Here is a 57,105-nt window from a genome sequence, read left to right as displayed (position 1 = left end):
ACTTCGAGGCCGGATCGGGCAGCTGCTTTAGGCGCGGGTGCCCAGCCCCGAGAGGACCCGCAGGGCGAGCTCGTCGGCCTCCTCGCCCGAGCCGGCCGGGACGTCGGGGGTGAGGCCGGTGCCGTCCGGGGAGCGGCCCGCCGGGGTGTAGTAGCGGCCGACGGTCAGTTCCAGCACGGCACCGTCGGCGAGCCGGCTGGGCTGCTGGACGGTGCCCTTGCCGAAGGTCCGCGAGCCCACCACCACGGCGCGGCTGCGGTCCTGGAGGGCTCCGGCCAGCAGTTCGGCGGCGCTCATCGTGCCGCCGTCCACCAGCAGCACCAGCGGGGTGCGCTGGTCGCCGCCGGGCGGGGCGGTCAACTCCCTGGTCTCGCCGCGCTCCTGGTACGAGCCGACCGTTCCGCCGTCCAGGAAGATCCCGGCGGTGCCGGCCGCCTCGTCGACCAACCCGCCCGAGTTGCCGCGCAGATCGAGCACCACGCCGGCGTGCGGGGCGCGCAGCGCGGCGCGCACCTGGTCGGCCACGCCGCTGGTGAAGCCGCGCACGGTCACCCGCAGCACGCCCTTGCCCAGCTGCTCCGCGGTGACCTGCCGGCTGTCCAGCAGCACGCGCCGCAGCCGCAGTTCGCGCTCCTCCCCCTCGCCGCGCCGGACCGCCAGGGTGACCTCGGAGCCGGCCCGGCGCTCCTCGCCCTGGCCGCGCAGCCGCGCCACCACCTCGGTGACCGGCAGGTGGTCGGCCTGGTCCTGGCCGATCCGTACGAGCCGGTCGCCGGGGGCGATGCCGGCCGCGGCGGCCGGGCCGCCGGGCGCGACCTGGGAGACCTCGGTGACGCCGTCCTGGCCGCGGCCGACCGAGAGGCCGACGCCCGGGTACCGGCCGTCCAGGCCCTGGCTGAACTCCGCGTACTCCTGGGCGCTGTAGTACGCGCCCCAGCGGTCGCCGCCGGCCGCCAGCAGGTGCTCGGCCTGCTGCTCGGACAGGGCGGCGCCGGCCGGGTCCGCCGGGAGCCCGCCGGTGGCCCGGGCGGTGTCGGCGGACGGGCTGTGCGGCGGCCCGCCCGGGTCGCCCCAGGCGCCGGTGGCCGCGCCGGCCAGCAGCACGGCGCCGAACACCAGGCTGAGCGCGGCCACCTGGCGGGCCCTGCGCGGAGTTTGCAGCATGGACCGGAGTGTAGACACCGCTCCGAGCGGGACGAACCGGAACGACGGGCCCCGGAACGCCGACGGCCCCGGACGGCGCAGTGCCGTCCGGGGCCGTCGGGGCGTCCGGGAATCAGACCTTGAGGTACTTGCGCAGCGTGAAGAACGCCGCCACACCGGCCATGCCCATACCCACCACGATCAGTAGCGGTATCACCGCCAGCACCGAGCCGAGGCCGATGAAGTGGATGAACTGCACCCGGTCGGCCAGCCAGTTCTGGACGAAGAAGTGCCCGCCGATCAGCAGTCCGGAGGCCATCATCGCGCCCAGCAGCGCCGAGAAGGCCGCCTCGGCGATGAACGGCATCTGGACGTAGAAGTTCGACGCACCGACCAGGCGCATGATCCCGGTTTCACGCCGTCGGCTGTACGCGGACACCCGGACGGTGTTGACGATCAGCAGCAGCGCGACGAACAGCATCAGCACCATGATCACGAAGGCCGCCGTCTGGAGGCCGTTCAGCAGGCCGAACAGGTTCTCCAGGATCTTCCGCTGGTCCTCGACCGACTTGACGCCGGGCTTGCCGGCGAAGGCGCTCTGGATCACGTCGTACTTGGTCGGGTCGTTGAGCTTGACCCGCCAGGACTGCGGCATGGCGTCCGCGCCCAGGACGGAGATGAGCGGGTTGTCCGGGTTCATCTCCTTCCAGTGCTTGTACGCGTCGGCGGAGCTCTCGTAGGTGGACGACTGGACCACCGAGGTCATCTTGTCCAGCTGGTCCTTGATGTCCTGGACCTGCTGGTCGGTGGCCGCACCCTTGTCGCACTGGGGCGAGTTCCGGGCGTCCGCCTTGGTGCAGAAGTAGATGCTCACCTCGACCTTGTCGTACCAGTACCCCTTCATGGAGTTCACCTGGTCGCGGACCAGGAGCGAGGAACCGGCGAGGGCGAGGGAGAGCGCGACACTGACCACGACCGCGATGGTCATGGTCAGGTTGCGTCGGAGACCCACACCGATCTCCGACAGGACGAACTGGGCACGCATGCGGGAAACAACTCCAGGGTCGGTACTGCTCCGGGACTGGCGGTTCGGGCCGGCGGCCCTACGGGTCAGCGCTGGTCGGTCAGTGCTGGTACCCGTAGACGCCGCGGGCCTGGTCGCGGACGAGCAGCCCCTTGTCGAGCTCGATGACGCGCTTGCGCATCTGGTCGACGATGGCCTGGTCGTGGGTGGCCATCAGCACCGTGGTGCCGGTGCGGTTGATGCGGTCGAGCAGCTTCATGATGCCGACCGAGTTCTGCGGGTCGAGGTTGCCGGTGGGCTCGTCCGCGATGAGCAGCATCGGACGGTTCACGAAGGCCCGGGCGATCGCCACGCGCTGCTGCTCACCACCGGACAGCTCGCCCGGCATGCGGTCCTCCTTGCCGCCGAGGCCGACCAGCTCCAGCACCTCGGGCACCACCTTGTTGATGGCGCTCTTGGGCTTGCCGATCACCTCCAGCGCGAAGGCGACGTTCTGCGCGACCGTCTTGTTCGGCAGCAGGCGGAAGTCCTGGAAGACGGTGCCCAGCTGGCGGCGCATGTGCGGCACCTTCCAGTTGGACAGCTTGCCGAGGTCCTTGCCCAGCACGTGCACCGCCCCCGTGGTGGGGCGCTCCTCGCGCAGGCACAGGCGCAGGAAGGTGGACTTGCCCGAGCCGGACGAGCCGACCAGGAAGACGAACTCACCCTTCTCGATCTCCAGCGAGACGTTGTCCAGGGCGGGACGGTTCTGCTTGGGATAGGTCTTGGAGACGTTGTCGAATCTGATCACGGCTGCATCACGGAGGCCATCCTAGGCGGCGCCAGTCCTTGGGTCGGTCCGCCCCTGGGGCCCGGCCCGGGGGCGGTCGAAGGGAGCGCGGAGGGCCGCTCCCGGACTCGGACCATACGCGAATCGGCATCCGGCCCGCAGGGGCCGCCCGCGACAACGCCCGCCCCTTGGGGGAGAATGTCTGCTTATGCCCCGAATATCGGGGGTCATCTCGCAGCCCGGGAGCCGGAACCGCCGGAACCTGGCAGAGTGGAGGGGGCGACCGCGTCACGGCCGCTCCCCCGTACAGGGCAGCACATGGAACCAAAGCCCCGTCCGGCGCGTTGGCTGTAGCAGCGAGGAGGAGATCGCATGACCTGCGACCATCTGGTGTGCGCCAACTGCAACGGCCGCGTCAGCGACGGGCGTTGCCCGGTGTGCCGGGCCAACCGGGCCCGGATCCAGGAGCAGCAGAGCCCGTTCGCCGCGCTCTCCCCCGCGATGCTGCTGGCCCTGCTGGCCGGGCTGCTCGCGGTGGCGCTGATCGCGCGGCAGGCTCTGGCCTGACAACCCACGAGACGTACGACGAAGGCCCCCGACCACTGCGGTCGGGGGCCTTCGTCGTCTGCCGCTACTCGGCGCTGGTCTCGCGCTGCTTGCGCCAGCGGATCCCGGCCTCGATGAAGCCGTCGATGTCGCCGTCCAGCACGGCCTGCGGGTTGCCGGCCTCGTACGCGGTGCGGACGTCCTTCACCATCTGGTACGGGTGCAGCACGTAGGAGCGCATCTGGTTGCCCCAGGAGCTGCCGCTGTCCTTGAGCGCGTCCATCGCCGCCTTCTCCTCCTGGCGGCGCCGCTCCAGCAGCTTGGCCTGGAGGACGTTCATCGCGGACGCCTTGTTCTGGATCTGCGAGCGCTCGTTCTGGCAGGAGACCACGATGCCGGTCGGGATGTGCGTGATGCGCACCGCCGAGTCGGTGGTGTTGACGCCCTGGCCGCCGGGGCCGGAGGCGCGGTAGACGTCCACCCGGAGCTCGCCCTCGTCGATGTCGACGTGGTCGGACTGCTCGACGACGGGGAGCACCTCGACACCGGCGAAGGAGGTCTGCCGACGGCCCTGGTTGTCGAACGGCGAGATGCGGACCAGGCGGTGGGTGCCCTGCTCGACCGAGAGGGTGCCGTAGGCGTACGGCGCCTTCACGGTGAAGGTCGCGGACTTGATGCCGGCCTCTTCGGCGTACGAGGTGTCGTACACCTCGGTGGGGTACCCGTGCCGCTCGGCCCAGCGCAGGTACATGCGCATGAGCTGCTCGGCGAAGTCGGCGGCGTCCACGCCACCGGCCTCGGCGCGGATGTTGATCAGCGCCTCGCGGGCGTCGTACTCGCCGGACAGGAGGGTACGGACCTCCAGCTCCTCGACCGCCTTCTGGAGGGCGACGAGCTCGTTCTCGGCCTCGGTGCGGGTGTCCGCGTCGTCCTCGGCCTCGGCGAGCTCGAACAGCACGCCCAGGTCGTCGATACGGCTGCGCAGGCCCTCGACCCGGCGCAGTTCGCCCTGGAGGAAGGAGAGCCGGCTGGTCACCTTCTGCGCGTTCGCGACGTCGTCCCACAGGGTGGGGGCGGCTGCCTCCTCCTCCAGGACCGCGATGTCGGCCCGGATCTTGTCCAGGTCGATGACGGCCTCGATCGACCCCATGGTCGTATCGAGGTTCTTGAGCTCTTCGGAAGGATCGACGGCTGCCACGCCCCCAGGGTAATGGTTCCGGGAGTGGTCATGACGACACCCCCGGTCCCCCCGGCCTCACGACGGCGGCCGCGGCCCCGGCTACGGCGCCCGCGGGGCCGTGCCGGACACCGCCGGACGGGTCGGGTGGCCGCCGTCCGGGACGGTGGCCGCGAAGGCCGTCCAGGCCGCGGCGGCGCCCGCCAGCAGCAGCACGGTGGCGATCAGCACGGCCAGCAGCCGGCGGCGGCGCAGCAGCGCCTGGCGGTCCCGGCGGTGGCCCGGGGCGGCGCGCTGGGCGCGGGACTCGAGCGCGTACGCGGCCAGCTCGTCGGCCGACGGGCGGCGCAGGCTGGTGTGGGTGTCCCGGGTGGAGTCCGGGGCGGCGCCGGGCACCAGCGGGACGGCCGGGCCGCGGCGGCGCTTGTGGATGCCGGGGCCGGCGTCGATCTCGGCGTAGACGGCCTCGCCGGGGGTCAGCTGCTCCTCGGCCGGGGCCCGGCCCTGGCCGGGCACGGCGAGCACCGGCAGACCGGCCAGCGAGGGCAGCTGCTCGCGCAGCCGCGAGGCCAGCTCGGCGGCGCGCAGCCGGGAGGCCGGGGCCTTGGCCAGGCACTCGGAGATGATCCGCCACAGCCCGTCCGGCAGGCCGGGGATCGGCGGGACCTGCTCGGTGACGTGCCGGCGCAGCACCGCGCCGGTGTGGCCGCCGCCGAACGGGGTGAAGCCGGCCAGCAGCTCGTACAGCACGGTGGCGAGGGCGTAGATGTCGACGGCGGCGCGCGGCTCCAGGCCCTCGATGATCTCGGGGGCGAGGTAGTCCGGGGTGCCGATGATCCGGGTGGCCCGGGTGCGGCGCGGGGCGTCGACCAGGCGGGCCACCCCGAAGTCGGTGAGCTTGGCGCGCGGGGCGCCGCCGGGGCCGGGGGCGGCGGCGAGGTCGAGCAGGACGTTCTCCGGCTTGACGTCGCGGTGGACGATCCCGGCCGCGTGCGCGGCGGCCAGGCCGTCGGCGACGTCGGCGATGACCGAGGCGGCGGTCTGCGGCGGCAGCGCGCCGTCCCGCTCCAGCCGGGAGCGCAGGTCGGTGCCCTGGACCAGCTCCATCACCAGGGCGAGGTCGCTGCCGTCCACCACCATGTCGCGCACGCCGACCACCCGGGGGTGGTCGAGGCTGGTCAGCGCGGTGCGCTCCTGGACGAAGCGGCCGACCAGCACCTGGTCGGCGGCGAGGTCCTCGCGCAGCAGCTTGACCGCCACCGGGCCGTCGGGCCCTTCACCGAGCCAGACCGTCCCGGCCGAACCCCGGCCGATCACCTGGTGGACGGTGTACCGGCTGCCGATCTTGCGTGCCAATGCTGCTCCGTGGGCGGCGCGGGAGCGCTCCGGGGGTCCGGCGCGCTCGGTGGGGCGGGACAACAGCGACCAACCTACGCGCCCGGAGGGCCTGCGGGGGCCGCCCGAAGGGCCCGGAGCGGGAGTCCCGGCCGAGAAATCTCGATAATTGTCGACATAGCGTCAATATGGCCGCCCGGGCGGGCCGGAGGCCGGAACGCCGTCCGGACCCGGACCGGTTCCGGCTCCGGATCGGCTCCGGCCCCGGGCGGCGCTACTTGCCGAAGAGGCTGTTCGCCCAGCCGCGCGCCGAGTCGAACCAGCCCACGACGTTGTCCCAGTAGTGCGGCAGCGGCGTGAAGTTCCACAGCGCCACCCCGGCCACGGCCAGCACCAGCAGCACCATCAGACAGCCCTTGAAGCAGCCGAGCCCCGGGATGTACATCCGGTTGCGGCTGCGCGGGCGCGGCTCGCGGGCCGGCCCGGGCTCGCGGCGGGCCGGGGCCGGCGGCTCCTCGCGGCGCTGCGGCGGGGCCTCCCGGTACTGCGGCGCGGGCGGCTCGGCCCGGCGCGGCACCGGGGTGGGCGCGGGTGGCGGCGGGTAGCCGCCCTGCGACTGGCCGTACCCGCCCGGGGCCTGCCGGTAGCCGCCGGGCGGCTGCGGACGGCCGCCCTGGCCCCGCTGGCCGCCCTGGCTTCCCTGGCCGGCCTGGCCCGCCCGGTAGGGCGGCGGGGCCACCGGCGGGCGCTGGGCGTAGCCGGGCGGGGGCGGGGCCTGGCGGTAGCCGCCGGGCTGCTGCCCGCCGGGACGCCCGCCCGGGGCGACCTGGCCCGGCCGGTGCCCCTGGCCGCCGTGGCCGCCCGGTCCGGCCGGGCCCCCCTGCCCGGCCTGGTAGGGCTGCGGGGCGACCTGCGGCTGCGGGAGGTCCTCGTAGTCCTCCGGGCCGAAGTAGCCGACCTGGGTCTGCTGGTTGCGGTCCCGCGCCGCGCGCAGCTGGGTCTGCCACGGGTGCGGCGCCTCCTCCTGCGGCGGCCCGGCGGGCGGGGGCGGCGGCACGGCGGCGGGCGGCATCACCCGGGTGCGGTCCGGGGCGCCCTGCGGGGGCGGCGGCTGGGTGCCCATCACCGCGGTCGCCGCGGCCGGGTCGTACTGCCCGCTGGTCGGCGGCAGCACCTGGGTGTGGTCCTCGGCGCCGGGGGCCGTACCGGGGACCATGAAGCCCGGGGCCAGGGCGCCCGGCACCGTCGCGGGCGGCAGCGGCGGCATGCTGCCGGGGACGGCCGTCGGCTGCGGGTCCGGGAGCAGCAGGGCGCCGACCGCCAGCGCCTCGTCCACCGCCGCCGGGGAGGCGTGCACGCCGACCCCGGCCGCGACCACCCGCAGCGCGTGCGCCAGCGAGGTGGCACCCGGCCGCTGGGCCGGGTCCTTGCGCAGGCAGCGCTCGATCACCGTCCAGAGCGGCTCGGGCATGGTGCTGGGCCGCTGCGGCTCCTGGGCCAGGTGGGCCTGGAGCACGGCGAGGGCGCTGTCGCCCTGGAACGGCTGGCGGCCGGTGACCAGCTCGTACAGCATGATCCCGGCGCCGTACACGTCCACCGCGGAGGTCTGCGGACGGCCCTCGGCGGACTCCGGCGCGACGTAGGCGGGGGTGCCGACGAACTCGTGGGTGCGGGTGACGCCCGGGGAGTCGGCGAGCCGGGCGATGCCGAAGTCGGTCAGCAGCGGGTGCATCCGCTCGACGCCGTCCACCACGGTGGAGGCGAGCATCACGTTGGCCGGCTTGAGGTCGCGGTGGACGATCCCGTCCGCGTGGCTGGCCGCCAGCGCGTCCGCGACCTGGGCCATCAGCAGGGCGCCGGCGATCGGGCTGAACGGGCCGTTGGCGCGCAGGTAGCGGGCCAGGTCGGGGCCGTCCACCAGGTCCATCACCAGGGCCAGCAGCTCGCCCTCGACGACCAGGTCGCGGACCCGGACGATGTTGGGGTGGGTCAGCCGCAGCAGCAGGGAGCGCTCGCGCAGGAAGCGCATCACCACGTCGGGGTCGGCGGCCAGCTCCTCGCGCAGCACCTTGATCGCCACCCGCTGCCCGGGCGGGCAGCCCGGCACCTGGACGTCCTCGCGCACCACGCCGCGCCAGACGGTGCCGGTCGCACCCCGCCCGAGGGTCTCATCCAGCAGATACTTGCTGCCGACTGGCCGCACCTGTCGCACTCCTCGCCGTGCCGCCCGCGCGGGGCGCTCCTCCGCCGGTGCGGTGAGCCTGCCGGGCCCGTGTCTGCGGCCACTCTAACGGTGACCGTACGGGTTTTTGAGGTGGTCGGTAGGCCATCCGCACGGTCTGGGGAAGGGTTGGGGGAGATCCCCTAGGGAAGGTCCCGGGCACCCCGCGAGAGGACCGTCGACCTGACTCTCCGTCGCCCCGGTCACGGCCACGATCGCAAGATCGTCAAATCCGGTACGGTGCGCGGACCGTCCACGACGGATGGCAGGATGGACACTCGCCACTCGTGTGGCCCAACGGTGCCCTTGGCACCGGGCAGCGGCACCAGGCTTCACATCAGCAGAAGGGACCCGCGGGCGAGATGCAGATCCGGCTGACCGTCCTCCGACCGCGCAGCGGCCCGTCCGCCGCCGGCTCCGCCATTCCCTACGTGGACGTGCTGGTGACCGCGCCCGTCGGCACCGCACTCGGCGCCATCGCGGGCGCGCTCGCGGGTGCCGTGGGCGTGCGCGGGCCGCGGGCCGCCACCCACGTACACCTGTACGCCGGGGCGCACCGGGTCGACGAGCACACCCTGCTCGGCCACCCCCCGCTGCTCGACGGCGCCGTCCTCAGCCTGAACGAGCCCGACCCGACCGCCGACGACCCCGACGACGCCCCCGCCGCCGCCGAACTGCGGGTGGTCGGCGGCCCCGACGCCGGCGGCGTGCACCGGCTGCACGGCCGGGAGATCCGGATCGGCCGCTCCGCCGAGGCCGACGTCCCGCTCGACGACCCGGACGTCTCCCGGCTGCACCTCTCCCTGCACCTCGCCGAGGACGGCCGGATCTCCGTACGCGACCTCGGCTCCACCAACGGCACCGCCCTGGACGGCCGGCTCGTCCCGCCCGTCCCGCCGGAGGCCGCCGTCCCGCTGGAGCCCGGCGCCGTGCTGCGGATCGGCGAGTCCACCCTCCAGGTGACCGCCCCCGACCCGGCCGAGGCCGCCGGAGCCGTCCGCGCCGCCCTGCCGGACGGCCACGGCCACCTCCAGCTCGCCGCCCCCGGGCCGGTCCGGCCCGCACCGCCCGTGGTCGAGCCGCCCGCCGCCCCCGAACCCGCGCCCGGCCGCGGCCGCGGCCTGTTCTCCCTGCTGCCCGGCCGCGCCGCCGAACCGCCCGGCCAGGAGAGCGCCGAACGCCACCACGCCGCGGTGCGGCTGCGCCAGACCGCCGCCCAGCGCGAACGCTGGCCCGACCTCGCCACCCTGCTGCTCAACGCCGTCGGCCCCGGCCCCCGGCTCTGGGAGCGCGGCCCCGGCCACCCCGACGCGCTCACCCTGCGGCTCGGCACCGCCGACCGCCCCGGCGGCCCCGGCACCACGCCCGGCACCATGCTGCCCGCCGTCCCGGTCACCCTCGACCTGCAGACCGCCGGCAGCCTCGGCCTCAGCGGCCCGCGCGAGCGCCTGGACGCGCTCACCCGCGCCGTCGTCGCCCAGCTCGCCGCGCTGCACCCGCCGACCGGGCTGAGCCTGGTCGTGGTCGACGCCGACCCGGCCCGCGCCGCCGAGGACCGCGTCGACACCTGGGCCTGGGCCCTGTGGCTGCCCCACCTGCGCCCGGTCGACGGCCAGGACTGCCGGCTGCTGATCGGCCTCGACGACGAACAGGCCACCGCCCGGCTGACCGAGCTCACCGCCCGGCTCAGCGGCCCCAGCGGCCTCGGCGGCCACCCCGCCACCGTGGTCGTGGTCGACGGCCGCCCGGCCACCGAGGCCGCCCGGCAGGCGCTCGACCTGCTGCTGCGCCAGGGCCCGGCGGTCGGCATCTTCCCGATCTGCCTCGCCGAGCAGCCCGAACTGCTCCCCCGGGGCCTCGGCGCCACCGCCCTGATCACCGGCGAGGTCGGCACCCAGCTGTCGCTGTCCCGGCCGGTCGCCCGCGGCCGGGAGACCCTCCACGAGGTCTCGCTGGACGCCGTCTCGGACGCCTGGGCCGAACGGCTCGCCCGGGTCCTCGCCCCGCTGCGCGAGGCCACCCCGGCCGCCCGCGGCCCGCTGCCCGACGTGCTGCGGCTGCTCGACCTGCTGCAGCTCGACACCGTCACCCCGGCCAAGCTGTCCGCCCGCTGGGACGCCCACGCCGGCGGCATCGGCGCCGCCACCGCCCTGCTCGGCACCACCCGGGACGAGCTCTGCACCCTCGACCTCGCCGACCCCGAACTCACCGTCCCCTCCCCCGACCCGGGCGGCCCGCACCTGCTGATCGGCGGCGCCCGCGGCTCCGGCAAGACCGAGCTGCTGCGCACCCTGGTCGCCTCGCTCGCCGTCTCCGAGCGGCCCGGGCGGCTCGCCGTCACGATCATCGAGGGCCGGGCCACCTCGGACGGCCAGGACGGACTGGACGGCTGCACCGAGCTGCCGCACGTCAGCGGCCGGGTGAACGCCGCCGCCGACCCGCGCGCAGCGCTGCTCGCGGCCGAGGCGCTGGAGGACGAACTCACCCTGCGGGAACGGCTGTTCGACGGGCTGGACTTCGCCTCCTGGCATGCCGCCCGCATCCTGGACGCGCAGAGCCTGGACGGGCCGGAGGCGGACGCCGAGCACCCCAAGGTCCCGGTGCCCGCCGCCGTCGGCGGCGGAGCGGCCACCACGCCCCGGATCATCCCGCCGCGCAGCGCGGAGGGCCCCCGCCCGACCGGCCCCGCCGCTCCCCCCGCCCGGCTGGTCGTCGTCGTCGACGACTACGACGCCCTGCTCTCCCCCACCTCCGCCGCCGGCCGCCCGCTCGCCCGCGCGCTGGCCGCCGTCGCCCGCCGCGGCGGACCGCTCGGCGTCCACCTCGCCGTCGCCACCGGCCGCCCGGAGGAGAGCGCCGGCACCGAGGTGGACGAGGCCGCGCTGCTGCGGATCGCCCTGCGCACCGAGGACCCGGCCGACTCCGACCTGCTGATCCACCTCGGCGACGCGGCCGCCCTGCCCGAGGACACCCCCGGCCGCGGCTACCTCCGCCTCCCGGACGGCGGCGTCACCGCCTTCCAGACCGCCCGGATCAGCGGCCGCATCCCGCGCACCGCCACCCTGCGGCCCACCGTCGTCGCGATAGACCCGCTCCAGCTCGGCGCCCCGCCGGCCCGCCGGCCCGTCCGCGAACTCGGCAACGGCCCCACCGACCTCGCCCTCCTCGCCAGCGCCCTCCAACGCGCCGCCGCCCGCTGACCCCTCCGGGGCCACCTCGCCTCGCACCCCGTTGCCGCTTCGGCCGACCCGAAGCGGCAACGGCATCAGGCACCACTCCCCGCACCGGAAGTCGTCAGGTCGACTTCCTGTGCGGGGAGAGCCACAACCGCCGCGCTCCTCGCCGCAGGTCGCCCGCCCGCCAGGACGACAAGGCCCAGGCGGGCCCGACCGAGAAGGGTCGGGCCGCCGGAACCGCCGCCGAGCAGTACTCACTTCACCCCGTCATCCGCCGCCGCTTCGGCCTTGCCGAAGCGGCGCCGGGCCACTCCTGCGCGAGAAGTCGGCCGGGCCGACTTCCCGCGCTTACGGGTGGGTTGCGCGGGCGCGGCAGCGGGTGAGGGCGTAGGTGATGCGGCGGTCGGAGGGGAGCGTGGTGACGAGGAGTTCGCCGGCCGTGACGAGGGTGGTCCAGTAGAGGGCGGGGTCGCCGGTGCGGGGAAGGGGATGCGCGGCGGCGAGGGAGAGGTACGCGGAGATGAGGTTGCCAGTGGTGAACCAGCGTTGGAGGCCGTGGTGGTGGCCTGGGCGGATGCCGCCCATGGCGTCGATGGCGACGAGGAAGTGTTCGACGACGGCGAGTTCGGTGTCGGTGAGCGACTTGGGGACGTCGAAGACGCCGAGGGCTTCGAGGAGTTCGCCGGTGTCGGTCTCGGTGTCGGGGCGGGGGTCGGCGAGGAGGGCGTCGTAGCACTCGGCCAGGCGGCGGGTGGTTTCGGCGTGGGGGATGTCGAGGGCGAGGCAGACGGCGCGCGCGACGGGCAGGGGCGGGTGGCCGAGGCGGGCCAGGAGGGCGTAGGTCGCGGCCGGGGTGGCCCCACGGGAGAGGGTGTGCCGGGCGAGGGTGACGAGGTTCATGGAAGAAGCGGCTCTCAGGCGAGGGTGGTGACGGGGGCGATATGGGCCCAGACGAACTTGCCGATACCACAAGGGCGGGGGGCGCAACCCCACCGTTCGGCAAGTTCGTCGACAAGGAACAGACCGCGCCCCTTCTCATCGTCGGGGACGGCGGTCCGGAGGATCGGCCGTCCGGTGCCCGCATCGTGGACTTCGAGGCGCAAACGGGAGCCGGTGAGAGCGAAGCGGACCTCGATGTGGCGGTCGTCGGGGGCGTCGGAATGCAGGACGGCATTGGCGAAGAGCTCGCCGAGGAGCAGTTCGGCGGTGTCGCGGTAGCGGTCCCCGGAGGGCAGCCCGGAGAGGAAGGCCCGGAGCAAGTACCGGGCCAGGGGAGCGGATTCGGTCCGCGCGTCGAGGCGTGCGACGAACATGCGCGGGCGGCGGGACATCAGCATGGGGGCACCTCGAAGGGGAACGCGGACGGGACCATTCGCACCACGGCTGGTGATTGGCCGATGACGAACAGTCAACATCCATGCCCTGCGGTCGGCTATGGTCGGGGCGCGCCCGGACGTTGAAACCCTTGAAACCCACCTGCCAGGGGGAACTGTCGTGCGAACCGACCGTGGGCCGAACCACAGGCTCGCCTCACTGATGGCCGAAGCCGCCTGGGGCAACGGCGATTTGGCTCGGGCCGTCAACCGGACCGGCACCGAGACCGGGCAGCGGCTGAAGTACGACGCCTCGGCCGTCTCCCACTGGCTCAGCGGCACCTCGCCTACGGCGAAGGCCCTGCCGGTCGTCCTGGAGACACTGGCGCGGAGGCTCAAGCGGCCGATCACCGCCGTCGAGGCCGGATTCCGCGGGACACCTACCCCTGTTGAGCAGCCGACGGATACGGTGTCAGGGCTGATCGACCTGGGGAGCCTCGATATGGACCCGTCCCGGCGCGGAATCCTCACGGCCGGCCTCTACTCGGCGGCCCTCACCATCCCCGGCTGGCCCGACGTGGTGGGCCGCTTCGAGAGACTGCGGACCGACCCCCACCTGCGGATCGGCATGGCGGAGGTCCAGGCGGTCGCGGCGATGACCGAGCGGATCAGCGACCTGGACGACCAGTTCGGCGGCCGGATGACCCGTCCGATGGCCGCCTCGTTCCTGGTCAACACGATCGTCCCGTACCTGCGGGCGGACGCCGGTGAGGACGTCCGCAAGGCCATGCTGTCGGCCGCCGCCGACCACTGCTACCTGACCGGCTACATGGCCGTGGACGAACGCCACGACTCCCTGGCCCAGCGCTACTACTTGAAGGCCCTGGAGCTGGCCGGGCACGCGGGCGACCACCTCACCTACTGCACCACCCTGCGCGGCATGAGCGTCCAAGCCGTCAATCTCGGCCACGGCAGCAGCGCCCTGCGGCTCGCGGACGCCGCCTCGGCCGCTTCCCCGGAGGCCGGTCCCCGCATGAGGGCCTTCCTCGCCGGCCAGCAGGCCCACGCCCTCGCCCAGACCGGGGACAGGATCGGAGCCCTGCTCCACCTGCGCACAGCGGAAGTCGCGATGGATCAGGCCGAGTCGAAGGCGAGGGTCGTCGGCCGCTACGATCCCGCCGCCCTCGCGTACCACGTCGCCCAGGTCAACTACGAGCTCGGCGACCGCGATGGCGCGATCCGCGCGCTCCAGCACTCCGAGAAGCTCCGGCCCCCGGTGTACCGCGGGTCCCGCGTACGCGCCCTCTCCATGCTCGCCGAGTGGCAGCTCGGAGCCGGCCGACTGGAAGAGGCCGTCCAGAACTGGCACCTCGCCCTGGACGACTATCCGACCATCCAGTCCGGCCGGGCCGACGACCGCTTCCGCTCGATGCTCTCCGCGACCCGGCCGCACCGCCGCAACCCCCACGTGCGCGGGCTCCTCGAACGCGCCCGCCCCATGGCGGGCGGCCGAGGACCGGCCCGAACGGTACGGGAGACCAGGGCATGACCAGCGGCGAACCGGTCGTGCCCGTGCAGGCCACACGCGTGAGAGGGTCGGGAACGCAACTGGTGCGCGTGTGAGGGAGGGACCGCTCGTGGAGTGGGAGGTGTTCGGGCGTCGGCAGGTGTTCGGGAGTCCGTGGGTCGAGGTCTGGCTCGATGACGTCGACATCCCCGGTGTCGGCCGGATCGACCACCACGTCGTCCGCTACCCCCGCTCCTCGACCACCGCCGTCGTCACCAACGAGGCCGGCGAGTTCCTGCTCCTCTACCGGCACCGGTTCATCACCGGCCGCTGGGGCTGGGAGGTGCCGGCCGGTTGGGTCGAGCCCGGTGAGGAGCCGGCGGCGGCCGTCGTCCGCGAGGTCGAGGAGGAGACCGGCTGGCGTCCAGGCCGGGCCGAGCTGTTGACCGAGTACGACGCCATGGCCGGCATCGGCGACGCCCACTTCCACGCCTACCACGTCACCGACTGCATCCGGATCGGCGAGCCCGAGGACGTCTCCGAGGCGAGTCGCGTGGAGTGGGTCCCGGAGGGCGAGGTGGTGAAGCTGCTGACGAGCGGCGGGGTTCCGGACGGGCCGTCGCACGCCGCCCTGTCCTACTACCTCGGCCCGCATCGACTCGCTCGGTACTCCTGAACACCTCGCCCGGCGTGGGGGCGCACTCGGCGCGGGGGGGCTTGGGGTTCACGCTCGAACGGTTCGCACTCTTCGTAGTCGCTGTGCTACTTTCCGCATCATCAACCGAACATAGGAGACCCCGGCGGTGGTGGAACACCCCGGGGTCTGGCACCAGGAGCAGCAACTCCCAATGCGGATTCATCGTAGCGTTCATACGCGTGCGTTCGCCGTTCTACCGAACGGCCTGTTGCAGGACCGGCGGCTGAGTTACACCGCCCGTGGCCTCCTCGCCGACCTGCTCTCCCGCCCCGACGGGTGGCGGGAGGACGGGCGGCAGATGGCGGACAGCAGTCCGCAGGGGCGGGGCGCCGTCCGACGGGCCCTCAAGGAACTGAAGGACGCCGGGTACTACCGGGTCGACAGGGTCCGGATGGCCGACGGGACGGTCCGGTCCGAGGCCCACGTCTTCGACACCCCGCAGCCCGAACCGGCTGTCCCCCGCCCGGCCTCCGGTGGAGGGAGTTCCGGCCGCGCTGTCACCCCTCCCGTAAAGGACCCGGGACAAGAACCCACCCTCCCGGATGAACGGACGCGGGCCGCCGTGGCCACCCTGTTCCGGGTGATCCGGCCCGAACCCCGCCTGCGCCTCGGCGAGGCCGAGGCGCAGGCACTGGCACCGCTCGTCACGCAGTGGCTGGAACGGGGCTGCGACGAAGCCGAGTTGGCCCACGCCCTGCTCCCCGGACTGCCGCAGCCGATGCACTCCCCGGTGGCGATCCTCCGGGACCGCCTGCAACGGAAGCTGCCACCGGAACGAGCCGCGCCTCCACCGACGCCGTACGCCGAGTGCGGCCGCTGCCACGACCCGGTGCCCCGCCCCGGCATCTGCCGCGCCTGCGCGGGCCTCGGCACGAGAACCGTCGCCGTCGGCACCGGCGCGCCCGCCACCCCCGGAGGCGTCGCCCGCGCCCGCGCCGCCCTACGGGGGTGGCAGTCGCCGTCCGCCGTGGCGGTCGGCGGCTGACCCTCCATCGCACCATCGCCGCCTGCAGAAGCGCGCCTCTCCTCAGGGACGGGTGCCGGGCTGGTCGACGACGGCGCGGGCGAGGACGGCCATCTGGCTGGTGATGTCGCCCTTCCTGAAGGTCGCGCCGTCGGTGACGGCGACGCTGCGCTCGCCGAGGTAGGTGTAGTCGGTGCTGTCGAAGATCCACTGGACCTCGGCCCTCGCACCGCTGTCCCGGCGCGCGACCGCGATGCCGGGGCGGCCTGCCGCGTCGGTCACCGAGTCGATCACCCTGACGCCGGGGATCTTCGCGGCCGCCCGGTAGAGCGCAGCGCTGACGGCCGGTGGGGCGATCTGGTCGCGCAGGAGGTCGCCGACGGTCCTGAACGCCTCCTCGTCGGGGCCGGGCCCGTGGCCTTCGGTGTCCGCGTGGATCCTGGCCAGCAGCGCATCCGGGTCGGTCGGTAGAGCGGCGACGTAGGCGTAGCTGCCGAACCTCCCGGCGTTCGGCACGGGTTCGGCCTCCCCGTGCTCGTCGCTTCCTCCGGGGTTCGGCAGGTGCCCGTCCACGAGCAGCAGTCCCCGCTTGCTGCCGTCAACGGACGTCCAGAGCTCCCGGGTCTGCGGCGCCTCGCCCTGCGACTTCGCCCAGTTGTCCAGGCTCTTCACGTAGACGAACTGGTCCCCGCGCGCCGCCGGGGCGGGCTGCTGTTCGGCGGCCCGCGCCGCGCGGTCCAGGACCACGGCCGCGACCGGCCGCGTGGGGTCGGCACCCCGCTCGGTCGGCCCGCCGGCCAGCACCAGGGACAGCGCCAGGCCGCCCGCCAGCGCGGGCAGGGCCACCCAGCCGAGCCGCTTCCGCCGGGGCGCGGCCGCCGGCCCGCGTGCGAACTCGCTCATCAGGTGCCCCCGCAGCTGCCGCCGGCGGTCGGCGGGGAGCCCCGGCCCCGTGGGCGGTGGCAGCAGTTCGTCCTCGTTCGTCGGATTCATCGGACTCATCGGGTCCTCCCCGGTGTCGTCGACCTGGCCGCTTCGGTGCGGCCACCCCGTACCTGTCCGGTGTCCGGAGCGGGTTCCCGCCCGCCCCGGAGCTCCTCGTCCACCAGCGCGCGCAGCTTGGTGCGGGCGCGCGAGAGCCGGGAGCGCACCGTGCCGATCGGCACCCCGAGTGCCTCGGCCGCGCTCACGTAGTCCAGGCCCGCCAGGACGCAGAGGCCGAACACCTCGCGCTCCGCCTTCCGCAGCCCACCCAGTGCCCGCCGGACGGCGGCGAGCCGGGCGTCGTCGTCGAGCCGCCCGGCCAACTCCTCGGCGAAGTCCGGCAGGACGCCCCGCTCGGGCAGCCGCGCCAGCGCCGCCCGGTGCCGCCGGGCCGCCCGGGTCGTGTTGCGCAGGACCTGGGCGGCTATCCCGAACAGCCAGGGCCGCACCGGCCCGTCGTCCTCCCGCAACCGGCCGCGCAGGCGCCACGCTTCGAGGAACGTCAGCTGGACGACGTCCTCCGCCACGGCCCGGTCCCCCACCACCCGCACCGCGTACCGGTACAGATCGTCCGCCGTCTCATCGAACAGCTCCCCGAACGCCCACTGGTCGCCGCTCCTCAATCGCGCCCGCTGTGACAGTTCCACATCCCCACCTGTCCGCACGGGCCGCCGGGTTCCCGCCGGAGCACGGCAGAGCACGGCAGAGCACGGCAGAGGGCCCCGCCGAACCGGACTGTTCGGCGGGGCCCTCGTCGACCGGTCGGACGATCAGATGGTCAGGCGCACTTGATGTCGCGGTTCACCGCGGCCATCCCGGCGACCTTCCCGGCGTCCACGGTGAACTCGTACTGCCAGCCCGGCTGCCCCTCGACCGGCAGCACGTACCTGCCGCTCTTGTCCTGCTGGAGGCCCTTGGCGCCGTACGCCTGCTGGAGCGCCTCCAGGGTGGAGCCGGCGCCGATGCCCTCGGCCGTCCTGGCCTCCGCCGGGGCGGCCAGCTCGCGCAGGCCCGCCTCCGCGAAGGAGACCCGGCCGGTGGTCAGGTACGCCTTGTCCTTGGCCTCCTGCGCCACCCTCAGGTCGACCAGGGCCATCGTCGAGTCGGCGATCAGCTTGGCGGCGGCGGCCGAGTCCTTGGCCCCGGCGGCCGAGCCCGCGGCGGCGGCCGCCGCGTCCTTGGCGGAGGCGTTCGGCGGCAGGGTGCCCGCCGGGGCGGGCGCCTTCCCACTGGCCGCGTCGGCCTTGGCGCTGAGGTCCTTGTAGCGGGCCTCGGTGGCCGCCTCGGCGGCCATCCGGGCCTGGTCCGGCGCCGGTCCACCCTTGTAGACGAAGTCCGTGCAGCCGCCGAGCAGCGAGACCGGCGACGCCTCCAGGGCGCCGGTGGCCAGCCCGGCGTCCTTGGCCATGCCCGGCTTGATCCCCTGGTACCCGGCCGCCGCGAAGGCCTCCGGGCCCTTCGTCGTGGGCGCCGCCGAGGGTGCCGCGGCGGCGCCCCCGGCCTTCGCCGAGTCCTTCTTGTCGTCGGACGAGCAGGCCGCCGCCGAGGCGGCCAGCAGTACTACCGAGATGCCCACGCCCACCGCGCGGACCGTGGCCCGGTTCTTCCCCATGTCACAAACCCCCACATGATCTTTCGAGGGTCACCGTACCGAGGGTGCGGCCACGATCCACAACCGGTTTCTCAGGCGCAGTAGGTGTTGTGCTTCACCAGGGCGAGCCCGGCGACCTTGCCGTCGGCCATGGTGAACTCGTAGAACCAGTCCGGGCCGCCGCTGCCGCTCTCGGACGGGAGCTCGTAACCGCCCTCCTTGATCGGCTTGAGGTCCCTGCCCTCGTAGGCGCGCTTGAGCTCCTCCTCCGTCGAGCCGGCGCCGATGCCCTCGGCGGTGCGGGCGCCCGCCGGGGCGACCAGCTGGCGCAGGCCCTCGGTGCCGAAGTTGACCCGGCCGGTGGTCAGGAAGGCCTGGTCCCGGTTCTTGCGGGCGGGCCCGAGGAGGTCCAGGTCCTTGTAGAGCACGGCCATCTCCCGCCGCCCCGCCTCGGTCTGGTCGAGCTGCTCCCGAAGGCCCGCGAGGTACTCCTGCAGTTCCTTCGACGAGGCCCCGGACGGCGGGGGCGCGAGCGGCTTCCTGGCCGCCTTGATCTCGTCGATCCTGGCCAGGGCCTTGTCGGCCTTCGTACGGACCTCCGCCTCGGCCGCCATCCGGACCGGGTCCGGCGCCGGGCCGCCCTTGTACGCGTAGTCGGTGCAGCCGTTGAGCAGCGAGACCGGCGACGGCTCCAGGGCTCCGGAGGTGAGCGCCTCCTCCTTGGTCATCGAGAGCTGGAGCCCGCGGTAGCCGGCGGCGCCGAACGGCTGCGGCGGTGTACTGGCCGCCGCCTCGGCAGCGCCGCCCCCGTCTCCCCCGCAGGCCGCCGCTCCGGCCATGACCAGCGCCGTCGTCAGTACGGCCCCGGCCACGCGCCCGCCGCGCGTCGTCCCCACCATGATCATCTCTCCTTCGTCGACCGCACACGGTAGCGAACGTGCGGGCACGATCGACAACCGGCTCCCCCACGCGCGGAAGGGGCCCGCGTCCGAGGACGCGGGCCCCTTCGCGCACGCACCGGTCAGGAGGCCGGCCCCCGGTCGGCCAGGCTCCGGGTGTAGTGGGCGGCGGCCAGGACGGAGGCCATCAGCTCGGAGTCGAGCACGGCGGCGTCGGCCAGCCGGGTCGCGGACGCGTGGGAGGCGAGCAGCGTCTTGGTGACCCGCAGGGCGGCCTCGGAGCGGCGCGTGATGGGGCGGGCCCACTCGGCCACCGCCTCGTCCAGCTCCTGCTCGGGGACGACCCGCTGCAGGATGGCGAGCTCCCGCGCCTCCACCGCGCCGACCGGGCGGCCGGTGAGGATGATCTCGCGGACCCGGGCCGCGCCGACCTCGTGCAGCAGCCGGGGCAGCAGGCCGCCCCAGGCGACGGGCAGGCCCAGGGCCAGTTCGGGCAGCCGGAAGACGGCGTTGTCGGCGCCGGCCCGCAGGTCGCAGGCGAGCGCCAGGGCGAAGCCGGCACCGGTCGCCCGGCCCTGGACCCGGGCGATGGTGACGGCGGGGCTGTTGACGAGGGCGTCGCAGACCCGGCGGGCCTTGTCCCCGTAGGCCCGTATGCGGCCGCCGGTCGGGTCCTCGTCCAGGCCCGCGAGGAGTTCGTCGCGGTCGCCGCCGAGGCAGAAGTCGCGGCCGGCCGCGGAGAGCACGATCACCCGCACGGCCGGGTCGGGGACGGCGAGGAGGGCCAGGAGTTCGTCCAGCATGGCCGAGGTGACGGCGTTCCCCGTCCCCGGGGTGTCCAGCTCGACGTGGAGCACCGCGCCCCGGAGCTCGGAACGGACCGTACGGGCGGGCGCGGGTTCGGGGACCACCGCGGCTTCGGGAACCGGAGCGCCTTCGGGAGCGGGAGCGCCTTCGGGGACCGGCGGGGACTGCGGGACCAGCGCGGACTGGGGGGCCAGCGGGTACCAGCCGGTCGTCGTCGAGGGGTGCGGGACGTACGGCGGCGGCTGCATCGCGTACGGGGGGTACTGGGGAGCCTGCGGGGAGACGTTCATGCGGACACTCTCAGGGACGTCACCCGGTGGAAGACCATCCGGGGCGCGTGCTCCGGCGGGCTCACCGCCCGCAGCGTCGGGAAGCGCTCCAGCAGTTGACCGATCAGGGCCCGCGCCTCCAGCCGGGCCAGGCCCGCGCCGAGGCAGTAGTGGGCGCCGCCGCCGAAGGTGAGGTGGGTGCCCCGGCGGAGCGGGTCGAAGGCGTGCGGGTCCGGGTTGCGGCGCGGGTCGCGGTTGGCCGCGCCGTACATCACGTGGACCATGGTGTCCTTGGGGAGGAACGTTCCGGCCAGCACGGTGTCCTCGCCCGCGACGCGGCTGTTGACGCGGATCGGCGGGTCGTAGCGCAGCGCCTCGTCGATCGCCTCGTCGATGTGCTCGGGCCGCTCCCGCAGCCACTCCCACGTCCCGGGCGACCGCAGCAGCTGCCACACCAGCGAGGAGAGCAGCGTCGCCGTGGTCTCCAGCGAGGCGATGGTGACGAACATGGTGAGCTGGTAGACCATCCGGTCGGTGGCCTCGGGGTCGGACTCCAGCGCGTCCCAGGTGCGGATCCAGCCGGCGATCACGTCGTCGCCGTCGTTGTCGCGGCGTTCCCGGACGAGCCGGGTGAAGTACTCGCGAAGGTCCATGGTGGCCTGCTCGGAGACCGCCAGCTGGCTCTTGGTGGGCAGCAGTTCCTGGGCGTGCACCTGGTTGTGGGTCATCGTCAGGATGTGCGGGTAGTCCGCGCGGGGGATGTCCAGCCAGCGCCCGATGGTGCCGATCGGCAGCTGCTCGCTGACCACGGAGGCGAAGTCCGCCTCGCCGTCCGCCTGTATTCGCTCGGCCAGGCGGTCGAGCAGTTCGGTGGCGTCGGCCTCGATCCGCGGCGTCATGTCCCGGAGGGTGTTGCGGTCGAAGAGGCTGCCGAGGCTGCGCCGCTGCCGGGTGTGCTCGGGGGCGTTGAGGCGGGAGAGGGTGCGGCTCATCTCCTGGGTGGCGACGGCCTCCCAGCGCTCCGTCCCGGTCTGCCGCTCCTGCCAGGCGAAGTCGGGGACGAGCCAGGTCCTGCCGCGCAGAACCTGGTCGCAGGCCTCGTAACCGGTGACCAGGTAGCCGCCCCAGGGCGCCGGGACGAGGTCCCCGAGCGCCCGCAGCCCGTCGTAGACCGGGCTCGGGTCGGCGAGCCCCTCGGCCGACCGCAGCCTCCGCAGCAGCGGGACGGCGGCACGGCGGTCGACCCTGCCGTCAGGGTGCTCCGACTCCGCGGGGCGGGCTTCCAACATGGCGGTCACACGGGCTCCTTCAACACGCGGGCGGGCAGTACGGCGGCGTACTACCCAGCACCAGCGCGCTCAAGCGTCGATCCGTGTTGCCCCCGTCACGTACTGCACCGTCGTCGCACGCCGTTCACCTCGCGGTGACCGAACGTCCGGTGACCGAACGGCTGGTACCCGAACGGCCCGTGACCGGACGGCCCGTGACCGAACAGCCGGTGACCGAACGGCCCGTGACCGAACGGCCGGTGGCCGGACGGCCCACGACGGCGGGCCGGGCCGGGGAGCCCGGAGCCCGGGACGCCTCAGACCCGGAAGACGTCCAGGAAGGAGCTCCACCAGCCCTTCTTCTGCGGGGCCCGGGCCGGACCGGCGGCGGCCTGCGGGTACGCCTGCACCTGCTCGGCGGCGGCCTGCGCGGGCGCGGGGGCGGGGGCGGTGTCCGCGCCCACGGCCGGCCCCGCGGTGCGGGCGGCCACCGGGCTGAACCGCACCGGCAGCGAGACCAGGCCGCGCTGGAACGGGCCCGGCCGCCACTCGACGCTCTCCGCGGGCACCGCGAGCGTGACGTCCGGGAGCGCGTTGAGCAGGCACTCGATCGCGCTCAGGGCGATCAGCTGGGCCGGGGACTTGGCCGGGCAGGCGTGCGGGCCGGCGCCCCAGGCCAGGTGGGCCCCCTTGCTGAGGGTCAGTCGGGCGTCGGTCAGCACCGGGTCGCTGTTGGCGGCGGCGAAGCTGATCACCACCGGGCTGCCGGCGTCCATCGGGACGCCGCCCAGGTTGAGGTCCTGCATCGGGTAGTGCGTCGCGTAGTTGGCGATCGGCGGGTTGTTCCACAGCACGTCGTCGAGGGCGTCCTCGATGCGCAGTCCGGCACCGCCCTCGCCGGACAGCAGCAGGAGCAGCGCGTTGCCGATGAGGTTGCGCTCGGGCTCGACGCCGGCGCCCATCAGCATGACCAGCTGGTCCTTGAGCTCCTCGTCCCGCAGCCCGGCCGGGTGCTGGATGAGCCAGGAGGTGATGTCGTCGCCCGGCTGGCGGCGCTTCAGCGCGACCAGGTCCATCAGGCAGGAGGTCAGCTCCTCGTTGGCCTGGATCACGTCGAGGCCGTCGAAGAGCGCGGACATGCTGCGGGTCAGCCGGTCGCCGATGTCGGCCGGGCAGCCGAACAGCTGGTTGAACAGCAGCAGCGGCAGCAGCTTGGCGTAGTCGTTGAGCAGGTCGGCCCGGCCCAGCGCGCTGAACTGGTCGATCAGGTAGCCGGCGATCCGCTCGACGTGCCGGTTGAGCCGGTTGTCGTTGAGCCGGTCCAGGCTCTCGGTGACGGCCTTGCGCAGCCGCAGGTGCTCGGCGCCGTCCGTGAAGAGGCAGTTGGGCCGGTAGAACATCATCGGCAGGACGGGGCTGTCCATCGGCACCCGGCCCTCGTTCAGCGCCGCCCAGCGCCGCGAGTCCCGGGCGAACATGCCCGGGTTCTGCAGCACCCGCAGCGCGGCCTCGTGCGAGGTGACCAGGGTGGCGTCCACCCCCGGCGCCAACTCCACCGGCGCGGCCGGGCCGTTGGCGCGCAGCTTGTCGTAGACCGCGCCGGGGTCGGCCGAGAACATCTCCCCGTAGAGCGGCGTGCTCACGCCGGCGTGCATCGGGCAGCCCGGCGGAGGCGACTGCGGTACGGGTCGCTGCAGAGATTCCATGGGTCGTTCCTTGGAGGAGGCCCCGGGCGGGTGCGGACCCGGGAGACGTGAGGGGAGGAAGGCGTGGGGGAGGGAGGAGCCGTGGGGAGGTCAGGAGGCGCGGTCGAGCAGGTGCCGGACGAGCGTCAGCAGGGCGTTGGCCGAGGAGCGCTGGTCCCGCGCGTCGCAGAACACCACCGGCGTGTGCGGCAGCAGGTCGAGCGCCTCGCGCAGCTGGTCCTCGGTGTACCCGCTCTCCCGGTCGAAGCTGTTGACCGCGACCGCGTACTCCAGGCCGTACTGCTCGATCAGGTCGATGACGGGGAAGGTGTCCGCGAGGCGGGTCGGGTCGGCCAGCAGCAGCGCCCCCAGCGCCCCCCGCGCCATGTCCTCCCAGAGCTGCATGAACCGCTGCTGGCCCGGCGTACCGAACAGGTACAGCACCAGGTCGTCGCCGAGCGTCAGCCGGCCGAAGTCCAGGGCGACGGTCGTGGTCTTCTTGTCCGGCGCCCCGCGGAGGTCGTCGACGCGGATGGACGCCTGCGTCATGCTCTCCTCGGTGCTCAGCGGGGCGATCTCCGACAGGGCCCCGATGAGCGTCGTCTTGCCGACCGCGAAGTGCCCCACGACCAGGATCTTGACAGCGGTCGTCACCGCGCCCGGGACGTAGATGTCCTCAGGCGAACCGGCGTTGAAGTCCATGCAGTACCTTCTCTAGAAGTCTCGGGTCCGGGGCCTGGGCCGGGGGCGGGGCCGACCGCCGCAGCAGCCGCCCCTCACGGATCAGGTCCGTCAGCAGCAGCCTCACGACCCCCACCGGCAGCTCCAGCCTGGCCGCGACCTCGGCCACCGAGAGGTAGCCGCCGGAGCACAGCTCCCAGATCGCCCGGGTCTCCGGGCTCGGCAGCGCGGGGAGGTCCTGCTCGGGCGCGATGGTGACCAGGGTGATCAGAGACAGGTCGTCCGCACTCGGTAACGCGCGCCCACCGGTGATGACGTAGGAGCGGATGAAGCCGCCGGAGACCCGCTGTTCCTCGCCGCCGGTCGTCATGAGCCGCTGAGCGTGCTCTGGCGCGGCGCCGCCGACATCGCCCGTCCGAGCGCGCCCACCTGCTGCTGCATCCGGAAGGACATCGCCTCCATGTCGACGTCGGGGGCGGTGGAGGCGGCCAGGTACGCGCCGCTGCCGGCCGCGATCAGGAAGATCCAGCCGTGGTCGTACTCCAGGAGGGTCTGGCGCCAGACCCCGGCGCCGCCGCCGACGAACGGGGCGACCGCGCGGCTCAGCGACTGCATCGAGCTCATCGCGGCGGCGTTGGTCTCCGCTTCGTCACGGCCGATCTCGCTGGACCGTTCGAGCAGGAGGCCGTCGGCGGAGACGAGGATAGCGTGCCGGGCGCCCGGTACCTGGAGTACGTCGTTGAGCACCCAGGAAAGATCGCGGCTCACTGGATCTCGGTTCCTTCCGTGGTCATGGTGTTGCGCCCGGACAGCGTGCCGCGCTGGAACGCGCCGAGGCGGGACGGCGTGTACTGGCCGGTGCCCCGCGGATCCTCGGCCCGACCGGGACCGGGCTCCTGCGGGGTGGGGACGACCGACACGGGACGCTGGCGGCGGCGCCGGGGCAGCAGTCCGTCCGCGGTCGTCTCCGGTCCCGCCGTCGCCGCGTACGGCGTCGGCACCGGGGCCAGGGGCGCCGTCGGCTCGGACAGCGACACGAGCCGCTGGCCGGCCCCCGGCGCCCAGGCCTGCGCGGGCTGCTCCACCGGCGCGGCCTGGTAGTCGGGGTAGTCGGTGTGCTCGGCGACGGGCGGGGCCGCGACCTCGCTGCTCAGCAGCTCGGCCGGCAGCAGCACCACGGCCCGCACGCCCCCGTACGGGGAGACGGAGTCGACGGAGACCCGGAAGCCGTAGCGGGCGGCCAGCATGCCGGAGACGGCGAAGCCGAACTTCGGGGGGTTGCCCAGGCTGGTGAGGCTGATCGGCGCGCCCGGGTTCAGGAGCAGCGACGCGCGGTCCTTCTCCTCCTGGCCCATGCCGAGGCCGGCGTCGTCGATGATCAGGCAGACGCCGGTGGGGACGGCCTGGACGCTGACCTCCACCGGGGTGTCCGGGGCGGAGTAGTTGGTCGCGTTGGCGAGCAGCTCGGACAGCACGACGGCGACCGGCTCGACGACCTTGCTGGCGAGCGAGACGCTGACCCGGGAGTGGATCCGCACCCGGTCGAAGTGCCGGATCCGGCCCTGGGCGCTGCGGACCACGTCGAAGACCGAGGCGACGCTCTCACGGCGGCCCAACCAGCCGCCGCAGAGCACCGCGATGCCCTGGGCACGCCGGCCGAACTGGCTGTTGGTGTGGTCGATCGTCATCAGGTCGGCGAGGATCTGCGGGCTGTCGCCGTACTTCCGCTGCACCTTGTCGATGACGATCTGCTGCTCGTCGGCCAAGCCCTGCAGCGTCCGCATCGCCGCCTTGAGGACGGCCTTGGTGTCCTCCTCGGCGTCCCGGCGGACGGCCGTCAGCTCGGAGGCGTGCTGGCCCTGCAGGCGGTCGTGCAGCACGGCGAGTTCCTCGCGCTGCCGCTGTGCCAGGGCGCTCTCCTCCTCCAGCGAGGCGTTGCGCCGTCGCAGGGCGAGGTTCGTCCGGCGGGCCTGGAGGGCCGCTCCGACGGATACGAGCATCACCACGATGAAGACCCAGAAAAAGGGTTCCTGCACAAATGACGTCATGAAACTCTCTTCAGGTGGCATCGCGTGGGGCCGGTCCGGGCCCCGGAACGCGAATGGGACTGGCGGCCTGAACCTCTCCGAAAGGCACCCGATGTCACACCACATCGAAGTGCGTTCCGGTACGAGACCTGCGGCGACGCCTATCGCGGAGTCAGCCTACTGCACCTCATGCCATGTCAGAACAGATAGCAAAAAGGGCAGTTGGGGCGAAATTCCACGACTTGCTGGGAACTCTGACAAGAAATGGCGGCATTCGTGACGCCGCGTTAACCATAGGGACACATCCCGACCACACTTCGATTCGCGCGCAGCGTGATTCCACTGTCACGCTCCGGAATTGACGGACCTCAGGACGGACCTCAGGACGGACCTCCGGACGACCCTCCGGGCGGGCGGCCGGACATGCGGAAGGGGCCCGCGTCCGTGGACGCGGGCCCCTCCGGTACAGCCGTCCGTCAGCGCATCGAACCGGTGCGCAGCAGGGTGCGGATGACGCGCATCGCGACCGAGAGGCTGGACAGCTCGTAGTTGTCCGAACCCCTTATGTCGTCGAGGGTGCTCTTGGCGCGGTTCAGCAGGGTCGCGTTGAGCTCGGCCCAGGCGGTGTACCGCTCCTCCGGGGTGGCGCCCTCGGGGCCGCAGGCCAGGATGTCGGCGGTCAGCGCCGCGTGCGCCGCGAAGAGGTCCTCGCGGATCGCGGCCCGGGCCATCGACGACCAGCGGTCGGTGCGGGGCAGCTCGATGATGCGGTCGAGCAGGTGCGAGATCTGGAGCCGGTCGCCCAGGTCGTAGTAGAGGTCGGCGACCTCGGCGACGTCCTTGCCGGAGCGGTCCGCGACCTCGGCGACGTCCAGGGTCGGGAAGACCGAGGAGAGGCCGGCGATCCGGGTGGCCAGCTCCTCCGGCACCCCGGCCGCGGCGAGCTCGCCGTAGATCGACTCGAACCAGGTCAGGTCCTCGCCGCGGAGCGGCTTGGGCAGCGACGCCCAGACCTGGTTGACCCGGTCGTGGAAGAACTCGATGGTGCCGGCGATGTCGAGCGGCTGGCGGCGGTTGTTGAGCATCCACCGGGTGGCGCGCTCGACCAGGCGCCGCGAGTGCAGCCGCATCTTGGTCTGCACCCGGGCCGGGACCTTGTTGTCCAGGTCCTCGATCTCGGCCCAGATCGGCTCCAGGTCGAAGACGGCCCGCGCGGCGGTGTGCGTCCGGGCGATCTCCTCGTAGGTCGCGCCGGTCTCCTCCTTCAGGCGGAAGGCGAAGGTGCAGCCACCGCGGTTGATCGTGTCGTTGACGATCAGCGTGGTGATGATCTCGCGGCGCAGCGCGTGGTTGTCGATCGCGTCGGCGAACCTCGCCCGCAGCGCGGTCGGGAAGTACTCGTGCAGCGAGGTGCGGAAGAACGGGTCGTCCGGCAGCTCGGTGGCCAGCAGCTCCTCGGCCAGGATGATCTTGGTGTAGGCGAGCAGGACGGACATCTCGGGCTGCGAGAGGCCGCGGCCGTTCTGCTGGCGCTCACGGATCTGGCGCTCGGCGGGCAGGAACTCCAGCCCGCGGTCCAGCTGGCCGGCCGACTCGAAGCGGCTGATCATCCGGGCGTGCACGTTGACCATGCTGTGCGCCTGGGCGACGGCGTTGGCCAGCACCACGTTCTGCGCGTAGTTGTTGCGCAGCACCAGGTGGCCGACCTCGTCGGTCATCTCGGCCAGCAGGACGTTGCGCTGCTTGACCGTCATGTCGCCCTCGGCGACCACCTGGTTGAGCAGGATCTTGATGTTGACCTCGTGGTCCGAGGTGTCCACACCGGCCGAGTTGTCGATCGCGTCGGTGTCGATCCAGCCGCCGGTGCCCTCCGGGCCGCCGGTGGCCGCGTACTCGATGCGGCCGAGCTGGGTGCAGCCGAGGTTGCCGCCCTCGCCGATGACCCGGGCCCGGACCTGCTCGCCGTTGACCCGGATGGCGTCGTTGGACTTGTCGCCCACCTCGGCGTTGGTCTCGGTGGAGGCCTTGACGTAGGTGCCGATGCCGCCGTTCCAGAACAGGTCGACCGGGGCCTGGAGGACGGCCCGCATCAGCTCGGCCGGGGTCAGCTTGGTCGCCGACACGCCGAGGGCGGCGCGGACCTGCGGGGTCAACTGGATCGACTTGGCGCTGCGCGGGAAGACCCCGCCGCCGGCCGAGATCAGCGACCGGTCGTAGTCGTCCCAGGAGCTGCGCGGCAGCTCGAACAGGCGGCGGCGCTCGGCGTACGAGGAGGCCGCCTCCGGGTTCGGGTCCAGGAAGATGTGGCGGTGGTCGAAGGCGGCGACCAGGCGGATGTGCTCGCTGAGCAGCATGCCGTTGCCGAAGACGTCGCCGGACATGTCGCCGATGCCGATGACGGTGAAGTCCTCGGTCTGGGTGTCGACGCCGAGCTCGCGGAAGTTGCGCTTGACCGACTCCCAGGCGCCGCGGGCGGTGATGCCCATGCCCTTGTGGTCGTAGCCGGCCGAGCCGCCGGAGGCGAACGCGTCGCCCAGCCAGAAGCGGTAGGACTCGGCGACGCCGTTGGCGATGTCCGAGAAGGTCGCGGTGCCCTTGTCGGCGGCGACGACCAGGTAGGTGTCGTCCTCGTCGTGGCGGACCACGTCGGCCGGGTGCACGACCTCGCCGCCGACCAGGTTGTCGGTGATGTCGAGCAGCGCCGAGATGAAGGTCTTGTACGAGGAGACGCCCTCGGCCAGCCAGGCGTCGCGGTCGACCGCCGGGTCCGGCAGCTGCTTGGCGACGAAGCCGCCCTTGGCGCCGACCGGGACGATGACGGTGTTCTTGACCATCTGCGCCTTGACCAGGCCCAGGATCTCGGTGCGGAAGTCCTCGCGCCGGTCGGACCAGCGCAGACCGCCGCGGGCGACCTTGCCGAAGCGCAGGTGGACGCCCTCGACCTGCGGCGAGTAGACCCAGATCTCGAACGCCGGGCGCGGGGCCGGCAGGTCCGGGATGGCCTTCGGGTCGAACTTCATCGACACGTAGGAGTGCCACTCGCCGGAGGCGGCGTGCTGGAAGAAGTTGGTCCGCAGGGTGGCCTTGATGAGGTTCAGGAAGGAGCGCAGGATGCGGTCCTCGTCCAGCGAGACGACCTCGTCGAGGGCGCCGGACAGCTCCTCCAGGATGCCCTCGGTCAGCTCCAGGGCGCCCGCGCGGTGGCTCGGGCTCAGCCGGGCCTCGAACAGGTTGACCAGCAGCCGGGTGGAGTGGGTGTTGTTGCGGAGCGCGTCCTCCATGTAGTCCTGGGAGAACGTGGAGCCCGCCTGGCGCAGGTACTTGGCGTACGCGCGCAGCATCATCGCCTGGCGCCAGGTCAGCCCGGCGGTCAGCACCAGCTCGTTGAAGCCGTCGTTCTCGGCCTTGCCCGTCCAGGTGGCGGCGAAGGTCTCCTGGAAGCGCTCGCGGGCCTCGTCGGTGAGCTCGGTGGCCTCGCGCAGCTTCAGGCCGAAGTCGTAGACCCACGCGGTGCTGCCGTCGGAGCGGCGCAGCGCGTACGGGTGCTCGTCCAGCACCTCGACGCCCAGGCGCTGGAGCACCGGCAGGACCTCGGTCAGCGAGATCGGGCCGCCGACCCGGTAGATCTTGAAGCGGCGCTCGTCGTCGCCGGCGCCGACCGGCTGGTACAGGTTCAGGCGGAAGTCGCCCTCGCCGTGCAGCGACTCGATCTGCTTGATGTCGGCGACGGCGGTGCGCGGCGGGAAGTCGGCGCGGTAGCCGTCGGGGAAGGCGTTGGCGTACTTGTGGCCGAGCTCGGCGGCCCGCTCCTCGCCCAGCTCGGTGTGCAGCTGGTCGTGGAAGCCGTCCATCCAGAACCGGGCGGCCTCGGCCAGGCGGTTCTCGATCCGCTCGATGTCCGTGTCGCTGAGGTGCGGCAGCGCGGTGCCCGGGGCGACCCGGACGACGAAGTGCAGACGGGTCAGCACCGACTCGGTGGCGTACACCGTGTAGTCGATGGTGGCGCCGTTCAGCTCCTCCTTGAGGATGTCGGTGATCAGCAGCCGGATGCGCGTGGTGTAGCGGTCGCGCGGCAGGTAGATGAACGCCGAGAAGTAGCGCCCGTACTCGTCCTGGCGCAGGAACAGCCGCAGCTTGCGGCGCTCCTGGAGGTAGAGCACGCTCGTCGCGATGGAGAGCAGCTCGGAGGCCGGGGTCTGGAAGATCTCGTCCCGCGGGAAGGTCTCCATGATCTGGAGCAGGTCGCGGCCGTCGTGGCTCTCGCTGGAGAAGCCGGAGTCCTCCAGCACCTCCTGGACCTTGCGGCGCACGACCGGGATGCGGGTGACCGACTCGGTGTAGGCGGCGGAGGAGAACAGGCCGAGGAAGCGGCGCTCGCCGACCGGCTCGCCGGCGGCGTTGAACTTCTTCACGCCGACGTAGTCCAGGTAGGCCGGGCGGTGCACGGTGGACCGGCTGTTGGCCTTGGTCAGGACGAGCAGCTTCTTCTCGTGGGCCTTGGCGCGCACCGGCGCGGAGAGCCGGCCGAAGGCCTCGCTGACGGCGTGGTGGGCGTCGTCGTGGCTGTGCGGGTCGGAGCGCAGGATGCCGAGGCCGGTCCCGGCGACGGCCTTGAGGACCTCCTCGCCCTCGTGCTCGACCAGGTCGTACTCGCGGTAGCCGAGGAAGGTGAAGTGGTCGTCGGCGAGCCAGCGCATCAGCTCCCAGGCCTCGCCGACCTCCTGCTCGGGCAGGCCGGCCGGGGGCTCCTCGGCCAGCTCGTCGGCCAGGCGCAGCGCGCTCTCGCGCATCTTGCCCCAGTCCTCGACGACCTCGCGGACGTCGCCGAGCACGCGGCGCAGGTCCGCCTCGATGGCGCGCAGGTCCTCGCGGTCGGTCTCGCGGTCGACCTCGATGTGCATCCACGACTCGACGGTCGCGTCGGCGGGCCACTCGGTGCCGGCGGCCTGGCTGCGGGAGCAGGCGTCGACGTCCAGGATCTCCAGCAGCTTGCCGGTGATGTCGCGGCGGACGACCAGCTGGGGGTGGATCACGACGTGGATCGCGCGGTCCTGGCGGGACAGCTCGTTGGTGACGGAGTCGACCAGGAAGGGCATGTCGTCCGTGACGACCTCGACCACGGTGTGGCCGCAGGACCAGCCGTTCTCCTCGACCGAGGGGGTGTGGACCCGCACCTCGGCGGTGCCCTGCGGGCGCTTGAGGCCCAGGCGGTAGTGGGAGGCGGCCGCGCCGTACACGTCGACCGGGTCTCTGTCGACCAGGTCGTCGGGCGCGGTGTGGAGGTAGTAGTGGTGCAGGTACGCGGTCAGAGCGCCGTTGCTCAGACCCTCCCCCGGCGCCGCTCCCCCCACCTGGCTGTTCTCAGCGGCTGCGGCTGCCTTCTTGAGCAGTTCGGCCTTGGCTGCGTCCAGCTTGGTCTGCATGACTTCTTGGCTCCTGTCGCGCGCCGTTGCGTGACTCGGTGGTGTGTGGATGTACACCGACGGGTCACCGCAATCCTGCCGCACCATCCGACTGAAAGGGGCTCATGGCACGCATGAAACGCCCTCCCAGCGGGTAGGACGTTCCGTTCGTCCTGCAGCCACCCGACGACGCCAGCCAGCCTAACCGGATCAATCGAAGGTGGACAGGGACAGGTCGGCGCAAACCCGCAGGAAGTCGGGTCCGTCCTGGACAGCATGTCCAAACCGGAGCCCGGTGTTCACTCTCAGCCCATGTGCGGGTGGCCGTGGTGGGTCGGCGGGACGAAGGTCTCCTTGATCGACCGGGCCGAGGTCCAGCGCAGCAGGTTCTGCGCGGCGCCCGCCTTGTCGTTGGTGCCGGAGGCCCGGCCGCCGCCGAAGGGCTGCTGGCCGACCACCGCGCCGGTCGGCTTGTCGTTGATGTAGAAGTTCCCCGCGGTGAACCGCAGCTCCTCGACCGCCTGCGCGATGGCGTAACGATCCTGCGCGATCACCGAGCCGGTCAGGCCGTACGGGGCGCCGGCGTCGACCCGGCGCAGCACGTCGTCCCAGCGGGAGTCCTCGTAGACGTGGACGGCGAGGATCGGACCGAAGTACTCGGTCCGGAAGATCTCGCCCCGGTGGTCGGAGGAGACCAGCACGGTCGGCCGGACGAACCAGCCGATCGCGTCGTCGTACTGTCCTCCGGCCGCCAGTTCGATCGTCGGATCGGCCTTCGCCCGATCGATGGCGTCCCGGTTCTTCTCGAAGGCGCGCCGGTCGATCAGGGCGCCCATGAAGTTGGACAGGTCGGTCACGTCGCCCACCGCGAGCGCGTCCACCTCGGCCAGGAAGTCGTCCTTGATCCGCTGCCAGAGGCTGCGCGGCAGGTAGGCGCGGGAGAGCGCCGAGCACTTCTGGCCCTGGTACTCGAAGGCGCCGCGGATCAGCGCCGTCCTCAGGATCTCCGGGTCGGCCGAGCGGTGGGCCAGCAGGAAGTCCTTGCCGCCGGTCTCGCCGACGATCCTCGGGTACGTGCGGTAGCCGCCGATGTTGGCGCCGACGGTCTGCCACAGGGAGCGGAAGGTGGCGGTGGAGCCGGTGAAGTGCAGCCCGGCGAACGCCGGGTCGGCGAGCACCACCGGGGAGACCTGGAGGCCGTCGCCGGTCACCAGGTTGATCACCCCGGGCGGCAGGCCGGCCGCCTCCAGCAGCCGCATCAGGTGGTACGCGGCCAGGGTCTGGGTCGGCGCGGGCTTCCAGACCACGGTGTTGCCCATCAGCGCGGGGGCGGTCGGCAGGTTGCCGGCGATCGCGGTGAAGTTGAACGGGGTGACCGCGTAGACGAAACCTTCCAGCGGGCGGTGGTCGGTGCGGTTCCACACGCCGGGCGAGGAGATCGGCTGGTCCGCCAGGATCTGCCGGGCGAACCCCACGTTGAACCGCCAGAAGTCGATCAGCTCGCACGCCGAGTCGATCTCCGCCTGCTGCGCGGTCTTGGACTGGCCGAGCATGGTGGCCGCGTTGAGCGTCTCCCGCCAGGGACCGGCCAGCAGGTCGGCGGCGCGCAGGAAGACCGCCGCGCGGTCGTCGAAGGAGAGCGAGCGCCACTGCCGGCCGGCGGCCAACGCCGCGTCCACCGCCGCCCGGGCGTCCTCCCGGGTGGCGTTGCCGAGCACGCCCAGCTTGGCGGCGTGGTGGTGCGGCTGCACCACGTCGATCCGCTCGCCGCCGCCGAAGCGCTGCTCGCCGCCGATCGTCATCGGCAGCGGCACCTGCTCGGCCGCCAGGTCGTCCAGCCGCCGCACCAGCCGGTCCCGCTCCGGACTGCCGGGCGCGTACGCCCGCACCGGCTCGTTGACCGGGACCGGCACCTCGGTGACTGCGTCGATGGGCATGGCGGGCTCCGTCCTGGGGCTGGTCGGGTGTGACACCAGCCTGACCAGCCGGGGCGCGATCCGCCCGCTCAGACACGCGGACGGCGGACGTGGCGCCCGCCACGTCCACCGGTATCCCGTCCCGCCCCTTCCGGACGGGCCCGGGGTTCAGCCCGTGATCCGGCCCGCCAGCTCGACCGCCTCGGCCAGGCTGTCCACCACCGGGACGCCGACCGGCTCCAGCTTCTCCCGGGTGTGCGAACCGCCGGTGTAGAGCACCGCGTGGGCGCCCGCGCCCAGCGCCGCCAGGGCGTCGTCCGCGGCGTCGCCGATCAGCACCGTACGGGCCGGGTCCACCCGCTCGCCGAGCGCGGCCAGGTGCCGGGTCAGATGCTCCGCCTTCTGGCCGCCGGACGGGCCGCTGCGGCCGTCCACCCGCAGGAAACCGCTGCTCAGGCCGAAGGTGTCGACCAGCGGCACCAGCTTGTCGTGCTCGTACATCGACAGCAGCGACTGGCTGTTCCCGGCCTCCCGCCAGCCGTCCAACAGCTCGCGCACGCCCTCGGTCAGCCCGCAGGACGGACTGAGCTCCCGGTAGCGGTCGTGGAACGCGTCGTCGAGCCTCAGCCACTCCTCCGCGGAGGGCGTCCGGCCGAGCAGGCGCTGGTAGAAGCGGGGAATCGGGATCTCGTACTGCTCGCGGTACTCCTGGAGCGTCATCGGCCCGACGCCGATGGTCGCGAACGCGGCGTTGCTCGCCCCGAGCACGGCCTCCATGTCGTGGAAGAGCGTGCCGTTCCAGTCCCAAACGATGTGAGTGCGCACGGGGTGAAACGGTAACCCGGCCGGGTGACACGCCGGTAGGGCGGAACTCACCCGAGCAGGGAGGGGATCTCCTGGGTCGCGAACCAGAGCAGGTCGTGGTCCTCGGCGCCGTCCACGGTGAACTGGGCGTCCTGGTCGCCGGCGTCGGCCGCGGCCACCGCCGCCACCGCCGCAGCGACGTCCGTGACCACCTCGTCGTCGGACACGTCGGCGTGCACCGCGGCCGCCTTGGCCAGCCGCACCGGGCCGGCCAGCACCACCCGGCCGAGCGAGGCCTGGTCCTGGTACTCGTCGCCGGGGAACGGCCGCACCGACCCGTCCGCCACGTCCAGCGCCACCACCACCCGGCGGCGCGGGGCCCCCGGGTCGGCGGCCAGCAGCCGCAGCGAGGACTGGGCGGCCCGGTTCAGCGCCGCGTACTCCAGCTCCTCCAGGTCGTCGCTGACGTACCACTCGCGCAGCGCGGGCGTCACCGCGTACGCGGCGGACTGGTCCAGGGCGCCGCCCTCGTGCGCCGCCGCCAGGCCGGCCAGGGTGGTGGGCACGTACACGCGCATCGGGGGCACTCTCCGGTTCGTCCAGCGGGGTTCGTCCAGCAGCACAGTCTCCAGCGCCCCAAGAATAAGCGCCGCCGGGCCGCCCGTGATCACCCCTGGTCCGGGGGCGGACGCCCGCGGCCGGACCCGTACGGTGCCCGCGCCGGGCCCGCGTCGGCGCCGCGCCGGGCCCGCGCTAGGCCCGGAGCGCCTCCCGGCTGGTGCGCAGGGCGCTCTCCAGGACGGCGCCGCGGCGGGCCGGGTCCATCATGTTCGGGCCCATCACCGCGAGGTCCGCCAGGGTCGGCGCGAGCAGCCGCACCCGGACGCCCTCGGCCCGCAGCTGGGCGGCCTCGCGCAGCAGCTGCCGGGTGACGGCGTGGCGGTAGCGGCTCACCAGCTGGGCGAGCACTCCGCGCGGACGGTCCCGGGCGCGCCACTCGCGCAGGGCGGCCAGGGTGTCGCGGCCGCCCCCGAGCCGGCCCTCCCGGCCGCCCTGCCCCTCCCGGTCCTCCCGGCCCCGCCGCCCGGCCCGCCCCGGCCTCGGGTCCAGCCGCAGGGCCATCGGGGCGAGCACGTACACCTCGTCCAGCCCCCGGCCGAGCATCAGGTCGGCGTTGGTGGCGGACCAGCAGCCGCCGTCCACGTACGCCGAGCCGTCCAGCCGCACCGGCGCGAACCAGCCGGGGATCGCGCAGGAGGCCATCACCGCGTCGGGCACCGGGACGGCCGGGGCGTCCGGATCGCCGAAGACCACCCGCCGGCCGCTGCGGTAGTCCACGGCCACCACCCGCAGCGGCGATCCCCCGCCGCCGGGCTCCGGCCCTCCCCCGTCGCCGAGCAGGCCGCGCACCAGCTCGCCGACCGGCGCCAGCGAGCCGCGGCCGTGCGGCGCGATCGCCGAGACCATGGTCAGCAGCGGGTACTCGCGCGGGTGCCGGACGGCGTCCCGCAGCAGGCCGGGCGAGCCGATCCCGGCCCGGGGGCGGGGCGGCAGCGCGCCGCCGACGGCGGTGTCGTAGTCGAAGGCCGTCCCGGCCAGCGGCCCCTCGGTGATCGGCAGGCCGCGCTGGTGGTCGCGCAGCTGCTCGGGGCGCACGCCGCCGGCCAGCATCGCGGCGAGGATCGCACCCGCCGAGGTGCCCAGCAGGACGTCGGCCCCGCCCGGCTGCCGCCCGGTGGCCTCCTCGACGGCGCACAGCGCGCCGACCGTCCAGGCCGCGCCGAGCATCCCGCCGCCGCCCAGCACCACGCCGTACCGCGGCACGCCTTCACCGGCGGGCGGGGCGGTGCCCGCGGCCGCCGGGGCCGCCACCCATGTCGTCATACCGGCCGTCCCTCGTCGTGGGAGCCCGGCGGTCCGCTCCCGGTCAGGCTCCGATGGTGCGCGCCGCGCCCGTACGGCGCAATGCGGCGGCCGGGCGCCGCCACCCGGTCCGCCCAGCCGGAGCGTCCCCTTTTGGACCGTACGGCCCGTCCCCGCACGTCAACCGGGCGCCGTCGGACCGCCCCTCCGGCCCGGCGCCGCACAGTCCGGTTCCCCCGGATAGGTGAATTCGGCGGCCCGTCCCGGCCGCCCCGGAAACCCGTTGCCGCCCCGCGCGGGACGCCCCCAGCCTGGACCCGTCCGTACCCGCACCACCCAGCCGAGGAGCCACCCCGTGACCGTCCGGTACAGCGCCCACCCCGCCGCCCGCCCGTACCGCCGTCCGCGTGACGCCGGCGGCTGCGAGCCGGCCGGCCGCCGCCCGCGCCACCCGCGCGCCGCCTGCACCGGAGCCCCCGGGCCGGACGCCGGGTCGGGCTCCGGAGCCTTGGCCGCCCGGTTCGCCCGCCAGCTGGTCGAGGTGCTCACCGGCGCCCGGCCCTCCGGCCAGCTGATGCGGCACACCAGCCTGGACGGCTACGGGCAGCTCGCCTCGCTGGTCCGGGCCGGCGCGCTGCGCCGCGGCGGCCCCGCCGACCGGCCCCGGCTCGGCCCGGTCCACGACCGCTCGCCCTCACCCGACGCGGTCGAGGCCTGCGTGCGGGTCGACCTCGGCCGGCGCCACCACATGGTGGCCTTCCGGCTGGAGCAGCGCGGCCCCGCCGGGCAGTGGCAGTGCACCGCCGTGGAGGCCCGGTGAACGCCCCGCCGCACACCCGCCGGTACGGACCACACGCCCGGCGGTACGGAACGGCGCAGGGCGCCGTCCCGGTCCGGGAACGGCGCCCTGCGTGGCGTCCTGGCTGGTGGCCGGCGGCCGGCTCAGCCCTTGCGGCGGCGGCCCTTGGCCGACTTGGCGGCCTTGCGGCGCTCGGCGCGGGTCATCCCGTCGCCCTCGTCCTCCGGCGCGAGGTCGTCGAAGTCGCCCTCGATGACACCGCCGCCGACCTCGTCCGAGGGGGCCGTGTAGTGCAGCCGCTGCGGCTTCGGGGCCTCCAGGCCCTTGGCCTTGATCTCCGGGCGGGCGGCGTCCTTCTCCAGCTTGTCGAGCGCCACCTGGGCGTCCTCGACCGGGACCTCCTCGACCTGCTGCTCGACCTGGACCTCCAGGTTGAACAGGTAGCCGACGGACTCCTCCTTGATGCCCTCCATCATCGCGGTGAACATGTCGAAGCCCTCGCGCTGGTACTCGACCAGCGGGTCGCGCTGCGCCATGGCCCGCAGGCCGATGCCCTCCTGGAGGTAGTCCATCTCGTAGAGGTGCTCGCGCCAGCGGCGGTCCAGCACCGACAGCACGACCCGGCGCTCCAGCTCGCGCATGATCTCCGCGCCCAGCTGGTCCTCGCGGGCGCCGTACTGGCCCTGGATGTCCTCCTGGACGGACTTGATCAGGAACTCGGGGGTCAGCCCGGCCGGGCCGCCGGCCTCCTCCTCCAGCTCCTCCAGGTCCAGGGTGACCGGGTAGAGCTGCTTGAGCGCGGTCCAGAGCTTGTCCAGGTCCCAGTCGTCCTCGAAGCCCTCGCCGGTGGCCGCGCGGACGTACGCCTCAACGGTGTCGTCCATGAAGTGGCCGACCTGCTCCTGGAGGTCCTCGCCCTCCAGCACCCGGCGGCGCTCGCCGTAGATGACCTCGCGCTGGCGGTTGAGCACCTCGTCGTACTTGAGGACGTTCTTGCGGATCTCGAAGTTCTGCTGCTCGACCTGGGTCTGCGCGGAGGCGATGGCGCGGGTGACCATCTTGGACTCGATCGGCACGTCCTCGGGGACGTTGGCCATCGAGAGCACGCGCTCGACCATGCCGGCCTTGAACAGGCGCATCAGGTCGTCGCCCAGCGACAGGTAGAAGCGGGACTCGCCCGGGTCGCCCTGACGGCCGGAGCGGCCGCGCAGCTGGTTGTCGATCCGGCGGGACTCGTGCCGCTCGGTGCCGAGGACGTAGAGGCCGCCGGCCTCCTTGACCTCGTCCTGCTCGGCCTTCACCGAGGCCTTGGCCTTCTCCAGCGCGGCCGGGAAGGCGGCCTCGTACTCCTCCGGGGTGTCCGTCGGGGTGAGCCCGCGCTGCGCCAGCTCGGCCGCCGCGAGGTGGTCGGAGTTGCCGCCCAGCATGATGTCGGTGCCGCGGCCGGCCATGTTGGTGGCGACGGTGACGGCGCCCTTGCGGCCGGCCTGCGCGACGATCTGCGCCTCGCGCTCGTGGTGCTTGGCGTTCAGCACCTCGTGCGGGATGCCGCGCTTGCGCAGCTCCTGCGACAGGTACTCGGACTTCTCGACCGACACGGTGCCGACCAGCACCGGCTGGCCCTTCTCGTGCTTCTCGGCGATGTCCTCGACCACGGCGGCGAACTTGGCCGGCTCCGACTTGTAGATCAGGTCGGGCTGGTCGATGCGCAGCGGCGTCTTGTTGGTCGGGATCGGCACCACGCCGAGCTTGTAGATCTGGTGGAACTCGGCGGCCTCGGTGGTGCCGGTACCGGTCATGCCCGCGAGCTTGTCGTACAGCCGGAAGAAGTTCTGCAGGGTGATGGTGGCCAGGGTCTGGTTCTCGTTCTGGACCTCCACCCCCTCCTTGGCCTCGATCGCCTGGTGCATGCCCTCGTTGTAGCGGCGGCCGGCCAGGATGCGGCCGGTGTGCTCGTCGACGATCATGACCTCGCCGTTCATCACGACGTAGTCCTTGTCCCGCTTGTACAGCTCCTTCGCCTTGATGGCGTTGTTCAGGAAGCCGACCAGCGGGGTGTTCACCGACTCGTAGAGGTTGTCGATGCCCAGGTAGTCCTCGACCCGGCTGACGCCCTCCTCCAGGATGCCGACCGTGCGCTTCTTCTCGTCGACCTCGTAGTCCCGGTCGATCTTCAGGCGCAGGACCAGCTTGGAGAAGTCGGCGTACCACTTGGTCGCCTGGTCGGCCGGGCCGGAGATGATCAGCGGGGTACGGGCCTCGTCGATCAGGATCGAGTCGACCTCGTCGACGACCGCGAAGTAGTGGCCGCGCTGGACGAGTTCGTCCTGCGACCAGGCCATGTTGTCGCGCAGGTAGTCGAAGCCGAACTCGTTGTTCGTGCCGTACGTGATGTCCATCCCGTACTGGCGCTTGCGCTCGGCGGGCGTCATGTTGGCCAGGATCACGCCGACTTCGAGGCCGAGGAAGCGGTGCACCCGGCCCATCCACTCCGAGTCGCGCTCGGCGAGGTAGTCGTTGACGGTGATCAGGTGGACGCCCTTGCCCGTCAGCGCGTTCAGGTACGCGGGCAGCGTGCCGACGAGGGTCTTGCCCTCACCGGTGCGCATCTCGGCGACGTACCCGTGGTGCAGCGCGGCGCCGCCCATGAGCTGGACGTCGTAGTGCCGCTGGCCGAGCACGCGCTTGGCGGCCTCACGGACGGTGGCGAACGCCTCGGGGAGGATGTCGTCCAGGGTCTCGCCGTCCGCGAGCCGCTGCTTGTACTCGTCGGTCAGTGCGCGCAGCTCGGCGTCGGTGAGGTTGACGAAGTCCTCTTCGATGGAGTTGACCTGGGCGGCAATCCGCTGCAGCTTGCGAAGGATCTTGCCCTCGCCGGCGCGCAGGATCTTGTCGAAGACGGACACGATGAGCGGGCTCCTTGCCTGTATTGGCACTGGACGACTGCACGGCGGGTCCACCCCACCGCACGGGCCATCGTATGCGAGGAGTCCAACCCCCCGGGAGGTGCGTCAGCACGGTATTCCCGTGTCACCCTGGCGAGCACATGGCCCGATAGCACCGTCCACCGGGACAAAACGGTCGGCGGGTCGTGGAGTTGGACGCCAAGGCGGGCGAATAATCGGATGCCCACCTTCCTCCCCTGGCGGAATAATCCGTTCATGGACGAACTTCGCGCCGAACTTCCCGCCCTCACCACCGACCGACTGGTCCTGCGCCCCCCGCAGGAGTCGGACATCGACGCGGTCTACGCCGCCTGCCAGGACCCGGAGATCCAGCGCTGGACGGTCGTCCCGTCGCCCTACCGCCGTGAGGACGCCGAGTTCTTCGTACGCGATCTCGCCATCGAGGGCCGGCGCACCGGGGCGAACCTGATCTGGTGCGTGTTCGAGCGCGAGTCCGGCACCCTGGTCGGCTCCCAGGGGCTCGTCCTGCGCCCCCAGGACCCGGGCTGCGCCGAGATCGGCTGGTGGGCCGTGAAGGAGTTCCGCGGCCGCGGCTACACCACCGAGGCCGCGCGCGCCGTCTCCCACTACGGCCTGCGCGAGCTGGGCCTGCGCCGCCTGGAGTGGCTGGCCTACGTCGGCAACGACGGCTCCCGCGCGGTCGCCGAGAAGGCCGGCTACCGCTTCGAGGGCACCCTGCGCTCGTACGCCGAGCAGCGCGGCGCCTTCCACGACTCCTGGATCGCCTCCCTGCTGCCCTCCGACCTGGCCTGAGCCCTCCGCCCGGACCCGGGCGCTCCGTCCGGGCCCCGGGCCCGCGCTGTCGGTGCCCCGGACTACGCTCCCCGGCATGACCGCCGCCGCCAGCCCCGCCCCCGCCGCCGTCCTCAGCGCGGACGACGCCCGCCGGATCGCCCTGCGCGCCCAGGGCCTGCTGGGCGCGCCGGACCGCCGCGGCGGGGTGCGGGGGGTGCTGCGGCACCTGGGCGCCGTCCAGCTGGACACCATCTCGGTGCTCGCCCGCTCGCACGAGCTGGTGCCGTACGCCCGCCTCGGCGCGGTCGGCCGCCCGGCCGTCGAGGCGGCGTACTGGGGCGGCGGCACGAGCTTCGAGTACTGGTCGCACGCGGCCTGCCTCCTGCCGGTCGAGGAGTGGCCGCTGTTCGCCTTCCGGCGCCGCCGCTACCGCGACCGCGGCCACCTCTGGGGCCACCAGGTCCCGCCCGAGACCTACCGCGCCGTGCTGGACAAGCTGCGGGCCGAGGGGCCGTTGACCTCCACCGAGCTGGGCGGCGCCAAGAAGACCGCCGAGTGGTGGGACTGGTCCGACACCAAGATCGCGGTCGAGCGGGCGCTGGCCTTCGGCGACGTGGTCTGCACCGAGCGCCGGAGCTGGAAGCGGGTCTACGCACTGGCCGAACAGGCCATCCCCGACGCCCTGTTGGGGCAGGAGCGGTCGGACGGGGAGTGCGTGCGCACCCTGGTCGCCCAGGCCGGCGCCGCGCTCGGCGTGGCCACCCGGGCCGACCTGCTGGACTACCACCGGCTGCGCGCCGAGCAGTTGGACCCGGTGCTCGCCGACTGCGGGCTCGTCCCGGTCGAGGTGGCCGGCTGGGGCCCGGACGGCGCCCCGGCCCCGGCCTGGGCCGACCCGGCCGCCCTCGCCACCGCCCCGCGCGGGCGCCACCGCACCACGCTGCTCTCGCCGTTCGACTCGCTGGTCTGGGACCGCGCCCGCACCGAGCGGATCTTCGGCATGACACACCGGCTGGAGGCCTACACGCCCAAGCACAAGCGGGTGCACGGCTACTTCGCGATGCCGCTGCTGACCGGCGGGCGGCTGGTCGGCCGGGTCGACCCGGCCCGCGAGGGGCGCACCCTGGTCGCCCGGCAGGTCTCCCTGGACGGTCCGGGGCGGGGCGCCCGGCACGTCGAGGCGCTGGCGACGGCGCTGCGCGAGGCCGCCGACTGGGTCGGCTGCGACGGGGTGCGGGTCGGGACGCTGCACGACGAGCGGCTGCGCCCGACCCTGGAGAAGCTGCTGGCGGACCGCTAAGTCCCGCCCGGCTCACCCTATTTCGAGGATCTTCTCCCGCATCGCGTACACCACCGCCTCCATCCGCGAGTGCAGCTGGAGCTTCTCCAGGATGTTGCGCACGTGGTTCTTCACGGTGTTCTCGCTGATGAACAGCTCCTTGGCGATCTCCCGGTTGTTCATCCCGGTCGCCACCAGCTTGAGCACCTCCAGCTCCCGGTCGGTGAGCCGGGGCGCGGGCACCAGGTCCCGGTCGTCGGAGCGGCGCTGGATCATCGACTTGAACTCGGTGAGCAGCTTGGACGCCATGGAGGGGCTGATCTGCGACTGCCCGTCGGCGACCGCGCGGATCGCGGTGGCGACCTCGTCGGTGGAGATCTCCTTGAGCAGGTAGCCGGTGGCCCCCGCCTTGATCGCCTCGTAGAGGTCGGCCTCCTCGTCGCTTATCGTCAGCATGATGATCTTGGTGCTCGGTGCCACGTCCTTGATCGCCGTGCAGGCCTCGATCCCGCTGCGGCGCGGCATCCGGACGTCCATGAGGATGATGTCGGGCAGCAGGTCGGCGGCCTTCAGCACGGCCTCGGCGCCGTCCCCCGCCTCGCCGACGACCTTGATGTCCGGCTCCTCCGCGAGGACGATCTCCAGCCCCCGACGGAACAGCGCGTGGTCGTCCACCACCAACACGCGGATCGGTTCACCCCGGTGCGGCTCGTACGCGGGCTCATCCTCCGCCCCCAACGGCAGCGCTGGCCCGACCCCGGGCCCCAGCCCGAAGTGATCCCCCATCCGCTCCTCCCCCTTCGCGGGTCGTCGTGCGCCAATCATTCCACGCCCCGGCGCCGCCCCGGTCACGCTCCGATGCCGATTCCCCCGCAACGGGTGACCCGTCCGTCCGGGGCGCGAGACCGCCCTCGACGCACCGCCGTTGGAACCGCACCGCACCCTCGACGCACCGCTGTTCGAACCGTGCCGCCGTTCGAACCCAACCGCCCCCGAACGCCGGTGACCCCGGCGGCCACGGCCGCCGGGGTCACCCCTCCATCGCTGTTCGGACGGTCAGTCCTCGTCGTCGGCCCCGCCGATCGCGCCGCCCGCCCCGCCACCCGGGCCGGCCGCGAGGTCGGTCTGCAGGTGGATGACGCCGTAGTGGTAACCGTGCCGGCGGTAGACCACGCTCGGCAGGCCACTGTCCTTCTCCACGAAGAGGTAGAAGTCGTGGCCGACCAGCTCCATCTCGTAGAGCGCCTGGTCCAGCGCCATGGGGGCGGCCGGGTGCGTCTTCTCCCGGACCACCAGCGGGCCTTCGCCCTCCACTTCCAGGGATCCCATCATGGTCTTGCGGACGGCGCCGTTCGTCTCGCCCTCCGGCGCCGCCGTCTCCGGCAGCGCGGCCAGGGCCGCGGTCGCCTCGGCGACGCTGATCGGGGTGCGGCCGTTCGCGCCGCCCTTGTGCACCCGACGCCGGTCCGCGGACTTGCGCAGCTGCGCGTCGAGCTTCGCGGAAGCCAGGTCGAGCGCCGCGTACGGGTCACCGGCGGCGGCTTCCGCCCGGATCACGGGGCCGCGGCTGCGGAGAGTGATCTCCACCCGGTCGGAGCGGTCGGCCTGCCGCGGGTTGTGTTCCTTGGACACCTCGACGTCGAGGCTGATGGCCTTGGCGTCGAACTTCTGGACCTTCTCCAGCTTCTCGGCCACGTGCTCGCGGAACCTCTTGGGCACCTCGGTCTTGCGGCCCTTGACGACGATGTCCACGCAGAACTCCGATCCCTCGTGCTGACGCCGATCCGGGTGCTACCGGACCGGACTGAGACCCAGCTGGACCAGCCCATCCACTGCCGGCCCCCCGTCCCCGCCGCCAGCGGCGGAAACGACTGGCCCTCACCTCACTTCCTCCCCACCAGGGACGTTTGAAACCCCCTGGGCCTTATCGAACACCTCACACGGGTTTTTCGCCTCCCCAGGCGATAAGGAGGGTATGACCCGATACTGCGGTCGGGCGGTCAAGCTGGTCCACCCTGTCTACCCTCTCGTGGGTGAAGTAAGGGTAAATACCTGGACAACGCCCCCCGTACGGCCGATTCTGTGCTGACTCTCCGTGCCTGCCGCCGCCAGGAGCAGCCGTGCCGCCGTTCCCCTCCCCCGCCCGTCCGCCGTCCGCCCAGGGGCCGTTCGGCCACGCACTGGCCGGGCTGCTGGACGTCCTGCTGCCCGCCGACTGCGCGGGCTGCGGCAGCGAGCGCACCCAGCTCTGCCCGGCCTGCCGGCACGCGCTGGCCACCGCACGGCCCGCCCCCACCCCGCTGCCCTGGACGCACGCCGCCGCGCCGTACACCGGTCCGGTCCGGCAGCTGCTGCTCGCCCACAAGGAGCGGGGCGCGCTGCGGCTGGCCGCGCCGCTCGGCGAGGCCCTCGGCCGGGCCGTGCGCTCCGCCCTGGGGGCGCGCGCCGGGGCCGCACCTCTGCTGCTGGTCCCGATGCCCTCGGCGCGCTCGGCCGTCCGCGCCCGCGGGCACGATCCGACGCTGCGGCTGGCCGGGGCGGCCGCCCGCTCGCTGCGCCGGGCCGGCCTGGACGTGCGGGCCGCGCCGTTGCTGCGGCACGCCCGGCCGGTCGCCGACCAGGCCGGGCTGAACGCGGCCGAACGGCGCCGCAACCTGCACGGCGCGCTCACCGTGCTGCCGCGTGCCCGGACCGGGCGCGCGGGCCTGGCGGGACCGGGGAGCCTGGTGGGACCGGGGAGCCTGGCGGGCCGTCACCCGGTGCTGGTGGACGACCTGGTGACCACCGGGGCCAGCCTCGCCGAGGCCGCCCGGGCGCTGGCCGACGCCGGCCTCCCGGTCCGGGCGGGCGCCACCGTCGCGGCCACGGTGCGCCCGGCCGACTGACCGTCACCGCGGCCGCCGACACCCCACCGGGCCGGGCCGGAGGCCCCGGAGAGGCTCGGACGCGGCGTCAGCCCGCGTAGAAGAAGGACCGCGGCTTGTCGATCAGCGAGGTCTCCCGCCACTGGTTGTTGACCAGGCGGAAGGCCTTGATCTCGCTCGGCTTGCCGTCCGTCTGCTTGACCTCGCCCATCGCGAGCACCGGCGGCGTCTGGGTCAGGCTGTCCCCGCGGGACTCCGAGGCCGAGACGGTCAGCATGCTCTCGGCGCTCTGCAGCTGGGTCTCGGTGCTCTGCGAGCCGTCCGTGCTGATGAAGTACAGCTGCTGGGTCCGGTCGGCCTCCTTGCCGAGCACGAGCAGCTGGTCGGTCTCCGCCCAGGACACCGAGGCGACGTCGGTGAGCGTGGGAGCGGCCCGGTGCAGCGCGGTGATCTTCACGGTCGGCGCCTGCGGGGTGCCGTCGTGCACGACCAGGCCGAACCACAGCGAGCGGACGGCCGAGCCCGGGGTCCTGGCCACCACGGCCACCCGGACGCCGTCCGAGGAGATCTTCAGCGCCTGCACGGTCTGGCCGGTCAGACCCTCGACCGGCACGGTGTACGACTTGGCACCGCGCACCATCACCACCCGCGGGGCCTGCTTGTTGCGGTCCACCACCCAGAGGTCGCCGCGGCCGTCCCAGGTGGGCGAGGCGAAGCCGTCCTCCTTGTCGCCGCCCTTGGCCGGCGAGGTGAGCACCGGCTCGCCCATGGCCACCGCGCTGTCCGACAGCGGCACCGACCAGACCTGGTGGCCGTCCTCGCTGATCGCGGCGGCCTGGGAGCCGGTGCGGCTGACCGCGAAGGCGCCGAGCGGCGGCTTGGTGTTCGACTGCGGCTTGCCGAGGACCCCGCGGACCGGATCGCCGGGGCGCACCTCGTCGGTCGCCACCAGGGCTCCGTCGGCACGCTGGTAGTACTGCGTCGCCGTCGTCGACCCGGCCAGGGCACCGGGGCCGGTGGACGGCGAGTCACCGCGGGCGGCCGTGCAGGAGCCGTGCGGCCCCTTCAGCTCCAGCCGCGTGATCTGGCCCTTGCCCTGGTCGGCGACGGTGTAGAAGAGCTGGGTCGCCATCCGCCGGCAGGCCATCGGCTCACCGGTGTCCGCCTTGCCGAGCTGCACGTGGGCGACCCGGTTGTCGTCGATGCTCACCTTGTCGACCGTGGTGCCGGCCGGGAACGCCGTGCGGACCACCGGCGAGAGCCAGACGGAGGGGCCGTCGACGAGCGCCCGGACGGCCGAGGTGAGCGGGTCTATCCGGCGCCGCAGGTAGACCGGGTCGGCGAGCAGCACCTCCTGGCCGGTGCTCCCGGACACCACCGAGGACGGGTCGGGCGCGGTGTAGAAGAACCGCTCGACCTGCCGGAAGCTGTTCCGGAAGTTGGTCTCGTTCATGATCACGCCGGGCGCCAGCCTGTCGATCCGCCACTCGCCGTCCTTCTGCCGGACGAAGGTGAAGTCGGACGAGTCGTTGTTCTGCCCGGCGACCCGCGCGTACGAGTGCCGCTCGTCGACGCCGGCGACCAGCTGCCCGCTCACCTGCAACGACGCCGTGGTGTCCGTGTCGGTGACGTCCTGGCCGGGCGGGATGCCGGTGGCGGAGAGCACCTTCGTCCCGGCGTCCGGGTTCCAGGTGGCGGCGGCGCTCTCGGTGAGGTACTTGCGCGCGGTGTCGTACCCCTCGTCGGCGGTCACCGCGTCCAGGAACCCGTTCAGCAGCTCGCGCGGCTTGGCGCCCCGGGCGGGCGCCACCGGGTAGACCCGGGCCTGCAGGTCCTTGTCGGCCGAGCCCTGGGACAGCTCCACCCTGGTGATGCCGCCGGAATCCGGCATGGCCGCGCAGCCGCTCGCCACCAGGGCGCCGAGCAGCCCGCCGACCACCGCGAGGAGCCGCGGCTCAGTCCTGTTGCTCGTCCTTCGCACGCTGCGACCCCTCCGCGTCCGTCGTCCCACCCGTCGCGTCCGGCTCCGCCGTCCGCTGTGCCACCGACGGCCGTCCCGGCGTCGGGTCCACCATCACCTGGGCGCCGGTGGCCCCGTACCCGGCGGCCGTCCACACGCCCGAGGGGTCCGCGCGCGGACCCTCCGGCAGCTTGCGCCGGCCCAGCCCGGGGCCGATGTTCAGCACCCCGCCGAGCCCGCTGCCGAGGCCGCCGCTCACCGTCTCCGGCGTCTCCGCCTGCTCCTCGACGGCGGCCGTCGCCGTCGAGCCGGCCGGGCTGATCGCCCGCCGGTACGGCGTGCCCTGCGCGCCCAGGCCCCGGTTGTTGCGGGAGTCCTCCGGCTCCAGCCGGAACGGCGCCCGGCTGATCTCGCCGCCGCGGGTGCGCGGCAGGGTGAGCCGGAAGTGCGAACCGCCGCCGGGCTCGCCCCAGGCCTGGAGCCAGCCGCCGTGCAGGTGGGCGTCCTCGACCGCGATGGACAGGCCGAGGCCGGTGCCGCCGGTGGTCCGCACCCGGGACGGGTCGGCCCGCCAGAAGCGGTGGAACACCCGGGACGCCTCGCCCGGCTTGAGCCCGATGCCGTAGTCGCGCACGCCGACCGCGACCGCGCCGTCCGCCGAGCCCAGCCGGACCACCACGTCGCGGCCCTCGCCGTGCTCCAGCGCGTTGACCACCAGGTTGCGCAGGATGCGCTCGATCCGGCGGGAGTCCACCTCGGCCAGCACCGGCTCGCCGTCGCCGCGGATCACCACGGCGCTGCCCTTGGCCTCGGCGAGCGGTTCGGCGGCCTCCACCACCCGGGCGACGATCTCGCGCAGGTCGACCGGCTCGGCGTCCAGGATCGCGGCGCCGGCGTCGAAGCGGCTGATCTCCAGCAGGTCGGCGAGCAGCGACTCGAAGCGGTCCAGCTGGCCCTGCAGCAGCTCCGCCGAGCGGGCCGCCATCGGGTCCAGGTCCTCGCGGCTGTCGTAGATGAGGTCGGCGGCCATCCGGACCGTGGTCAGCGGGGTGCGCAGCTCGTGCGAGACGTCCGAGACGAAGCGCCGCTGCACCCGGGACAGCTCCTCCAGCTGGCGGATCTGCGCCTGGAGGGCGTTGGCCATCCGGTTGAAGGACTCCCCGAGCCGGGCGATGTCGTCCGTCCCGGTGACCTTCATCCGCTCTTCCAGGTGCCCGTCGGCGAGCCGCTCGGAGATCCCGGCGGCCATCCGGACCGGGGTGACCACCTGGCGCACCACGACCCAGGCGATGCCGCCCATGAGGATCACCACGAACACCCCGGCGGTCGCCAGGGTGCCGGTGACCAGGTTGAGGGTGTCGGTCTCCTGACCGAAGGAGAAGACGTAGAACAGCTGGTACGAGGTCTCCGCCGGGCCGCGGAACTGCATGCCGAGGGCCAGCCCTGGCTCGGACGTGACGCTGCTGCCGGGCGAGCGCTGGATCCGGGTCGGCTGGTCGAACATCTGGCCGGGCTCGGCGGCCAGCTTGGCCCGCAGGGTGTCCGGGATGCTGATCGGCTGGATGTCGCCCGAGTAGCGCGGCGCGAAGCCGCCCCCGTCGGGGACGACGGCGCCGGTGCCGGGGGACATCGCGATCACCGAGTAGACGGTCTGCCCGCTCCCGGCCAGGTCGTTGACCTGCCGCAGCAGCCAGGTGCCGATCTCGTCGACGGTCGGGTCGGCGGTGCCCCGCAGCTTCTGGTCCCGGGCCTCGTCGATCTTCTTCTGCTCGACCTGGAAGCCGATCCGGGCCTGCGCGCGGGCGGCGTCCGTCTTGGTCCCGAGCAGGCCGGTGCGCACCTGCGCCACCACGACCACGCCCAGCACCAGGACGACCGCGATGGACGCCAGCAGCGACACCGCGACCACGCGCAGCTGGATCGACCGGCGGTACAGCGCGGCCACCCGGTGCGTGGGACGGCGCAGCTGACGCTTCACCAGCGCGAACACGCCGGAAGGGCCGCGTCGGCGACGGGTGGTCGAACTCAGCACGTCGCCGCGCACGGCCCCCGCCCCGTCGGTCGCGGAACCCGACGGGGTGTCGTCTGCCCGCTCCGTCACGTCAGCTGGGTCCCGCCTTGTAACCGACGCCGCGGACGGTCACCACGATCTCGGGGCGCTCCGGGTCCTTCTCGATCTTGGAACGCAGGCGCTGCACATGAACGTTGACCAGACGGGTGTCCGCCGCGTGGCGGTAGCCCCAGACCTGCTCCAGCAGCACCTCGCGGGTGAACACCTGCCAGGGCTTGCGGGCCAGCGCGACCAGCAGGTCGAACTCCAGCGGGGTCAGCGGGATGCCCCGGCCGTCCCGCTTCACGGAGTGGCCGGCCACGTCGATCACCAGGTCGCCGATGGTCAGCTGCTCGGGCGTCGGCTCCTCGGCGCGGCGCAGCCGGGCGCGAACCCGGGCCACCAGCTCCTTGGGCTTGAACGGCTTGGTGACGTAGTCGTCGGCCCCCGACTCCAGGCCCACCACCACGTCGACCGTGTCGGTCTTCGCGGTCAGCATCACGATCGGGATGCCGGACTCGGCCCGGATCTGCCGGCACACGTCGATGCCGTCCCGGCCGGGCAGCATCAGGTCGAGCAGGACCAGGTCCGGCTTGGTCTCCCGGAAGGCGGCTAGCGCCCTGTCCCCATCCGCGACGAAAAACGGCTCAAAACCCTCACCCCGCAGCACGATACCGAGCATCTCGGCCAGTGCGGAGTCGTCATCAACGACGAGGACGCGTCCCTTCATGCGTCCATCTTCTCATTACCGGATTGTGACCTGCCGCACAGCAGTGCCAATGCTCCAGAACGGCCAACTCCCCCACCGGTGCATTCCGGCCATACCGGGCGAATGCTCCCCCGGAAACGCCTCCGGACCCCCCGCGAACCCGCGCCGGACCACCGCCCGACCCGCCGCGGAGGACCGTTGCCGATCAGCAACCGGATCGCCATGGGGCCGGTTTCCGGCCCCATGGCACGATGGGCGCTGCGCGCGGGCGGAAGATCCGTTCGCAGTCGCGCCCGTGACGCCCTCCGAGGAGCAGTGATGACCGACACCCCGGGCTGGGCCTCGCCCAGCTCGTCCGAGCCGCCCCGCGACGACGCCCGGCCCCCGGCCGACGCGCCCGCCGCCGTGCCCGGGCCGTCGGCACCACCACAGGCCGCCCCCGGCTGGACCGGCCCGGCCGGCGCCCCCGGGAACGGACAGCAGTGGGGACAGCAGTGGGGCCAGCAGCCTCCCGGCGGCCACCGCCCGTACGGCTGGGGCGCCCCGGCGAGCCCCAAGCCGGGCGTCATCCCGCTGCGCCCGCTGAGCTTCGGCGAACTGCTCGACGGTGCCGTCACCACCGTCCGCCGGCACTGGCGCACCGTGCTCGCGCTCTCGCTCGGCCTCGCCGTGGTCGCCCAGGCCGGCAGCCTCCTGGTCAACCTGCTGGTCAAGGGCAAGACCGGCGAGGCCACCCAGACCCTGCGGATGCTGGCCGGACTGCCGCTCGAACTGCTGCTCAACGTGTTCGCCACCGCGCTGCTCACCATCGTGGTCAGCCGCGCCGTCCTCGGCCGGTCGGCGACCGCCGGGGAGGCCTGGCGCGACGCCCGCCCCCGGCTGCTGCAGCTGCTCGGGCTGACCCTGCTCACCGTCCTGCTCGGCCCCGGCGTGGTCCTGCTCGGCTTCACCCCGCTGATCGGCTACACCCTCGCCGGCCAGGGCTCCGTCGCCATCGCCGGCCTGCTCACCCTGGTCGGCCTGCTGACCGTGCCGGTCGCCGTCTGGCTGTGGATGCGCTTCAGCCTCGCCGCGCCCGCCCTGATGCTGGAGAAGCAGGGCGTGCTGACGGCGCTGTCGCGCTCGCGGCGGCTGGTCCGCGGCGCCTGGTGGCGGGTCTTCGGCATCAACCTGCTCGGCCACGTGCTGGCGCTCGTCGTCGCGATGGTCGTCGTCGTCCCGTTCCAGTTCCTCGGCCTGCTGCTCGGCTTCGAGAGCCTCGACGCCCAGGGCCTGCCCGACACCGCCGACCAGGGCGTGGCCATGCTGCTCCTGCTGGCGGTCGCCGGGATCATCGCCGGCACCTTCACCACCCCCTTCATCGCCGCCGTCGGCGTGCTGGTCTACATCGACCAGCGGATCCGCCGCGAGGCCCTGGACATCGAACTCGCCCGCGCGGCCGGCCTGCCCGAGCAGAGCGGCACCGGCTGGGGCGCGCAGGGCGACCCGGCACCGGCGAGGCGCTGAACCGGATGCCTAACTGGGGGGACAGGCTCCTCGCCGCGGGCGGCGCACCCGTCACCGTGCCGCGTGACCCGGCGCGCGAGGCCGCCCGCGACGAGCTGCTCGACGCGGAGTACCACAAGCACGACCCGTCCGTACTGCAACGCGTCACGGACTGGATCTACGACCACATCGCCAAGGCGCTCGACAGCATCTCCGGCGACGGCACCACCGGCACCACCGGGCTGGTCCTCTTCCTGATCGTCGCGGTGCTGATCGGCGGCGCGGTCTGGTGGCGCCTCGGCGCACCCCGCCGCGCCGCCCGCACCGTCCAGGACGTGTACGGCGCCGAGGGCCCGCGCAGCGCCGACCAGTACCGGACGGACGCCGCCGGGCACGCCGCCGCCGGACGCTGGACCGAAGCCGTCCGCGAACAGATGCGCGCCCTGGTGCGCGGCCTGGAGGAGCGCACCCTGCTCGACAACCGCCCCGGCCGCACCGCCGACGAGGCCGCCGCCGAGGCCGGCCGGGCGCTGCCCGAGCACGCCGCCGCGCTGGCCGCGGCCGCCCGGACCTTCGACGACATCGCGTACGGCGAGCGCACCGCCGACCAGAGCGCGTACCGGCTGCTGCACGAGCTCGACCGGACGCTGGAGCGCACCCGCCCGGTCCTCGCGCCCCCCGCACCGGCTCCGGCTACGGCCTCGGGAGGAGCGGCATGACCAATACCGTCCCCGCCCCCGCACCCGCGGCACCGCCCGTCGCCGAGCCGCCCGCCGCCGCCGCCGCGACCAGCCTCGCCCCGACCACCCGCGGCCTGTGGCGCCGCGCCCGCTGGTACCTGGCCGTCCTCGCCGCCCTGCTGATCGGCGCCGCCGCCGTGTCCGCCCTCGGCCAGGACCGCCGCTACCCGCCGCTGGACCCGCGCTCGTACGACCGCGACGGCACCCACGCCGTCGTCGCCCTGCTCGAACGCCAGGGCCTCAAGGCCGAGTTCACCACCGACCCGGCCACCGCCGCGGCCGGCCCGGACACCCTCGTCCTGCCCGAACCCGACCTGCTCGACCCCGCCCAGCTGCGCGCCGTCGCCGCCGCCCGGCACCGGCGGCTGGTGCTGGTCGCCCCCGGCCCGGCCGCGCTCACCGCGCTCGCCCCCGGCATCCGGCTGTCCGACGACGCCGGCGGGCTCCCGTACGCCTCCGTCCGCTCCACCCCCGCGGAGTGCGCCCTCACCGAGGCCGTCCGGGCCGGCAGCGCCCAGCAGGGCGGCATGCTCTACACCAGCGGCAGCCGCGGCACCGGCTGCTACCCGCGCGCCCACGGCTACCCGCTGGTCGTCCTCCCGGCCGGCGACGGCGACCGCGACGTCGTCGTGCTCGGCAGCGGCACCTTCCTGCACAACGGCGAACTCGCCAAGGACGGCGACGCCGCCCTCGCCCTCGGCCTGCTCGGCTCGCAGCCCCGCCTCACCTGGCACCTGCCCGACTACTCCGCCCCGCTCCCCGAGGGCGCCCGCACCAAGAGCTTCGGCGACTTCCTGCCGAGCGGCTGGCACTGGGCCGGCTACCAGCTCGCCGTCGCCGCCGTGCTCGCCGCCCTCTGGCGCGGCCGCCGGCTCGGCCCGGTGGTCAGCGAGAACCTGCCCGTGGTGGTCCGCGCCGCCGAGACCACCGAGGGCCGCGCCCGCCTCTACCGGCGCGCCAAGGCCCGCGGCCGCGCCGCCGAGGCCCTGCGCGGCGCCACCGCGCACCGCCTCGCCCCCGCCCTGGGCGTCCCGCTCCAGGCCGGCGCACCCGACCCCGACGCGCTCTGCGTCGCCCTGGCCGACCGGCTGTCCGAACGGCCCGCCGGGGACGTCCGGGCCCTGCTGTACGGCCCGCCCCCGACCGACGACGCCGCACTGCTGCGGCTCGCCGACGACCTCGACGCCCTCGAAAGGCAGGTACGGAACCCGTGACCGACCAGGCAACCGCCCAGCTCCGCCCCGTCCCCGGCACGGCGCCCGCCACCCCCGCCACCGACCCGCGCGCCGCGCTGACCGCCCTGCGCGCCGAGATCGGCAAGGCCGTGGTCGGCCAGGACGCGGCCGTCACCGGCCTGGTCGTCGCCCTGCTCTGCGGCGGCCACGTGCTGCTGGAGGGCGTCCCCGGCGTCGCCAAGACCCTGCTGGTGCGCACCCTGTCCACCGCGCTCAGCCTGGGCACCAAGCGCATCCAGTTCACCCCCGACCTGATGCCCGGCGACGTCACCGGCTCGCTCGTCTACGACGCCCGCACCGCCGAGTTCTCCTTCCAGCCCGGCCCGGTCTTCACCAACCTGCTGCTCGCCGACGAGATCAACCGCACCCCGCCGAAGACCCAGGCCGCCCTGCTGGAGGCCATGGAGGAGCACCAGGTCACGGTGGACGGCGAGGCGCGCCCGCTGCCCGTCCCGTTCCTGGTCGCCGCGACCCAGAACCCGGTCGAGTACGAGGGCACCTACCCGCTGCCCGAGGCCCAGCTGGACCGCTTCCTGCTCAAGCTGGTCCTGCCGCTGCCCGACCGCGACCAGGAGTTCCAGGTGCTCTCGCGGCACGCCGCCGGCTTCGACCCGCGCGACCTCGGCGCGGCCGGCGTCCGCCCGGTCGCCGGCCCCGAGCACGTCGCCGCCGCCCGCGAGCAGATCGCCAAGCTGACCGTCTCCCCCGAGGTCCTCGCCTACATCGTCGACCTCTGCCGGGCCACCCGGCAGTCCCCGTCGCTGTCCATCGGCGTCTCCCCGCGCGGCGCCACCGCCCTGCTCGCCGCCTCCCGCGCCTGGGCCTGGCTGGCCGGCCGCGACTACGTCACCCCGGACGACGTCAAGGCGCTCGCCCTGCCCACCCTGCGGCACCGGGTCGCGCTGCGCGCCGAGGCCGAGATGGAGGGCGTCACCGCCGACTCCGTCATCCAGGCCGTCCTCACCCAGACGCCCGCACCCCGCTGACCCCACCCCGCCGTACCGCCCCCGTTCCGGCCGCCGGCCCACGGGTTCCGACGCACGGGCTTCCGAAGGAGCGCACCGCATGGCCCTCACCGGGCGAACCGCCCTGCTCGCCGCACTCGGCGCGCTCGTCGTGGGCCTGCTGCTGCCGTCCTGGACCGGGATCGGCCTGGTCACCGGTGCGGTGCTGGTCGCCGTCGCGGTCGACCTGGTGCTCGCCGCCCCGGTCCGCGGCCTGCGGTTCGGGCGGGCCGGCGACACCACCGTCCGGCTCGGCGAGCCCGCCACCGTCGAACTGACCGTCACCAACCCGTCCGGCCGGCCGCTCCGCGGCCTGGTCCGCGACGCCTGGGCCCCCTCCGCCTGGCGCCCCGGCACCGCCGAGGCCGCCTCCCGGCACACCCTTGCCCTCCCCGGCGGCGAACGGCGCCGGATCACCACCGTGCTCACCCCCACCCGCCGCGGCGACCACCACGCCCACCGGGTGACGGTCCGCTCGCTCGGCCCGCTCGGCCTGGCCGCCCGCCAGGGCTCGCACCTCGTCCCCTGGACGGTCCGCGCGCTGCCCCCGTTCGCCAGCCGCAAGCACCTGCCCTCCCGGCTCGCCCGGCTGCGCGAACTCGACGGCCGCACCTCCGTCCTGACCCGCGGCCAGGGCACCGAGTTCGACTCCCTGCGCGAGTACCTGCCCGGCGACGACGTCCGCTCCATCGACTGGCGCGCCAGCGCCCGCCGCAACACCGTCGCCGTCCGCACCTGGCGCCCCGAACGCGACCGGCACATCCTCGTCGTCCTCGACACCGGCCGCACCTCGGCCGGCCGGGTCGGCGACGCGCCCCGCCTGGACGCCGCCCTCGACGCCGCGCTGCTGCTCACCGCCCTCGCCACCCGGGCCGGCGACCGGGTCGACCTGCTCGCCCACGACTCCCGCAAGCGCGTCGCGGTGGCCGGCAGCTCGGCCCACGAGGTGCTGCCCGCCTTCACCAACGCGATGGCCGGGCTGGAACCCGCGCTGCACGAGACCGACATGCGCTCACTGGTCGCCACCGCGCTCAAGATGGCGCCGCAGCGCTCGCTGATCGTGCTGCTCACCGGCCTCGACGCGGCCCCGGTCGAGGACGGCCTGCGTCCGCTGCTGCCGATGCTCACCAAGCGCCACGAGGTCGTCCTCGCCTCGGTCGCCGACCCGCAGCTGGACGCCCTCGCCGCCGGGCGGGGCACCCTGGAGGCCGTCTACGGCGCGGCGGCCGCCGAACAGACCCGGGCCGACCGCCGGGCCACCGCCGAGCACCTCACCCGCCACGGCGTCACCGTCCTGGACGCCCCGCCGACCCGGATCGCCCCGGCCCTCGCCGACACCTACCTGGCGCTGAAGGCCGCCGGCCGGCTCTGAGCCCCGCTCCCCCGGCCGGACTCAGTCCGTCCGACGATCCTTCAGAAGCGTGTTGAGCCGGGCCGCCTGACGGGTCAGATGGTCGCGCTCGGCAAGGTCGGGCGCCCGGTGCGCCGCCTCCGCGTACAACCGGGCCGCCGCCACCAGGTCCCCGTCGCGCTCATGGAGGTACGCCGCCACCGCCGCGTACCTGGGCAGCGCGTCGTCCAGCTCCGCGAGCGCCGCCAGCCCCGCGCGCGGACCGTCGGCCTCGCCGACCGCCACCGCGCGGTTGAGCCGCACCACCGGGCTGGCGGTCAACCGGACGAGCTCGTCGTACCACTCGACGATCTGCACCCAGTCCGTCTCCCCGGCGGTGGGCGCGTCGGCGTGCAGCGCCGCGATGGCCGCCTGGGCCTGGAACTCGCCCAGCCGGTCCCGGGCCAGGGCCCCCTGGAGGATGCCGATGCCCTCGGCGATCAGCCCGGTGTCCCACCGGCCGCGGTCCTGCTCGGCCAGCGGCACCAGCGCGCCGTCGGGCGCGGTCCTGCCCGCCCGCCGGGCGTGGTGCAGCAGCATCAGGGCCAGCAGTCCGGCCACCTCGGGGTGGTCGATCACCGCGGCGAGCTGCCGGGTGAGCCGGATCGCCTCGGCCGCGAGGTCGAGATCGCCGGAGTAGCCCTCGTTGAAGACCAGGTAGAGGACCCGGAGCACGGTCGCGACGTCCCCCGGCTGATCGAACCTGACGGCCGAGACGGTGCGCTTGGCCCGGCTGATCCGCTGCGCCATGGTCGCCTCGGGCACCAGGTAGGCCCGGGCGATCTGGCGGGTGGTCAGCCCGCCCACCGCCCGCAGGGTCAGCGCCACCGCCGACGAGGGCGTCAACGACGGGTGGGCGCACAGGAAGTAGAGCTGCAGCGTGTCGTCCACGGCGGCCGCGGGCCCCGGCTCCGGCTCCTGGTCGACCAGGTCCTCCCGGCGCCGGCGGGCGGCCTCCGACCGGGTCGCGTCCAGGAACTTGCGCCAGGCCACGGTGACCAGCCAGCCCTTGGGATCGCGCGGCCGCTCGGCCGGCCAGAGCCGGACCGCCTCGACCAGCGCCTCCTGCACCGCGTCCTCGGCCGCCGCGAAGTCAGCTCCGCGGCGGACGAGGACTCCGATGACGCTCGGTGTGAGACTCCTCAGCAGGGCCTCGTCCATCGGGGACGTCACTCCGTGATGGTCGCCGGCATCGCCAGGAACGGACGCAGCTCCAGCCACTCGTGGATCGGCTCGCCCCCGGCCCCGGGCGCGGCCGACAGCTCCCCGGCCAGCTCGACGGCCCGCTCGTAGCTGTCGACGTCGATCACCATCCAGCCGGCGATCAGGTCCTTGGTCTCGGCGAACGGACCGTCGGTGACCGGCGGACGCCCCTCGCCGTCGTACCGGACCCACGTCCCCTCGGGTGCGAGCGCCTGGCCGTCGACGAACTCGCCGGTCTTCTCCAGCCGGTCCGCGAACTCCTGCATGTACCGGATGTGCGCCGTGACCTCCTCCGGCGTCCACTGGTCCATCGGCACGCAGTTGACCGCGCTCGGGGCACCCCGGTAGTGCTTCAGCAACAGGTACTTGGCCATCGTCTTCTCCTCGGATCCTCGGAGCTGGTGCGACCCATTGTGGCCGCGTCCACTCCGGGGACGGTGCCGGGCACGGGTTCTCGACACGGCCGGCCAAGATTCTTTCCGGCCCGCCCCGTAACCGGCCCACAACGCGAAGAGTCCCTGAAAACGCGAAGAACCCCCATCCGGGACCCGGATGGGGGTTCTTCTGAAGAATTGTTCGGCGGCGTCCTACTCTCCCACAGGGTCCCCCCTGCAGTAC

General features: G+C 73.6%; 46 protein-coding genes. 14 read left to right on the top strand and 32 right to left on the bottom strand.

The window, feature by feature from the left end:
- Nucleotides 1-27: 27 nt before the first annotated feature.
- From ACFY4B_RS14215 to ftsE, 3 genes are all read right to left on the bottom strand, one after another.
- A complete protein-coding gene (locus tag ACFY4B_RS14215; protein WP_074005024.1) occupies nucleotides 28-1,164 on the bottom strand; it encodes a S41 family peptidase in 1,137 nt (378 codons plus the stop codon).
- A 112-nt stretch (nucleotides 1,165-1,276) separates the two neighbouring features.
- The gene (ftsX, locus tag ACFY4B_RS14210; protein WP_049653435.1) at nucleotides 1,277-2,188 is read right to left on the bottom strand and encodes a permease-like cell division protein FtsX; all 912 of its coding nucleotides are present in this window, start codon (nucleotides 2,186-2,188) and stop codon (nucleotides 1,277-1,279) included.
- A gap of 79 nt (nucleotides 2,189-2,267) precedes the next feature.
- The gene (ftsE, locus tag ACFY4B_RS14205) at nucleotides 2,268-2,957 is read right to left on the bottom strand and encodes a cell division ATP-binding protein FtsE (RefSeq protein WP_049653434.1); all 690 of its coding nucleotides are present in this window, start codon (nucleotides 2,955-2,957) and stop codon (nucleotides 2,268-2,270) included.
- A 351-nt stretch (nucleotides 2,958-3,308) separates the two neighbouring features.
- On the opposite strand from ftsE, the gene ACFY4B_RS14200 reads away from it, so the two are divergent.
- Nucleotides 3,309-3,503 (top strand): hypothetical protein, encoded by a 195-nt coding sequence (locus ACFY4B_RS14200; RefSeq protein WP_049653432.1) that lies wholly within the window; start codon nucleotides 3,309-3,311, stop codon nucleotides 3,501-3,503.
- Nucleotides 3,504-3,567: 64 nt separating this feature from the next.
- On the opposite strand, the gene prfB is transcribed toward ACFY4B_RS14200, so the two are convergent.
- The 3 genes from prfB to ACFY4B_RS14185 form a co-directional block, all read right to left on the bottom strand.
- A complete protein-coding gene (gene prfB, locus ACFY4B_RS14195; RefSeq protein ID WP_049653430.1) occupies nucleotides 3,568-4,680 on the bottom strand; it encodes a peptide chain release factor 2 in 1,113 nt (370 codons plus the stop codon).
- An 81-nt stretch (nucleotides 4,681-4,761) separates the two neighbouring features.
- Nucleotides 4,762-6,015, bottom strand: coding sequence for a serine/threonine-protein kinase (locus ACFY4B_RS14190; RefSeq protein ID WP_380780301.1), 1,254 nt, complete (start codon nucleotides 6,013-6,015; stop codon nucleotides 4,762-4,764).
- 253 nt (nucleotides 6,016-6,268) lie between these two features.
- Nucleotides 6,269-8,197 carry a protein kinase gene (locus tag ACFY4B_RS14185; RefSeq protein ID WP_387968034.1) on the bottom strand — a complete coding sequence of 643 codons (1,929 nt, stop codon included), beginning with the start codon at nucleotides 8,195-8,197 and terminating at the stop codon, nucleotides 6,269-6,271.
- A 380-nt stretch (nucleotides 8,198-8,577) separates the two neighbouring features.
- On the opposite strand from ACFY4B_RS14185, the gene ACFY4B_RS14180 reads away from it, so the two are divergent.
- Nucleotides 8,578-11,415: an FHA domain-containing protein gene (locus tag ACFY4B_RS14180; protein ID WP_387968032.1), complete on the top strand. Its 2,838-nt coding sequence runs from the start codon at nucleotides 8,578-8,580 to the stop codon at nucleotides 11,413-11,415.
- Between the two features lie 324 nt (nucleotides 11,416-11,739).
- On the opposite strand, the gene ACFY4B_RS14175 is transcribed toward ACFY4B_RS14180, so the two are convergent.
- Nucleotides 11,740-12,291, bottom strand: a complete 552-nt coding sequence (locus tag ACFY4B_RS14175; protein ID WP_387968030.1) for a hypothetical protein — start codon at nucleotides 12,289-12,291, stop codon at nucleotides 11,740-11,742.
- 14 nt (nucleotides 12,292-12,305) lie between these two features.
- Nucleotides 12,306-12,728, bottom strand: a complete 423-nt coding sequence (locus ACFY4B_RS14170) for an ATP-binding protein (RefSeq protein ID WP_387968028.1) — start codon at nucleotides 12,726-12,728, stop codon at nucleotides 12,306-12,308.
- A gap of 199 nt (nucleotides 12,729-12,927) precedes the next feature.
- On the opposite strand from ACFY4B_RS14170, the gene ACFY4B_RS14165 reads away from it, so the two are divergent.
- The 3 genes from ACFY4B_RS14165 (at nucleotide 12,928) to ACFY4B_RS14155 (ending at nucleotide 15,893) form a co-directional block, all read left to right on the top strand.
- Nucleotides 12,928-14,253, top strand: coding sequence for a tetratricopeptide repeat protein (locus ACFY4B_RS14165; protein ID WP_387968215.1), 1,326 nt, complete (start codon nucleotides 12,928-12,930; stop codon nucleotides 14,251-14,253).
- An 88-nt stretch (nucleotides 14,254-14,341) separates the two neighbouring features.
- Nucleotides 14,342-14,887 carry an NUDIX hydrolase gene (locus ACFY4B_RS14160; protein WP_063780116.1) on the top strand — a complete coding sequence of 182 codons (546 nt, stop codon included), beginning with the start codon at nucleotides 14,342-14,344 and terminating at the stop codon, nucleotides 14,885-14,887.
- Nucleotides 14,888-15,206: 319 nt separating this feature from the next.
- Nucleotides 15,207-15,893: a hypothetical protein gene (locus ACFY4B_RS14155; protein ID WP_387968026.1), complete on the top strand. Its 687-nt coding sequence runs from the start codon at nucleotides 15,207-15,209 to the stop codon at nucleotides 15,891-15,893.
- 42 nt (nucleotides 15,894-15,935) lie between these two features.
- Here ACFY4B_RS14155 and ACFY4B_RS14150 read toward each other — a convergent pair whose 3' ends face one another.
- From ACFY4B_RS14150 to ACFY4B_RS14075, 16 genes are all read right to left on the bottom strand, one after another.
- Nucleotides 15,936-16,874: a CU044_5270 family protein gene (locus ACFY4B_RS14150; RefSeq protein WP_387968024.1), complete on the bottom strand. Its 939-nt coding sequence runs from the start codon at nucleotides 16,872-16,874 to the stop codon at nucleotides 15,936-15,938.
- Nucleotides 16,871-17,503: an RNA polymerase sigma factor gene (locus ACFY4B_RS14145; protein WP_387968022.1), complete on the bottom strand. Its 633-nt coding sequence runs from the start codon at nucleotides 17,501-17,503 to the stop codon at nucleotides 16,871-16,873. The genes ACFY4B_RS14150 and ACFY4B_RS14145 overlap by 4 nt, the downstream gene beginning before the upstream one ends.
- A 131-nt stretch (nucleotides 17,504-17,634) precedes the next feature.
- On the bottom strand, nucleotides 17,635-18,468 hold the full coding sequence (locus ACFY4B_RS14140; protein ID WP_380780881.1) for a hypothetical protein: 834 nt from the start codon (nucleotides 18,466-18,468) through the stop codon (nucleotides 17,635-17,637).
- A gap of 71 nt (nucleotides 18,469-18,539) precedes the next feature.
- Nucleotides 18,540-19,346 (bottom strand): hypothetical protein, encoded by an 807-nt coding sequence (locus tag ACFY4B_RS14135; protein ID WP_387827290.1) that lies wholly within the window; start codon nucleotides 19,344-19,346, stop codon nucleotides 18,540-18,542.
- Between the two features lie 122 nt (nucleotides 19,347-19,468).
- Complete coding sequence (locus ACFY4B_RS14130; protein ID WP_387968019.1) at nucleotides 19,469-20,443, bottom strand: enoyl-CoA hydratase-related protein; 975 nt, start codon at nucleotides 20,441-20,443, stop codon at nucleotides 19,469-19,471.
- Entirely contained in the window at nucleotides 20,440-21,711 is a 1,272-nt protein-coding gene (locus ACFY4B_RS14125) for a cytochrome P450 (RefSeq protein ID WP_082346157.1), read from the bottom strand. The genes ACFY4B_RS14130 and ACFY4B_RS14125 overlap by 4 nt, the downstream gene beginning before the upstream one ends.
- A 296-nt stretch (nucleotides 21,712-22,007) precedes the next feature.
- Nucleotides 22,008-23,396, bottom strand: coding sequence for a cytochrome P450 (locus ACFY4B_RS14120; protein ID WP_074005014.1), 1,389 nt, complete (start codon nucleotides 23,394-23,396; stop codon nucleotides 22,008-22,010).
- A 90-nt stretch (nucleotides 23,397-23,486) separates the two neighbouring features.
- Nucleotides 23,487-24,077 carry an ATP/GTP-binding protein gene (locus ACFY4B_RS14115; RefSeq protein WP_074005013.1) on the bottom strand — a complete coding sequence of 197 codons (591 nt, stop codon included), beginning with the start codon at nucleotides 24,075-24,077 and terminating at the stop codon, nucleotides 23,487-23,489.
- On the bottom strand, nucleotides 24,052-24,426 hold the full coding sequence (locus tag ACFY4B_RS14110) for a DUF742 domain-containing protein (protein WP_049653843.1): 375 nt from the start codon (nucleotides 24,424-24,426) through the stop codon (nucleotides 24,052-24,054). Before ACFY4B_RS14110 ends, ACFY4B_RS14115 begins: the two co-directional genes overlap by 26 nt.
- Nucleotides 24,423-24,824, bottom strand: a complete 402-nt coding sequence (locus ACFY4B_RS14105) for a roadblock/LC7 domain-containing protein (protein ID WP_049653846.1) — start codon at nucleotides 24,822-24,824, stop codon at nucleotides 24,423-24,425. Before ACFY4B_RS14105 ends, ACFY4B_RS14110 begins: the two co-directional genes overlap by 4 nt.
- Nucleotides 24,821-26,104 carry an ATP-binding protein gene (locus ACFY4B_RS14100; protein WP_049653847.1) on the bottom strand — a complete coding sequence of 428 codons (1,284 nt, stop codon included), beginning with the start codon at nucleotides 26,102-26,104 and terminating at the stop codon, nucleotides 24,821-24,823. The genes ACFY4B_RS14105 and ACFY4B_RS14100 overlap by 4 nt, the downstream gene beginning before the upstream one ends.
- 455 nt (nucleotides 26,105-26,559) lie before the next feature.
- Nucleotides 26,560-31,506: an NAD-glutamate dehydrogenase gene (locus ACFY4B_RS14095; protein WP_387968017.1), complete on the bottom strand. Its 4,947-nt coding sequence runs from the start codon at nucleotides 31,504-31,506 to the stop codon at nucleotides 26,560-26,562.
- A 284-nt stretch (nucleotides 31,507-31,790) separates the two neighbouring features.
- The gene (gene pruA, locus ACFY4B_RS14090) at nucleotides 31,791-33,416 is read right to left on the bottom strand and encodes an L-glutamate gamma-semialdehyde dehydrogenase (protein WP_380781609.1); all 1,626 of its coding nucleotides are present in this window, start codon (nucleotides 33,414-33,416) and stop codon (nucleotides 31,791-31,793) included.
- A gap of 153 nt (nucleotides 33,417-33,569) precedes the next feature.
- Nucleotides 33,570-34,226: an HAD family hydrolase gene (locus tag ACFY4B_RS14085; protein WP_074005011.1), complete on the bottom strand. Its 657-nt coding sequence runs from the start codon at nucleotides 34,224-34,226 to the stop codon at nucleotides 33,570-33,572.
- Between the two features lie 47 nt (nucleotides 34,227-34,273).
- Nucleotides 34,274-34,783, bottom strand: coding sequence for a DUF6912 family protein (locus tag ACFY4B_RS14080; protein ID WP_049653861.1), 510 nt, complete (start codon nucleotides 34,781-34,783; stop codon nucleotides 34,274-34,276).
- A gap of 175 nt (nucleotides 34,784-34,958) precedes the next feature.
- Nucleotides 34,959-36,089, bottom strand: coding sequence for a patatin-like phospholipase family protein (locus tag ACFY4B_RS14075; RefSeq protein WP_387968014.1), 1,131 nt, complete (start codon nucleotides 36,087-36,089; stop codon nucleotides 34,959-34,961).
- A 334-nt stretch (nucleotides 36,090-36,423) separates the two neighbouring features.
- Between ACFY4B_RS14075 and ACFY4B_RS14070 the strand changes: the two genes are divergently transcribed.
- Entirely contained in the window at nucleotides 36,424-36,888 is a 465-nt protein-coding gene (locus ACFY4B_RS14070; protein WP_380741841.1) for an Rv3235 family protein, read from the top strand.
- Nucleotides 36,889-37,010: 122 nt separating this feature from the next.
- On the opposite strand, the gene secA is transcribed toward ACFY4B_RS14070, so the two are convergent.
- On the bottom strand, nucleotides 37,011-39,773 hold the full coding sequence (gene secA / locus ACFY4B_RS14065) for a preprotein translocase subunit SecA (protein ID WP_049657305.1): 2,763 nt from the start codon (nucleotides 39,771-39,773) through the stop codon (nucleotides 37,011-37,013).
- 255 nt (nucleotides 39,774-40,028) lie between these two features.
- Between secA and ACFY4B_RS14060 the strand changes: the two genes are divergently transcribed.
- Together ACFY4B_RS14060 and ACFY4B_RS14055 are read left to right on the top strand one after the other, a co-directional pair.
- Nucleotides 40,029-40,586: a GNAT family N-acetyltransferase gene (locus ACFY4B_RS14060; RefSeq protein WP_049657307.1), complete on the top strand. Its 558-nt coding sequence runs from the start codon at nucleotides 40,029-40,031 to the stop codon at nucleotides 40,584-40,586.
- Between the two features lie 76 nt (nucleotides 40,587-40,662).
- A complete protein-coding gene (locus tag ACFY4B_RS14055; protein WP_387968011.1) occupies nucleotides 40,663-41,868 on the top strand; it encodes a winged helix-turn-helix domain-containing protein in 1,206 nt (401 codons plus the stop codon).
- A gap of 12 nt (nucleotides 41,869-41,880) precedes the next feature.
- Here ACFY4B_RS14055 and ACFY4B_RS14050 read toward each other — a convergent pair whose 3' ends face one another.
- Nucleotides 41,881-42,633, bottom strand: a complete 753-nt coding sequence (locus tag ACFY4B_RS14050) for a response regulator (RefSeq protein WP_387968009.1) — start codon at nucleotides 42,631-42,633, stop codon at nucleotides 41,881-41,883.
- 270 nt (nucleotides 42,634-42,903) lie between these two features.
- Nucleotides 42,904-43,599 carry a ribosome hibernation-promoting factor, HPF/YfiA family gene (gene hpf / locus ACFY4B_RS14045; RefSeq protein WP_387968007.1) on the bottom strand — a complete coding sequence of 232 codons (696 nt, stop codon included), beginning with the start codon at nucleotides 43,597-43,599 and terminating at the stop codon, nucleotides 42,904-42,906.
- Nucleotides 43,600-43,967: 368 nt separating this feature from the next.
- Between hpf and ACFY4B_RS14040 the strand changes: the two genes are divergently transcribed.
- Entirely contained in the window at nucleotides 43,968-44,732 is a 765-nt protein-coding gene (locus tag ACFY4B_RS14040) for a ComF family protein (protein ID WP_387968005.1), read from the top strand.
- 67 nt (nucleotides 44,733-44,799) lie between these two features.
- Here the strand turns inward: ACFY4B_RS14040 and ACFY4B_RS14035 are convergent, their stop codons facing one another.
- Genes ACFY4B_RS14035 through mtrA form a run of 3 tightly spaced genes read right to left on the bottom strand, consistent with a single transcriptional unit; the run spans nucleotide 44,800 to nucleotide 49,451 of the window.
- Entirely contained in the window at nucleotides 44,800-46,692 is a 1,893-nt protein-coding gene (locus ACFY4B_RS14035) for an LpqB family beta-propeller domain-containing protein (RefSeq protein ID WP_380779373.1), read from the bottom strand.
- The gene (gene mtrB / locus ACFY4B_RS14030; RefSeq protein WP_074005004.1) at nucleotides 46,667-48,772 is read right to left on the bottom strand and encodes an MtrAB system histidine kinase MtrB; all 2,106 of its coding nucleotides are present in this window, start codon (nucleotides 48,770-48,772) and stop codon (nucleotides 46,667-46,669) included. Before mtrB ends, ACFY4B_RS14035 begins: the two co-directional genes overlap by 26 nt.
- Before the next feature lies 1 nt (nucleotide 48,773).
- The gene (mtrA, locus tag ACFY4B_RS14025) at nucleotides 48,774-49,451 is read right to left on the bottom strand and encodes an MtrAB system response regulator MtrA (protein ID WP_030247322.1); all 678 of its coding nucleotides are present in this window, start codon (nucleotides 49,449-49,451) and stop codon (nucleotides 48,774-48,776) included.
- A 297-nt stretch (nucleotides 49,452-49,748) separates the two neighbouring features.
- On the opposite strand from mtrA, the gene ACFY4B_RS14020 reads away from it, so the two are divergent.
- The 5 genes from ACFY4B_RS14020 (at nucleotide 49,749) to ACFY4B_RS14000 (ending at nucleotide 55,266) form a co-directional block, all read left to right on the top strand.
- Nucleotides 49,749-50,936, top strand: a complete 1,188-nt coding sequence (locus tag ACFY4B_RS14020) for a hypothetical protein (RefSeq protein ID WP_181970603.1) — start codon at nucleotides 49,749-49,751, stop codon at nucleotides 50,934-50,936.
- A gap of 5 nt (nucleotides 50,937-50,941) precedes the next feature.
- Nucleotides 50,942-51,634 carry a DUF4129 domain-containing protein gene (locus tag ACFY4B_RS14015; RefSeq protein WP_387968003.1) on the top strand — a complete coding sequence of 231 codons (693 nt, stop codon included), beginning with the start codon at nucleotides 50,942-50,944 and terminating at the stop codon, nucleotides 51,632-51,634.
- Complete coding sequence (locus ACFY4B_RS14010) at nucleotides 51,631-52,869, top strand: DUF4350 domain-containing protein (RefSeq protein ID WP_387968001.1); 1,239 nt, start codon at nucleotides 51,631-51,633, stop codon at nucleotides 52,867-52,869. The genes ACFY4B_RS14015 and ACFY4B_RS14010 overlap by 4 nt, the downstream gene beginning before the upstream one ends.
- Nucleotides 52,866-53,876, top strand: a complete 1,011-nt coding sequence (locus ACFY4B_RS14005; protein WP_049659237.1) for a MoxR family ATPase — start codon at nucleotides 52,866-52,868, stop codon at nucleotides 53,874-53,876. Before ACFY4B_RS14010 ends, ACFY4B_RS14005 begins: the two co-directional genes overlap by 4 nt.
- A gap of 79 nt (nucleotides 53,877-53,955) precedes the next feature.
- On the top strand, nucleotides 53,956-55,266 hold the full coding sequence (locus tag ACFY4B_RS14000) for a DUF58 domain-containing protein (protein WP_117488066.1): 1,311 nt from the start codon (nucleotides 53,956-53,958) through the stop codon (nucleotides 55,264-55,266).
- Between the two features lie 21 nt (nucleotides 55,267-55,287).
- Here ACFY4B_RS14000 and ACFY4B_RS13995 read toward each other — a convergent pair whose 3' ends face one another.
- On the bottom strand, nucleotides 55,288-56,445 hold the full coding sequence (locus tag ACFY4B_RS13995) for an RNA polymerase sigma factor (protein WP_387827581.1): 1,158 nt from the start codon (nucleotides 56,443-56,445) through the stop codon (nucleotides 55,288-55,290).
- Between the two features lie 8 nt (nucleotides 56,446-56,453).
- Entirely contained in the window at nucleotides 56,454-56,861 is a 408-nt protein-coding gene (locus tag ACFY4B_RS13990) for a YciI family protein (protein ID WP_049659240.1), read from the bottom strand.
- Nucleotides 56,862-57,105: the final 244 nt, after the last annotated feature.

Source organism: Kitasatospora sp. NPDC001261 (genome assembly GCF_042896795.1).
GTDB lineage: Bacteria > Actinomycetota > Actinomycetes > Streptomycetales > Streptomycetaceae > Kitasatospora.
The sequence above is the reverse complement of the archived record's forward strand: the minus strand, read 5'-3'. Positions and strand labels throughout refer to the sequence as shown.

Excerpts from the sequence above, each read along its gene's own strand:
- ACFY4B_RS14200 (WP_049653432.1), top strand. The coding sequence starts at position 3,309 with ATGACCTGCGACCATCTGGTGTGCGCCAACTGCAACGGCCGCGTCAGC.
- ACFY4B_RS14150 (WP_387968024.1), bottom strand. The coding sequence starts at position 16,874 with ATGAGTCCGATGAATCCGACGAACGAGGACGAACTGCTGCCACCGCCC.
- ACFY4B_RS14175 (WP_387968030.1), bottom strand. The coding sequence starts at position 12,291 with ATGAACCTCGTCACCCTCGCCCGGCACACCCTCTCCCGTGGGGCCACC.
- mtrA (WP_030247322.1), bottom strand. The coding sequence starts at position 49,451 with ATGAAGGGACGCGTCCTCGTCGTTGATGACGACTCCGCACTGGCCGAG.
- ACFY4B_RS14130 (WP_387968019.1), bottom strand. The coding sequence starts at position 20,443 with ATGAACGTCTCCCCGCAGGCTCCCCAGTACCCCCCGTACGCGATGCAG.
- ACFY4B_RS14120 (WP_074005014.1), bottom strand. The coding sequence starts at position 23,396 with ATGGAATCTCTGCAGCGACCCGTACCGCAGTCGCCTCCGCCGGGCTGC.
- ACFY4B_RS14135 (WP_387827290.1), bottom strand. The coding sequence starts at position 19,346 with ATGGTGGGGACGACGCGCGGCGGGCGCGTGGCCGGGGCCGTACTGACG.
- ACFY4B_RS14080 (WP_049653861.1), bottom strand. The coding sequence starts at position 34,783 with ATGCGCGTGTACGTGCCCACCACCCTGGCCGGCCTGGCGGCGGCGCAC.
- ACFY4B_RS14050 (WP_387968009.1), bottom strand. The coding sequence starts at position 42,633 with ATGGGGGATCACTTCGGGCTGGGGCCCGGGGTCGGGCCAGCGCTGCCG.
- ACFY4B_RS14020 (WP_181970603.1), top strand. The coding sequence starts at position 49,749 with ATGACCGACACCCCGGGCTGGGCCTCGCCCAGCTCGTCCGAGCCGCCC.
- ACFY4B_RS14000 (WP_117488066.1), top strand. The coding sequence starts at position 53,956 with ATGGCCCTCACCGGGCGAACCGCCCTGCTCGCCGCACTCGGCGCGCTC.
- ACFY4B_RS14110 (WP_049653843.1), bottom strand. The coding sequence starts at position 24,426 with ATGACGACCGGCGGCGAGGAACAGCGGGTCTCCGGCGGCTTCATCCGC.
- ACFY4B_RS14215 (WP_074005024.1), bottom strand. The coding sequence starts at position 1,164 with ATGCTGCAAACTCCGCGCAGGGCCCGCCAGGTGGCCGCGCTCAGCCTG.
- ftsX (WP_049653435.1), bottom strand. The coding sequence starts at position 2,188 with ATGCGTGCCCAGTTCGTCCTGTCGGAGATCGGTGTGGGTCTCCGACGC.
- ACFY4B_RS14125 (WP_082346157.1), bottom strand. The coding sequence starts at position 21,711 with ATGTTGGAAGCCCGCCCCGCGGAGTCGGAGCACCCTGACGGCAGGGTC.
- ACFY4B_RS14140 (WP_380780881.1), bottom strand. The coding sequence starts at position 18,468 with ATGGGGAAGAACCGGGCCACGGTCCGCGCGGTGGGCGTGGGCATCTCG.
- ACFY4B_RS14170 (WP_387968028.1), bottom strand. The coding sequence starts at position 12,728 with ATGCTGATGTCCCGCCGCCCGCGCATGTTCGTCGCACGCCTCGACGCG.
- ACFY4B_RS14075 (WP_387968014.1), bottom strand. The coding sequence starts at position 36,089 with ATGACGACATGGGTGGCGGCCCCGGCGGCCGCGGGCACCGCCCCGCCC.
- ACFY4B_RS14180 (WP_387968032.1), top strand. The coding sequence starts at position 8,578 with ATGCAGATCCGGCTGACCGTCCTCCGACCGCGCAGCGGCCCGTCCGCC.
- ACFY4B_RS14155 (WP_387968026.1), top strand. The coding sequence starts at position 15,207 with ATGGCGGACAGCAGTCCGCAGGGGCGGGGCGCCGTCCGACGGGCCCTC.
- ACFY4B_RS13995 (WP_387827581.1), bottom strand. The coding sequence starts at position 56,445 with ATGGACGAGGCCCTGCTGAGGAGTCTCACACCGAGCGTCATCGGAGTC.
- ACFY4B_RS14115 (WP_074005013.1), bottom strand. The coding sequence starts at position 24,077 with ATGGACTTCAACGCCGGTTCGCCTGAGGACATCTACGTCCCGGGCGCG.
- ACFY4B_RS14015 (WP_387968003.1), top strand. The coding sequence starts at position 50,942 with ATGCCTAACTGGGGGGACAGGCTCCTCGCCGCGGGCGGCGCACCCGTC.
- ACFY4B_RS14010 (WP_387968001.1), top strand. The coding sequence starts at position 51,631 with ATGACCAATACCGTCCCCGCCCCCGCACCCGCGGCACCGCCCGTCGCC.
- ACFY4B_RS14055 (WP_387968011.1), top strand. The coding sequence starts at position 40,663 with ATGACCGCCGCCGCCAGCCCCGCCCCCGCCGCCGTCCTCAGCGCGGAC.
- ACFY4B_RS14100 (WP_049653847.1), bottom strand. The coding sequence starts at position 26,104 with ATGACGTCATTTGTGCAGGAACCCTTTTTCTGGGTCTTCATCGTGGTG.
- ACFY4B_RS14165 (WP_387968215.1), top strand. The coding sequence starts at position 12,928 with ATGGCCGAAGCCGCCTGGGGCAACGGCGATTTGGCTCGGGCCGTCAAC.
- ACFY4B_RS14095 (WP_387968017.1), bottom strand. The coding sequence starts at position 31,506 with ATGCAGACCAAGCTGGACGCAGCCAAGGCCGAACTGCTCAAGAAGGCA.
- ACFY4B_RS13990 (WP_049659240.1), bottom strand. The coding sequence starts at position 56,861 with ATGGCCAAGTACCTGTTGCTGAAGCACTACCGGGGTGCCCCGAGCGCG.
- ACFY4B_RS14060 (WP_049657307.1), top strand. The coding sequence starts at position 40,029 with ATGGACGAACTTCGCGCCGAACTTCCCGCCCTCACCACCGACCGACTG.